Source organism: Telluria mixta, from assembly GCF_029223865.1.
GTDB lineage: Bacteria > Pseudomonadota > Gammaproteobacteria > Burkholderiales > Burkholderiaceae_D > Telluria > Telluria mixta.
This window is the reverse complement of record NZ_CP119520.1, coordinates 3,025,886-3,082,822: the sequence shown is the minus strand read 5'-3', so window position 1 is coordinate 3,082,822 and position 56,937 is coordinate 3,025,886. Positions and strand designations below refer to the sequence as shown.

Here is a 56,937-nt window from a genome sequence, read left to right as displayed (position 1 = left end):
CTGGAACTCGACAACTACCTGAAGGACGGCGGCCGCTATCGCCGGCGCCGGCATTCCTGCTTCATCGACAGCGGCGACCACCTGACGCAAAGCCCGCACCGCGCGCACTGGCAGCCGGTCGAGTACAACGCCCTGCACGGCGGCATGCACCGCCTGTTCGTACCCGTCGAGCCGTCCACCGTCGAGCAGCCGGCCTGGCCCAAGCTGCTGCGCGCATTGGGCGCCGTGTGCTCGCAAGTCAAAGGCCGGCAAACGTGGTACGTCGAGGCGCATCAGTTCCGCATCGACACCGCCGACGGCATCGGCCGTCCCACGCCGGAAGGCGCGCACCGCGACGGCGTCGATTTCGTCGCCGTCATCCTGATCGGGCGCGAGAACATCAAGGGTGGCGAGACGCGCGTGTTCGAAGCGAACGGCCCGAAAGGCCAGCGCTTCACGATGACGGAACCGTGGACCCTGCTGCTGCTGGACGACGCGGCCGTGATCCACGAATCGACCCCGATCCAGCCCATCGGCCTTGGTGGCAATCGCGGCCACCGCGACACGCTCGTGCTGACCTGGCGCGCCGGCGCCTTCCAGGGCGACGACGCCGAGACGACCGGCGCCTGACGCTTCCCTCCGCGCGGCCGTTCGAGCCGCGCTCCCGACCGAACATTGAAAGGCATGCGGACATCGCATGCATCCAAAAATGTTAGCGTCGAACAAGTTCTGATAAAAAAAAGCCCGCAACCTTGCGGTGCGGGCTGAATCCAGGTTTTCGGAGAAAAACTGGAGGAGACAGGTACAACTATAGACCTAATTTTTGTGCACCGCAATACGGTAGAACTACTATATGTAGAGGGCAGCCTCTAGAGTAGAGGTTCAGGCGGCAACGATACGGAATCCAGGACGTTTTTGCGGCATTGCGGGAAAGACCTGTTCCAGACGCTTGTCGCCTAACATTAAATGTTCTTCCGATATTTGCGCTAACACCGAACGAAAGTCGGTCAAGACGGGCAAATCGCGGCCCTCGTTCAGTTTTGCGTCGCCGACGCCTTCCCAGTCGCCGTACACCTTACCGCCGCGCACTTTCCCGCCCATGACCCACATCACATTGCCGTGACCGTGGTCGGTGCCGCCGTTGCCGTTCTCGCGCGCCGTGCGGCCGAATTCCGACATCACGACGACCACCGTGTCGTCGAACAATGGTCCCAACCGGTCGGCCAATATGGCCAGGCCCTGCCCCAGCGGCGCGAGCCGGTTCGCCAGCTGGCCGGTCGCGGCGCCCTGGTTCGCGTGCGTGTCCCACCCGCCCAGCGCGACGAACGCCAGCTGGATCTTCGGATCGTTGCGCATCAGGCCCGCCAGGCGGGCCGCATCGTCGGGAAAGCCGTTCGGCAGCGGCGCGCCGCGGTCGGCCGCCTGCATCTCGCGGCTCATTTGCCCCTCCTCCAAAGCATCCATGACTTCGCGGTGGGCCGCGCGGCCGTCCGCGTACGCGCGCCCGAAGCGGGGGTGATTCGCATACAGTTCGTCGAACGCGGCCTTCACGGCCGGCCGGTCGAGCAGGTCCGCGCGCGCGGCGGCGGCGACGTTCGGCAGGTTCACGGCTGCGGCCTGGCCGGACAGGATGCGCGGCAGCACGGGGCCGATGCCCAGCAGCCGGCTGGGCGAACGCGGACCGGGCAGCGCGGCCACGAGGCGGTTCATCCAGCCGTCCGGCGTGTTCTTGCGGCCCGGCGTTGCGGATTCCATGTAGTCCTGCGCGTCGAAGTGGGAACGCGTCGCGTCCGGCGAACCGCTGGCATGCACGAACGCGAGCTTGCGCGCGGCCCACAGCGGCTGCAGGCTGGCCAGCGCGGGATGCAGGCCGAAATAGCCGTCCAGGTCCAGCGCCCCGCCCTCCATGCCGGGCGCCGCGAGGCCGATCGTGGGACGCAGGCGCAGGTAGTTCTCGTCGCCGACGGGCGCGACGACGTTCAGGCCGTCGACGGCGCCGCGCAGCATCACTACGATGAGTTTTTTGTTCGCCGGACCGGCGGCCGGCGCGCTCACGGCCCAGGCGCCGCGCCCGACGGGCAGCAGGAGGCCGGCGCCCACCGCGTTGAGGAAGTGCCTGCGTCGCATGGGTCCTCCGATGAAATCAGCGCTGCATGAAATCGGGACTGCCGAGCAGCATGGCGGCCCGCAGGTTGTCCGGATTGCGCTGGACGATGCCCAGCGTGCGCGGTGAGATCGATCCGGCCAGCGTTGCCTGCAGCTGGGCCGGATCGAGGGGCGCCGCCAGCGCCGCGGCGAAGGCGATGCGCCGGGTCAGCGCGTCCGGGTTCAGCCACGCGTCCTGCGTGTTCTTGTACCCGTCCGGCGTCTGGCAGCCGTACAGCGGCATGCCCAACTGACTCATCGTATTCACCAACGGCCCGACATTCGCCACCGGCACGCCGCTCGCCCGCACCGCCGAGACCACGTACTGATAAGGCGTCTTGAACTTCGTCCCGGCGGCAGCAGGCGCCAGGAATTCGCGGCTCGCGAACAGCGTCGCCAGCACGGCGCGGATGTCGCCCTGCGACGCCAGCCACGTGGCCGCCATGCGGTCGACGAGGGCCTGCGGCGGCTCGTCGCTGACGAAGTACTGCGCCAGCTCGCGGCTCACGTGGCGGGCCGTGGCCGGATGCATGGCCAGCACGTCCAGCGCATATTCCCCTTCCTGCTGGCCGGCCGGCGCGATCTCGCGGCCCAGCCACGTCTTGGTGCCGGCATCGTGCCGGCCCGCGTCGAAGCGGAACGTCTCGCCCGTGCGCGCGAGGCGCTTCTGGTCGAACGTCCACCCCGTCAGCATCCGCGCCAGTTCCGTCACGTCGCGCTGCGTGTAGCCGCCGTCCGCGCCGAGCGTGTGCAGCTCCATCAGCTCGCGCGCATAGTTCTCGTTCAGGCCGCGCGCCTTCCCTTTCGCATCCGGGCGCGGCGCCGACGACACGACGTTATCGAGGTAGAACAGCATCGCCGGATGCTTCGCCGTCGCGCCCAGCAGCGCGCGGAAGGAACCCAGCGCGTGCGGGCGGATCGCGTCGCGTTCGTAGCTCGTCACCAGCGCGCGGGCTATGCCCTTGCCTGCAAAAACGTTGAAATGGTTGTACCAGAAGTCGACCATGACTTCTTCCAGCTGGCGCGGGCTCTCCACGGCGCGCAGCAGCCGGGCTTCCGCGGCCTGGCGGCTGGCACGCATCTCCGCCTCGCGCCTGCGTTGTTTCGCACCCTCGTCATCCATCCGCACGTCGCGCCGCAGTTCCAGGAACTCGGCCAGCGACTCGCCCGCGCTGCGATTCACGGTGTCCAGTGCGGCCAGGCGTGCGTTCAGGTCGGACGGCAATGAGATCGTCTCCGGGTGCAACTGCTGGTCGATCCAGCGCTGCACGCCCATGCCCGCCACGCGCTCGACGTCGCCGGGACGCGGGCCATATGCAAGGCGATTCAGCACGTGCAGGGCCCGCGCGTCGGAATCGGCCGCCGACGCGGCACCCGTCGCCATCAGGACGGCGGCCAGCAGGGCAAGTGATGCACGGTGGATGAGGTTGAGCGCCATGTTGGCAGTCATTTAACCGCGAATGGATGAGCGGGAATATCGACGCGACGTTTCAGTGGTAAGGATTTGTAACGGAACATGACGGCCGGGACCATACGGAACAGGCGTCCTCGAGTGTGCTTTGTTACACTGTCGGAGTTTGACTTCTGGTTCCGCCATGTCCTGGATCGTCTTGAAATACCTGATCACCGCCGCCGTCGTCGTCCTGGTGTCGGAAGCTGCCGCGCGCTCCGACCGCCTCGGCGGCCTGATCGCGTCCCTGCCGCTCGTGACCGTGCTGACCCTGATCTGGCTGCACGTCGAGCGCCAGCCCCAGGAAAAGATCGCCAATCACGCCTGGTACACGCTGTGGTACGTGATCCCGACGCTCCCCATGTTCGCCGCCTTCCCCTGGCTGCTGGCCCGCTTCGGCTTCTGGCCGGCGCTGGCCGCGGGGGTCGCGATCACGGTGTCCTGCCTGCTCCTGTTCGCCCTTCTGCTGAAACGCTTCGGCATCCATCTACTTTGAACGCCATGACTCCCGCCCAACTCCGCCGTATGTCCCGGCCCGCCCTCGCCGTGTCCATCGCTGCCATCCTGGCCAGCACCGTGGGCGTCCTCGTCTCCAGCAATGCCGCCGACGACAAGAAGGCGGCGGCCCCGCGTCCCGCGCTGACCGTCACGACGGCAAAGCCGGACCAGGCGCGCATGCCGCTCAGCCTCGCCGCCAACGGCAACGTCGCCGCGTGGCAGGAAGCCGTGATCGGCAGCGAGTCGAACGGTCTTCGTTTGCAGGAGGTGAGGGTCAACGTGGGCGACGTCGTCAAGAAGGGCGAGGTGCTCGCCGTGTTCGATTCGGCGCCGGTCGAAGCGGATGTCGCGCAGGCGAAAGCCGCCGTCCAGGAAGCGGAAGCGAATGCGGCCGCCGCCCGCGCCGATGCGAAGCGGGCGCGCGCCCTGCAAAGCTCGGGCGCGATCAGCGAACAGCAGATCACGCAATACATCACGGCCGAGCGCACGGCCGCCGCGCGCGTGGCCTCCGCCAAGGCGACCCTGGCCCAGCAGCAGCTGCGCCTGAAGTACACGAAGATCGTGGCGCCGGACGCCGGCCTGATTTCCGCGCGCAATGCCACCGTGGGCGCCGTCGCCGGCGTCGGCACGGAGATGTTCCGCATGATCCGCCAGGGCCGCCTGGAATGGCGCGCCGAGGTGACGGCCGCCGAGCTGGCGCGCATCAAGCCGGGCCAGAAGGCCGTCGTGCAGACGGCGGGCGGCAAGGACGTGCAGGGCCGCGTGCGTACGGTCGCGCCGACCGTCGATGCGCAGAGCCGCGTCGCCCTCGTCTACGTCGACCTGCCGCCGGCGCTGTCGGCCAATGCGCCGCTGAAGGCCGGCATGTTCGCCAGCGGCCAGTTCGCGCTGGGCGAGTCGGCCGCGCTGACGGTGCCGCAGCAGGCCGTCGCCGTGCGCGACGGCTTCGCGTACGTCTTCCGCCTGAATACCGACGGCCGCGTGAGCCAGTTGAAAGTCACGACGGGGCGCCGCCTCGGCGACCGCGTCGAGGTGACGGGCGGCCTGCCCGTGGACGCGCTGGTCGTCACGAGCGGCGCCGGCTTCCTCAACGATGGGGATTTGGTACGCAACGTCCAAGGGGGACCACAACCCGCGCCGCTGGCCGCGCGCTGAAGGAAGCACGATGAATTTTTCCGCGCTCTCGATCCGCAACCCGATCCCGGCGATCATGCTGTTCGCCCTGCTCACGTTCGCCGGCGTGCTGGCGTTCAAGGCGAACAAGGTGCAGGACTTCCCGGACATCGAACTGCCCATCGTCACCGTCGTCGCGACGCTCGACGGCGCCGCCCCGGCCCAGCTGGAGACGGAAGTCGCGCGCAAGATCGAGGACTCGGTCGCAACCCTGCAGGGCGTCAAGAACATCTATGCGCGCGTGCTGGACGGCGTGGCCACGATCACCGTCGAGTTCATCCTCGAAAAAGATTTGTCGGACGCCGTCAACGACGTGCGCGACGCCGTCTCGCGCGTGCGCGCGGACCTGCCCGCGGAGATGCGCGACCCGAGCGTGACGAAGACGACGACCGCGGGCCGCGTCGTCCTCACGTTCACGGCGCAGGCGGCCGATGCGCACGGCAAGCCGGCGCTCGACGCGCCCGACCTGAGCTGGTTCGTCGACAACACGGTGTCCAAGCGCCTGCTCAGCGTGCCGGGCGTGGGCGCGGTCAAGCGTGTCGGCGGCGTCTACCGCGAAGTGCGCGTGGAACTCGACGACCAGAAAATGGCCGCGCTGCGCGTGTCGGCACTGGACGTGTCGCGCCTGCTGCGCAACGTGCAGCGCGAGGAACCGGGCGGCCGCGGGGACGTCAGCGGCGCCGAGCAGTCCGTGCGCACCCTGGCGACCGTGCAGACGGCGCAGGAACTGGCGCGCATGGAGATCCCGCTGCCGGACAGCCGCCACGTGCGCCTGAACGAGATCGCGACGGTGTCCGATACGGTCGCGGAGCCGCGCGCCATCGCGGAGCAGGACGGCAAGCCGGTCGTTGCCTTCGAAATCTTCCGCACGCGCGGCGCCGGCGAGATGGACGTCGCGCAAGGCGTCCGCAAGGCCGTCGCCGAGCTGCAGCAAAAGCACGGCAACGTCGTGCTGCGCGAAACGATCGACAACGCGGCGCCCGTCGAGGACAACTTCGACGCGTCGATGGAAATGCTGTACGAAGGCGCCGTGCTGGCGGTGCTCGTCGTGTGGTGGTTCCTGCGCGACTGGCGCGCGACCCTCGTCGCGGCGGCCGCGCTGCCGCTGTCCGTGATCCCCGCCTTCCTCGGCCAGTATTTGTTCGGCTACACGCTGAACATGGTCACCTTGCTGTCGCTGGCGCTCGTCGTCGGCGTGCTCGTGGACGATGCGATCGTCGAGATCGAGAACATCTCGCGCCACCTGCGCATGGGGAAAACGCCGATGCAGGCCGCGCTGGAGGCGGCCGACGAAATCGGCATGGCCGTGATCGCGACGACGTTCTCGCTCGTCGCGGTGTTCCTGCCGACCGCGTTCATGAGCGGCATCCCCGGCAAATTCTTCAAGCAGTTCGGCTGGACGGCCGTGCTGGCGATCCTCGCGTCGCTGCTCGTCGCGCGCCTGCTGACGCCGATGATGGCCGCCTACCTGCTGAAACCGCTGCCGCACGGGGAAGAGCGCGACGGCCCGATCATGCGCCGCTACATGCGCACGATGCAGTGGTGCCTGCGCCACCGCGGCCTGACGATGATCGCGGCCGCGCTGTTCTTCGTCGGCTCGATCTCGCTCGTGCCGCTGCTGCCGACGGGCTTCGTGCCGCCCGCCGACCGCTCGCAGACCCAGATCAACGTCGAGCTGCCGCCCGGCTCCACCTTGGCGGAGACGCGCGCCGTCGCGGAGCGCGTGCGCCAGGTGGCGATGGGCACGCCAAACGTCAAGGGCGTGTTCAGCTCCATCGGCGGCGGTTCCAGCGGCGACGCGTTCGCGCCGGGTGCGGCGGCCGAGGCGCGGCGTGCCGTGCTGACCGTGACGACCGTCGCGCGCACGGACCGCAAGGAAAAGCTCTCGGCCGTCGAAACGGCGCTGCGTGCGCGCCTGGCCGACGTCCCCGGCGCCCGTTTTACCGTCGGCCCGCCCGACACGGGCGTCAAGATGCAGCTCGTGCTGCGCAGCGAAGACCCGGTCGCACTGACAACCGCCGCCCGCCGCGCCGAGCGCGAACTGCGCACCCTGCACGGCGTCGGCAACGTCAGTTCCAGCGCGTCGCTCGTGCGGCCGGAAATCATCGTGCGCCCCGATTTTGCACGCGCGGCGGACCTGGGCGTGACGGCAGCCAGCATCGGCGAGACCGTGCGCGTGGCGACGAGCGGCGACTACGACCAGGTGCTGTCGAAGATGAACGTGTCGGAGCGCCAGGTGCCCATCCGCGTGAAACTGCCGGACACCGTGCGCGCGGACCTGGACGCCATCGGCCGCCTGACGGTGCCCGGCAAGAACGGCCCGGTGCTGCTGGCGAACGTGGCGACCGTCACGATGGAAAGCGGCCCGGCGCAGATCGACCGCCTGAACCGCAGCCGCAACGTGACCCTGGAAGTGGAGCTGAACGGCCGCTCGCTGGGCGAGGTGAACGCGGAAGCACGCGCCCTGCCCGCGCTGAAGGAGCTGCCGCCGAACGTGTCGATCGCGGAACTGGGCGACGCGCAGGAGATGCAGAACCTGTTCGCCAGCTTCGGCCTCGCCATGCTGATCGGCGTGCTGTGCATCTACGGCGTGCTGGTGCTGCTGTTCACGGACTTCCTGCAGCCGGTGACGATCCTCGCGGCGCTGCCGCTGTCGATCGGCGGCGCGTTCGTCGCGCTGCTGCTCACGCATAACGCGTTGTCGATGCCGACGATGATCGGCCTGATCATGCTGATGGGGATCGTGACGAAGAACTCGATCCTGCTCGTCGACTACGCGATCCTCGCACGCAAGGCCGGCATGAACCGCTTCGACGCGCTCGTCGACGCCTGCCACAAGCGTTCGCGCCCCATCGTCATGACGACGATCGCGATGGGCGCCGGCATGCTGCCGCTGGCGCTGGGCCTGTCGGGCGACCCGAGCTTCCGCTCGCCGATGGCGGTCGCCGTGATCGGCGGCCTGATCACGTCCACCTTGCTGAGCCTGCTGGTGGTGCCGGCCGTGTTCACGTACGTCGACGACATCGAGCACTGGTTCGGACGCCAGGCGCAGCGGCTGCGCCGCCATCCGCATCCTCCCGTGCCGAGCCGGGAAACCGTCGTGAAATGAATGCAGGCAAGGTGGCGCCGCGGGCGGCCCCATCGGTCTAGGCTTGCACGATGAAAATCCCAACCCTGCTGGGCGGTGCCATGCTGCTGTGCACCGCCGCCCACGCCGCACCGTCGGCGTGGGACTTCGAATACCGCGGCTTCTACGACTATCACAATCCCGGCGTGCTGCGCACCGACGTGGCCGTCACGGGCAGGATCGTCGGCGAGGACACCGACGCGGACGGCGTCATCCATGAATCCGAGCTGGATTCGCTGTGGATGAACATGCGGCTGTGGTCAGGCGACTTCGCCGGATGCGGCGGCGGGACCGTCGACCATGATTGCCAGCTCGACGTATTTTCTTTCCGCCCCGGCAGCGACGCCCTCGACATCACCGCGAGCTGGCGCGACAACGACGCGACGCAGCTGGCATATCACACGGAAGAGTTCGTGAGCGGCGACCGTTACGTGGCCAGGTCGAGTTACGGGCACGATTATCCGGTGGACGACTATTACTTTTTCGGCGCGGGGACGGCGTTGACCATTACGCCGGTGTCGCCCGTGCCGGAGCCGGGGGCGTGGATGATGCTGGGGGGCGGGCTGGTTGCGCTTGCGGCCCTGAGAAAAGGAAAAGCCGGCGCGTAGCCGGCTTTTGTGTGGACGCGGTCGGCGATCAGTAATCGCGGCTGCGGCCACCCAGCAGCTTGGCCAACACGAAGCCGGCGGCGGCGGCGATAGCGATGGCCGTGCCCGGTTTCTGGCGCACGTACTCGAAGCTGGCTTCCTTCCACTGGCCGTAGGCGTCGGTCAGCTGTTGCTGGCGCTGGCCCAGGTTCAGGGAGGCACCGCTCAGCACGCCCTGCAGCTTGTCCACGCCGGCGTGGGCGCTGGATGCCAGGCGGTCGACGACCGGCTGCACGCTGTTGACGGCTTTGTCGACCAGCGGCTTGGCGGCGTCGGCGGCCTTGTCGATCGACTGGTGCAGCCCCTCGGCGCGGGCATTCACCTGCGCGCCCAGGTCCTTCGAATCGCCGCCCACGCCCGAGCCGGTGGCGGCGCTGGCGCTCTGGCTGTTCTGGCTGCCGCTGCCGCTCGAACCCAGCGAGCTGCCGCTGATGCTCGAGTTGGTGCCGCTGGCGCTGGAGCCCGAGGCGCTCATCGAGCCCATCGAACCCGGACCGGACGACGATGCGCTGCCGGCATTGCTGGTGCCGCCCACGGCGCCGGTGCTGGACGCGGTGGCGCCGCCGGTGCTGCTGCCGGTTGTCGAGCTCTGCTGGTCCTTGCCCTGGTTCTGCTGGCTGCTCTTGTTCAGGCTGCCCGAACCGGTCGTGCTGCCCAGGTTGCCGGAGCCGCCGGCGTTCGGCAGGTTGCTGTCCTTGCCCTGGTTACCGGAACTCGAATCCTTGCCCAGGTTGCCCGAGCCCAGGTTGCTGCCTTTTGCTTCGCTCGACTTCTGATTATCCATGATGAATTCCTCTTGTAAGATTTTGACCAACGCGGGTAGACCGATCTTCTTGACCGTGCATCCGTTCAAAAGTTCGACCGATGTCGGAGCGACACCGGCGCAATGCGGTGTCTCAATAAAAAAAATATAACTTTTAGTCGATCCGGACTGTGCGCTGCATAACAAAGACGCGGGACGGACGAGGAGACAGGACCGGCGCGACGGCCGGTCCAGGGGATCAGGGTGCGGAAGCGCGGGCGTTCGCGACCAGGTCGCGCGCACCGGCAAAGACTTGCGGATAGTCACCGGCGCATTGCGCGCGCTCGGCGGCGATGCGCTGGCGGTTGGCGGCCAGCGTGTCGGCGCCGAGGCGGAAGCCGAACGCCGTTTCGCCGCCGAGAATGCGTTGCAGGATGCGCTCGCCCAAGGTCGACTTGAAGTGGCCGGCTTCCCAGTACCAGCGCGTCGCGGTGCGCGTGTCGCCGGGACCCGGGATGCGTTCGCAGCGCATGCCGGCATAGCCGCTGAAGTCCCACACGTTGACGCGGGCATTCGGATAGCGGGCGCGCACGGCGTCCGCCTCGCGCACGAGCATCTGGCGCCAGTCGTCCAGCGTGGATTGCAGGCCGGCTTCCTCGAACATGGCCATCAGCTGCGCGTGGTACGGGTAGATCACGAGATGCACCTCGGTGCGGTCGCGCGCCATCGTGTCCAGCAGCGTGCGCAGGCGGTCGATACTCTCCGAACGGTTGGTGCCGGCCACGAACAGGTTGTGCGGCTTGCGCATGAGGGTCTTCGCGTTGTCCCCGGCCTTTTGCTGGAAGATCGCGTAGTAACCCTCCTGGCGCGCGAACTGGTTGTAGTTGCGCAGCGGGGTCTGGCCGCGCCCCGTCATGGTCTCCGGATCGGCCGCCTTCTGCAGGCGCACGGTGCGCAGCGCATCGGTCAGCGACTTGATCGAGAACAGCGTGTCGAACCGCCACTGCCACGGCAACGGTCCGCTTGCCGCGGGTGCCGCCGGGGCTTCGTCCGGCTTGACGAGGAAGTCCAGGAACTCGACGCCGATCACGGCCATTGCGGCCGGCGCGGCGCTCTCGCGCAGCTGCACGTACATGCGCTCGGAGGTGGTCAGGCTCGTGCCCGACAGTCCCATGTTGTACGCCGTGCGGCCATGCGCGCTCACCTGCGGGCTGTCCGGATCGAGGCCGACCTCGACGCGCGAATTTCCCAGCAGGATCAGGTCGGGCCGCACGGCCGTGGCCTGCGCCAGCTTGATCTGTTCGCGGTACTGTTCCGGCAGCGGCTTCACGTGGTTCAGTGCCGGGCTGTCGACGAACCCGTACAGGTGGTAGGGGTCGATGACGGCCACGAAGCCCGTCACCAGCAGCACGCCGGCACCGACGACCGTCGCGCACCATGCGGTGAAGCGTTTGTAGGACACCGGGGCTTGCGCCGCGGCGCTTGCCGGCGCCCCCACCAGGACCGGGGCTTCGTCGTCGTAGCGTTGGATCTGTTCCATTGGGCTCCCCCGGACTTAGAACTGGAAATACAGGAATTCGGCGGGACGGCTGAGCGACAGCAGGCTGCCGAGCAGGATCGCCCCGATATAAAGGCTCCAGCGCCGCGACGGCTGCCAGAGCTGCCAGCGGGCGGCCAGGCGCGGCCCGGCCATCGTGCCCAGCGCCGCTTCGTAGCGGCCCATGATCTGCTGGGTATTGGGCAGGCAGAACGCGATGAAGCCGCCGATGACCACCCATTGCCACGTCTCGAGGAAGCGCGAGCCGCCGCCCAGGTAGAACGTCACGCCCCATTGCTCGAGCAGCGTCTTCAGCGGTCCGAGCTGCAGGCCGATCGACGCCGGCAGGCCGACGCCGTCCAGGCCGGCCATGCCGTGCAGGATCGTCATCGCCTTGTCGAAGCTGGTGGCGCGGAAGAATACCCAGGCCACGCACACGGCCGCGAACGTCAGCGCCCAGCTGAAGACGGCCCAGGTGCGGCCGCGCGGCAGGCGCAGCCTGTCCGCCATCGCGTTCCAGCCGTGGTTAATGACGAGGTAGAGGCCATGCAGCGCGCCCCAGATGACGAAATTCATGCCGGCGCCATGCCACAGTCCGCCCAGCAGCATCGTCGTCATCAGGTTGACGTAGCGGCGCACGGGGCCCTTGCGGTTGCCGCCCAGCGGCACGTACAGGTAGTCGCGCAGGAAGCGCGACAGGGTCATGTGCCAGCGGCGCCAGAAATCGATGATGTTGGCGGCCTTGTACGGCGAATCGAAATTCAGCGGCAGGCGGATGCCGAACATCAGCGAGATGCCGATCGCCATGTCGGAATAGCCGGAAAAGTCGAAGTACAGTTGGAACGCGTAGGCCAGCACCCCGCCCCACGCGTTCGCGAGCGAGAAGATGTCCGCCTTGTCGAACAGGAAGTTGGCATGCGGCGCCAGGTTATCCGCGATCAGGACTTTCTTGGCCAGGCCGATCGCGAAGATGCTGAGGCCGACCGCGAAGTTCTGGAACGAAAAGCGGTAGCTGGCCGGCTTGTCGAACTGCGGCATCATTTCCGCGTGGTGCAGCACGGGTCCCGCGATCAGGTGCGGGAAATAGGTAATGAACAGCACGTAGTGCAGGAAGCGCGCTTCCTTGACCTTGCCCTGGTAGGTGTCGACGAGATAGGCGATCTGCGTGAACGTGAAGAAGGAAATACCGATCGGCAGCACGACGTGCAGCAGCGGGATGTCCGCATGGGCCAGCCAGTTCGCGCCCGAGATGAAGAAGTCGGCGTACTTGTAATAGGCGAGCAGGCCCAGGTCGGTGACCAGGGCCGCCGTCAGCCATCGCTTGCGCGCCGGGCCGGCCGCCTGGCCGATGCGTTGCCCCATCCAGTAGTTGAAGACGATGGAGCCCAGCAGCAGCGGAATATAGTAATAGCTCCACCAGCCATAGAACGTCAGCGACGCGAGGGCCAGCCAGCCGGCGGCCTGGACGTGACTCCTGCGCGCCAGCAGGAAGTAACCGATTGCCGTGATGGGCAGGAACAGGAACAGGAAGGTGAAGGAGTTGAAGAGCATGGCGACCGGTCGGGTAAGAAAAACGGCTGGGGCGGCGTCAGGCCGGACGGTCTCATCCTTGGCCATCCCGGCAATATAGCACCGTTTCCTTGTCATAAATACAGGATGAGGCAGGCTGACAACACGGGACGACATCGATAAAAACAGGGCGGAAAGCAAAAAGGGCCTCCCGCTTGGGAGGCCCTTCTCACTGTGTTGGTGCCGCTGACCGGAATCGAACTGGTGACCTTCGCATTACGAATGCGCTGCTCTACCGACTGAGCTACAGCGGCTAAACCGGAACAACCGTTTAACCTGTGTCCGCTTACCTGCCATCAGACTGCTGGCGACCCGAGGTCTCGCGTGCTTCGCTCATCAGGATGAGCTGCAGCGCGAAGGAGCCCGCATTCTAACAACAACTTCCCAAACTTGCTAGTCCGACTCGGCAATTTTATGCGGACACGCTGAAAATTATTCCTGGTGGTAAGCCGTCACGCATTCTACCTCGCTCTTCGAGCCCAGGAACACGGGCACGCGCTGGTGCAGTTTCTGCGGCGCGATGTCGAGGATGCGCTGTTTGCCGTCCGTCGCGGCGCCGCCCGCCTGCTCGACGATGAAGGCCATCGGGTTCGCTTCGTACATCAGGCGCAGCTTGCCCGGCTGCGACGGGTCGCGCTGGTCGGCCGGGTACATGAAGATGCCGCCGCGGTTCAGGATGCGGTGCACGTCGGCCACCATCGAGGCGATCCAGCGCATATTGAAATCCTTGCCGCGAGGACCGGTTTTGCCGGCCAGCATTTCATCGACATAGCGCGTGACCGGCGGGTACCAGTGGCGCTGGTTCGACATGTTGATGGCGAATTCCTTCGTCTCCTCGGGGATCTGCATGTCCTTCTGCGTGAGGACCCAGGAACCCATCTCGCGGTCCAGGGTGAAGCAGTTGACGCCCGCGCCCGTGGTCAGCACCAGCATCGTCTGCGGGCCGTACACGGCATAGCCGGCCGCGACCTGCTTGCTGCCGGCCTGCATGAAGTCGGCTTCGGTCGGGGCCGTCATGCCCTCCGGCGCCTTCAGCACGGAGAAGATGGTGCCGATGGAGACGTTGACGTCGATGTTCGACGAACCGTCCAGCGGATCGAACAGCAGCATGTATTCGCCCATCGGGTAGCGGTTCGGGATCGGGTGGATCGATTCCATTTCTTCCGATGCCATCGCCGCCAGGTGGCCGCCCCATTCATTGGCTTCGAGCAGGATCTCGTTGGAGATCACGTCGAGCTTCTTCTGCACCTCGCCCTGGATGTTCTCCGTGTTCGCGCTGCCGAGGATGTCGCCGAGCGCGCCCTTGCCGACCGAGTGGGAGATGGTCTTGCAGGCGCGGGCCACGACCTCGATCAGGAGGCGCAGCGACGCCGGGATATTGTTGTGGAGACGCTGTTCCTCGACGAGGTATTGCGTCAGGCTGACACGTTTCATGGACTTCCTTCGGTTTGTGAAAATAAATTCTTTTAATTAGCGAGCGCCTTGCCGACCACTTCGCGCACGTCGTTCGACAGCTTCGCCTGCCCCGCCACCTGCTGCAGCGCCCGCTTCATGTGGGCCTGCAGATCCGGCGTATAGCGGCGCCAGCGGTCCATCGCGCGGGCCAGGCGGCTGGCGACCTGCGGGTTCAGCGCGTCCAGCGCGATCACCTGCTCGGCCCAGAAGCCGTAGCCGCTGCCGTCCGGCGCGTGGAAGCCCACCGCATTGCCGGCACAGAAGGTAGACACCAGGCTGCGCGCACGGTTCGGGTTACGCAGCGTAAAGGCCTTGTGCGTCATCAGTTCGCGTACGCTGTTGACGTCCGTCGTCGGGGCCGCGGCCTGCATCGCGAACCATTTATCGACGACCAGCGCCTCGCCCTGGAATTCGTCGTAGAAGCGCTGCAGCGCGTCAGCGGCCGCGGGCGCGCGCGCATGCACGAGGGCCGACAGGGCCGCCACGCGGTCCGTCATGTTCGTGGCGCCGTCGAACTGCTGCTGCGCGAGGGCCAGGCTCGCGTCGTCCGGCGCGGCATTCAGATAGGCCAGCGCCAGGTTCTTCAGCGCGCGCTTGCCGATCGATTCCGCGTCCGGGCTGTATTCGCCCGGCGTCTGGTTGGCGTCGTACTGGGCCAGCAGCTCGGTGCGCAGGCGCGCGCCGATGTCGGCGCGGACGAACTGGCGCGCCAGGTGGATGGCGAGCGGGTCGACGACGTCCAGCTGGTCGGCGATCATCGATTCCGTCGGCAGCAGCAGCGCCTGCTCGCGGAAGGACGGATCGAGCGTGTCGTCCACGAGGATCTTGCGCATCGCGTCGATGAACGTGTCGTCCAGGTCGAGCCGGTCGACGACGTTGCCGGCGCTGGCCACCTGGCCCGTCAGCTTCAGCAGGCGGCTCATCGCGAGGCGCTGGCCCGCTTCCCAGCGGTTGACGGGATCGCTGTCGTGGCTGAACAGGTGCACCAGCTCGGCGTCGCTGTAGCCGTGTTTCAGGATCACGGGCGCGGAAAAGTCGCGCAGGATCGATGGCGTCGGCTGTTCCGTCACGCCCGTGAAGACGAAGGTCTGGTCGCTTTCCGTCAGCTCCAGCACGGCCGTCGTCCCATGGTCCTTGCCGTCCACCGTCAGCGGCAGGTCGCGGCCGTCCTGGCCCAGCAGGCCGACGGCGATCGGAATGTGGAACGGCAGCTTCTCGGCCTGGCCCGGCGTCGGCGGACACGACTGGATCAGGCGCAAGGTGTACGTCTGCGCCTGCTCGTCCCAGCGCGTTTCGGCCTGAACGACCGGCGTGCCGGCCTGGCTGTACCAGCGCTCGAACTGCGTCAGGTCGCGACCGTTGGCGTCGGCCATCGCCAGACGGAAATCGTCGCAGGTAACGGCCTGCTCGTCGTGGCGCTGGAAGTACAGGTCCATGCCCTTGCGGAAGCCGTCGCGGCCCAGCAGGGTCTGGTACATGCGCACGACTTCGGCGCCCTTTTCGTAGACGGTGACGGTATAAAAATTATTGATCTCGACGAAAGAGTCGGGACGGACCGGGTGGGCCATCGGGCCAGCGTCTTCCGGGAACTGGGCCTGGCGCAGCGTGCGCACCTGGTCGATGCGGGTGACGGCGCGGCCCGTGTTCGTGCCGATCATGTCGGCCGAGAATTCCTGGTCGCGGAACACGGTCAGGCCTTCCTTCAGCGACAGCTGGAACCAGTCGCGGCAGGTGACCCGGTTGCCCGTCCAGTTGTGGAAGTATTCGTGGCCGACGACGGCCTCGATGCCCTGGAAATCGACGTCCGTCGCGACGCGCGGATTGGCCAGCACGAACTTCGTGTTGAAGATGTTCAGGCCCTTGTTTTCCATCGCGCCCATGTTGAAGTCACCCACGGCGACGATCATGAAGCGGTCCAGGTCGAGTTCCAGGTTCCAGCGCTCCTCGTCCCAGCGGATGCTGTGCTTCAGCGACTGCATCGCGTAGTCCGTCTTGTCGAGGTTGCCCTCTTCCACCCAGACCTGCAGCAGCGCCGTGCGGCCGTCGGCCAGTTCGAAATTCTCTTCCTGGCACACGAGGCGCGCGGCGACGAGGGCGAACAGGTACGACGGTTTCTTGAACGGGTCTTCCCACAGCGCGTAATGGCGGCCGCCATCGAGGTCGCCTTCTTCGATCAGGTTACCGTTCGACAGCAGGACCGGATACTTGTCCTTGTCGGCGCGCAGCATGACGGTGAAGCGGGCCATGACGTCCGGGCGGTCTGGAAAATAGGTGATCCGGCGAAAACCTTCGGCTTCGCACTGCGTATAGAAGCTGCCATTGGACGTGTACAGGCCGCTGAGGGTAGTATTGCTTTCCGGAACGCAAATGGTCTCGATTTCCAGCGTCGCCTCTTCCGGGGCGTTGGGGATGCGCAGCAGGTTGCCTTCGACGACGTAGTCGCCCTCGCCCAGCGTGCGGCCGTTCAGGCGCAGGGCCACCAGCTCGATGTCTTCGCCGTACAGCTCGATTTCGCGCTGCGCGCTGGCGGGATTGCGGCGCACCGTCATCCGGTTGGCGACGACGGTACGGGCGGGATCGAGGTCGAAGCCGAGTTCAACGGTATCGACCAGGTAGCTGGGGGCAGTGTAATCCTTCCGGTAGATAGTCTGGGGCGTATCGGTGCGCATGGTCAGGAGTCCGCAAAGCCGTTGGTGGGATGCTTATTTTACCAACAGCTTTACACCACGATCCGTACCTTTCGAATGTATCGCCATGTACAGGTAGTAACTACGCGTAAATGTATCGACGAACATCACGCATCAGGAATAATATGATCTCCTGAACAAGACCGATTGCAGGAATTGAAACCCGACACACGGGGAATACGAATAGATGGAGCGCATCATGAAACGTACCATGATCACGGCGGTCGCATCGCTGAGCCTGTTGCTGGGCGGCTGCGCGACGACGATCCGCAGTGACGTCACCACCTTCAACCAGTGGCCCGCCCAGCTACCCGACAAGAGCTATGCGTTCGAGACGCCGCCGCCGCAGGACAACACGCTCGAGCTGCAGAGCTACGAAAACCTCGTGCGTGCCCAGCTCGCCCGCCTCGGTTTCCACGAGGCGCAGGGGGCGCCCGCGCTGAAGGTGTCGATGCGCTTCTCGACCATCGACGTGCCCACGCAGGTCATCTATCCGACCTTCGCGCCGACGTACGCGTACTCGCCCCGCTTCGCCTACATGGGCTGGCGCCGGCGCTACTGGGGCGGCTGGTACAGCCCGTTCTACGACCCGTTCTGGGGTCCGATGCCGGCCTATGACGTGCAGGAAGAACACCGCTACCACCGCCAGCTGCAGCTGTCGATCGCGTCGGCTGCGGACGGCAAGCGCCTGTTCGACGTCACGGTGCGCAACGTGAGCCGGCAGATGTCGACGCCGGCCGTGATGCCGGCCCTCGTGCAGAGTGCGTTCGAAGGGTTCCCAGGGCCGAATGGCGGGTCGCGCGTCATCGAGTTGAAGCAGGAGCCGCGGCAGAACGGTTGACCGACCGTCGTCCCCGCGAAAGCGGGGACCCATACTGAGGCTCAGGAATCGCGAATTTGGCGATGTCGCGGTGTTTCGAATGACTCGCCTTCGGATGGTCAGCATGGATTCCCGCTTCCGCGGGAACGACGTTCAAGGGCCGCGGGCCCTAGCCCAAATACGCTTCCGACAGGAACGTAATCCCGATAATCAAGAGCACCGCCAGCATCAGCACCACGAGCAAGCGCCCGAAGTGCGGTTCCGCCGCCGGTTGCGGATCGATCGGCCCTTCATTGTCGTCGCTGAATTCTCTCATGGCAGCAAAATCGTCTTGCCCGTCGTGCGGCGTCCTTCGAGGGCGATGTGGGCCTGGGCCGCGTCGGCGAGGGGGAAACGCTGGTGGATGTCGATGCTCACTTTACCGCTCGCCACGACGTCGAACAGGTCGGCCGCCATCGCCTCCCGCTGCGCGCGCGTGGCCGCATACGCCTGCAGGGTCGGCCGTGTGATGTAGAGCGAGCCGCGCGCCGACAGTTCGTTCAGCGAGAACGGCGGCACCGGCCCCGACGAATTACCGAAGCTGACCATCAGCCCGCGCGGCCGCAGGCAGTCCAGCGAGCGCGTGAACATGTCCTTGCCGACCGAATCGTAGACGACCGGCACCTTTTCTCCATTCGTGATCTCAAGTACGCGCTGCACGACATCCTCGTCCCGGTAATTGATGACGTGGGCGGCGCCACGCTGCTTCGCCAGCGCCGCTTTCTCGTTTGACCCCACCGTGCCGATGAGGTTCACGCCCAGCGCACGCGCCCATTGACACGCGATAAGGCCAACGCCGCCGGCCGCCGCGTGGAACAGGATCGTCTCGCCCGGCTGCACGGCATACGTCTGCTTGAGGAGGTATTGCACGGTCAGGCCCTGCAGTATCATCGCGGCGCCCGTCTCGAAGGAGATGGCGTCCGGCAGGTGCACGAGGATGTCGGCGGGCATCACCCGCAGCTGGCTGTAGGCGCCGTTCGGGCGCGCCGCATAGGCCACGCGGTCGCCCGGCCTGACGTGCGTGACGCCCTCGCCCACCGCCTCGACGACGCCCGCCGCTTCCTGGCCGAGGCCGTTCGGCAGGTCGAGCGGGTACAGTCCGGAGCGGAAATACGTGTCGATGAAGTTCACGCCGATCGCGTGGTTGCGCACGCGCGCCTCGCCGGGGCCGGGATCGCCGACCTCGACGTCGACGTATTCCAGCACCTCGGGCCCGCCGGTGCGCGCGAAGCGGATCGCCTTTGCCGTCGTCATGACCGCTCCTCCTGGAATCAGTCGGCCTTCGACTGCAATTGCGACAGCACGAGGTGGGCGCTCGCCACGTTCGTCGCGCACGGGATGTTGTGCACGTCGCAGGCGCGGACCAGCGCGTTGATGTCCGGTTCGTGCGGCTGCGGGGTCATCGGGTCGCGCAGGAAGATCACGCAGTCGATCTCGCCCTCGACCAGCTGGGCGCCGATCTGCAGGTCGCCGCCGACGGGACCGGAATGCATGCGCGTCACCTCCAGGCCCAGCTCGTTGATCAGGCGTCCGCCGGTGGTGCCGGTGGCCGACAGCGTGCAGCCGCGCAGGAAATCCACGTATTCGGCGGCGAGCGCGATCATGTCGTCTTTTTTCTTGTCGTGGGCGATCAGGGCGATGCGAGGTTTCATGTTCCGTTCCGTTTCGGTTTGTCAGGTGTTTTTTTCTTCGACAGCATCCAGATCCCGCCCAGCACCAGGCCCGTTCCGGCCAGTTGCACGGTCGTGATCGGCTCTCCCAGCAGCGCCCAGCCCAGGAACAACGTCGACACCGGACCGATCATGCCGGCCTGGGATGCCGTCGTCGCACCGATGCGCTGGACCGCCGCCATCGTCATGAAGACGGGGAAGATGGTACAGAATATCCCATTCACGAGCGAGAGCCCGTAAACCGGCAGCGGCTGCACCAGCATGCTTGCGGGCCGCAGGATGAAGAACTGCGCGATGCACGCGGCGCTCGACACGCACATCGCGTACGCGACGAGGCGCAGCGAACCGATGCGGCGCACCATCTCGCCCGTCCCCAGCAGGTAGGCCGCGTAGCACGCCGCCGAACCAAGCACGAGCAGTGAGCCCGTGACGGTGCTCCCTCCGCCACCCTTCAGGTCGTGCGCGAACACGAGCACGATGCCGCAGTACGACAGCACGAGCGCCATCCACTCCGCGCGGCCGATGCGGCGCTTGAAGATGAGTGCCGTGATCAACAGGACGAATGTCGGCGTGAGGAACAGGATCAGGCGCTCCAGGCCCACCGAGATGTATTGCAGACCGAGAAAATCGAGATAGCTCGACAGGTAGTAGCCGATCAGGCCCAGTCCGGCGAGACGCCAGCGGTCGCGCACGGCGAGCGGCGGCTCGGTTCGCATCTTCCACACCGCCACGGCAGCAAACACCGGAAGCGAGAACAGCATCCTGAACGCGATCAAGGTGACGGCGTCGATGTGGTAGCGGTACAGCAGTTTGGCGACAATCGCCTTCGTGGAAAACAGAACGGCACCGCCGATGGCGATTGCCAGGCCGCCCAACACGGCAGGGCGTGCGGTCGGTACAACAGATATGTCGGCTACGGTTTTACTCATCCGACGATTGTACGAGGAATCCGCATAGCCGGCTGAGGACGCCCCCCGAACGCGGCCGGCCGGTTGCGGTCCAATTGCCGTCACCGCTCAACCTTTCAGGAGATGTCCATGACACACCGCGCAACCGCGCACCCGGCCGGAGCGTGCACGCGATGAGCCGCGCCAGCGGCGTCGGCCGCCCCGGTGTCGACCGCACCGTCGTCCTGACCCTGCTCGTGCTGCTCGCGGCGCTGTGCTGGGCCTGCCTGCTGTTCCTGCTGTTTCGTGCCGGCCGCATGTCGCCGCTGGTGGCGGGCGCGGGGAGCCATGTCCGGGTCGGGCCGTACCACGCGGACGAGCTCGCGCGCCTGCTGGCACTGTGGACCGTCGTCATCGCCGCGATGATGCTGCCTGCGGCCGCGCCGTCCGTCCTGCTGTACGCGCGCGTAAAACGGCTCGTGCGCGAGCGCTGGGTCTATCCCTCCACGTTCCTGTTCATGCTGGGTTACCTGTTCGTCTGGGCCTGCTGCGCCCTCGCCGCCACACTGGCCGACTGGCAGCTGCACGACGCGGGCGGGCTCGACGAGACGATGGCCATCGCGCACCCGACGGTCGGCGCCCTCGCCCTCGTCGCGGCCGGGGTCTACCAGTGGACGCCCGCCAAGCACGTCTGCCTGGACAACTGCCGCGCGCCGCTGGCGTTCGTCCTCACGCACTGGCGCCGGGGGATGTGGGGCGCGTTCCGCATGGGCGTCGCGGATGCGAGATATTGCACGGGCTGCTGCTGGCTGCTGCTCGCGCTCGTGCTGCCGGCCGGCGTATTGAACCTGCCCGTCATCGCCGGCCTCATCGCGCTGATCCTGGCCGAAAAACTGCTGCCCGGCGGGCACGTGGTGGCGTGCGCGACGGGGCTCGGCCTGGTCGGGCTGGGCACCGCGTTGTTGTTTCCCTGACAGTTTTTAGACGGGGGCCCTATGCTAAAATGTCGAGGATTATCAATACCCGGGACCTCGAAGATCGCAGTTTGCCGAGGTTCCCTGTCTAAGGAAGACTCGACATGGCTGGACACAGCAAATGGGCCAACATCAAGCACAAGAAAGCCGCGACTGATGCCAAGCGCGGCAAGATCTGGACCCGACTGATCAAGGAAATCACCGTGGCCGCCCGCATGGGCGGCGGCGACGCCAACACCAATCCGCGCCTGCGCCTCGCCATCGAGAAGGCGGCGGATGCCAATATGCCGAAGGATAACGTCAACCGCGCCGTGCAGCGCGGTTCGGGCGGCCTGGAAGGCGTCAACTACGAAGAAATCCGCTACGAAGGTTACGGCATCGGCGGCGCGGCGATCATCGTCGACTGCATGACCGACAACCGCGTGCGCACCGTGGCCGAAGTCCGCCACGCGTTCAGCAAGTTCGGCGGCAACATGGGCACCGAAGGCTCCGTCTCGTTCATGTTCAAGCACGTGGGCCAGTTCCTGTTCGCACCGGGCGTCGAAGAAGACAAGCTGATGGAAGCGGCGCTGGAAGCCGGCGCCGACGACGTGATCACGGACGACGAAGGCGGCTTCGAAGTGCTGTGCGACCCGAACGCCTTCGCCGGCGTCAAGGAAGCGCTCGAAAAGGCCGGCTTCAAGGCCGATTCCGCCGAAGTCATCATGAAGCCGGACACCGAGACGGTATTCACCGGCGAAGACGCGCTCAAGATGCAGAAGCTGCTCGACGCCCTGGAAAACCTGGACGACGTGCAGGAAGTCTATACGAACGCAGTCATTGAAGAGTAATCGAACATCCATGAAAATCCTGGTAGTCGGCTCTGGCGGCCGTGAACATGCCCTGGCCTGGAAACTGGCCCAATCCGATCGCATCCAGATGGTCTACGTCGCACCGGGCAATGGCGGCACCGCGCGCGATGATCGCCTGGTCAACATCGACATCACCGACCCGGCCGCGCTGGCCGACTTCGTCGTCGCGGAAAACATCAGCCTGACGCTGGTCGGGCCGGAACAGCCGCTGGCGGCCGGTATCGTCAACCTGTTCCGTGCGCGCGGCCTGAAGGTCTTCGGCCCGACGAAGGAAGCGGCCCAGCTGGAAAGCTCGAAGGACTTCGCCAAGGCCTTCATGCACCGCCACGGCATCCCGACCGCGCAGTACCAGACGTTCACGGACGTCGCCCAGGCCCATGCCTATATCGACGCACAGGGCGCACCGATCGTCATCAAGGCCGACGGCCTCGCCGCCGGCAAGGGTGTCGTCGTCGCGATGACCCTGGAAGAAGCGCACCAGGCGGCCGACGACATGTTGTCGGGCAACCGCTTCGGCGACGCGGGCGCACGCATCGTCATCGAAGAATTCCTGGCCGGCGAAGAAGCCAGCTTCATCGTCATGTGCGACGGCAAGAACGTCGTCGCCCTGGCCACGTCGCAGGACCACAAGCGCCTGAAGGACCACGACCAGGGCCCGAACACGGGCGGCATGGGCGCGTATTCGCCGGCACCGGTCGTCACGCCGTCGATCCACGCGCGCGTGATGCGCGAGATCATCAACCCGACCATCCAGGGCATGGCCAAGGACGGCATCCCGTACAGCGGTTTCCTGTACGCGGGCCTGATGATCGACGCGGCCGGCGTGCCGAAGGTCATCGAATTCAACTGCCGCATGGGCGACCCGGAAACGCAGCCGATCATGACGCGCCTGAAGAGCGACTTCGTGACAGTGCTGGAACACGCCTGCAACGGCACCCTGGACAAGGTCGAACTGGAATGGGACCGCCGCACCGCGGTGGGCGTCGTGATGGCGGCGGCCGGTTATCCGGACGCGCCGGCCAAGGGCGACATCATCGACGGCATCCCGGCCGAAACGCCGGAATGCGTCACCTTCCATGCCGGCACCCAGATCGTGGGCGGCACCTTGCAGACGTCGGGCGGCCGCGTGCTGTGCGTCGTCGGCCTGGGCGACAGCGTCAAGATGGCGCAGAAGCAGGCGTACGAAACGGTCGAGAAGATCCACTTCAATGGTGCGCAGTATCGGCGCGATATTGGGTGGCGCGGGATCAAGCAGGCGTGATGGCGTAGCGCTTCGCCACAACCAAAACGGAGGCACGCAGCCTCCGTTTTTTTCACCCTACCCGCTAACCCACAATATCAGCATAAAGGTCACGCCACCGAGGGTTCGCCTTCTGAATCAGCTCGACCTTCCAAGATCTATCCCACTTCTTGATCTGCTTTTCACGCCGGATGGCTTCGACGATATCCGTGTGAACCTCGTACCAGACCAGCATCTTGATGCCATATCGCTTCGTGAAACCATCAGCCAGGCCTTCGCGATGTTGCCAGACACGCTTGACGAGGTCGCTCGTCACGCCAACGTAGAGTGTTCCGTTCAAGCCGCTCGCCAGGATATAGACGTAGCTTGATTTATCCATGGTTGAGTCCTCGATGCCTAAACCGGCATGGTCGGCCGAGAACCCCGATGTCCTGCTGAGATACCGCAAATGTAAAAAACGTCATTCCCGCGAAGGCGGGAATCCATTCTGAACTTCCGAAGCCGGTCGCCTGTACACACTGTAGTGCGTCAACAATACGGACTCTGTGGCTCAGCATGGATTCCCGCTTGCGCGGGAATGACGGGCTAGTCGCGACGGCGACGCGCCAGGCCCCCTGCCGCCAGACCACCCACCATCAGCGCCAGCGTCCCCGGCAGCGGCACGGCACCGCTCGGCGCAGCCGCTTCCACGTTGACGTTGTCGATCTGGTTGAACGCGCCCGAACCGATCCGCAGTTCGGTGATGCCGGTCAGGACCGTGCTCCACGTACCGATATCCTGGATCGAGCCGACCGACACGCCATCGGCCGACACGTCGCTCCAGTCCATGACATAGTCGAAGCTCTTCAGGTCGAACTTGCCGCCGCCCACGCGGGTCAGCGTCACGTACGTGTCCCAGCCGTTTTCCATGCCGTCGTGCCAGTTATAAGTCGACGATTCATACGTGCCGTCGCCGATGTGGGCCGCGCCCGCGTCCGCGCCCGGCGCGTTTAGCGTGACCTGGAAGCCCGATTCCACATACGTCAGGTTCAGGCCGTTGTAGGTCATGCTGCCGGCCAGCGGGAAGCCGTCGCCGTACATCATCTCGGTCAGGCCATCGAAGTTCAGGACGGTGGCGCCGGCGCTGCCTGCCGCCATCAAGGCGACGGCGGCGAGAATGGATTTGAATTTCATGAAAGTCTCCGAAAATTATCGATACTGCCGGCGCCAACGCGGGCGCCGGCATGGGCATCATCAGTAGCTGAACACGACGCCGCGGCCCGCGCCGGCGGCATACACGCGTCCAGGCACGGTCTGGTCGGCCGCCAGGTTGCTGATGCCGGCGTACTGGTGCTTGTCGTCGTTGATCCGGCGCCAGGTCCTGGCACCGTCGTCCGAGCGGTACACGCCCCACACGTTATTGATGATGCCGACGATGTAGATCGAGGACGAGTACGTCGCACCGGCCGGCGCCTTGCCCAGCGCGATCGAGGTCGCGCCGTACACCTGCGGGTAGCTCCACGTCTCGTTGGTGCCCCAGTCCGGTGCCGTCACGTCCAGTTTGGTCCAGGTCGCGCCCGAGTCGGTGGAGTGCAGGATGCTGAAACCGTCCACCACCCAGACGTCGCCTTCGGCATTCGGATTGACCGCGATCGACGACTGATAGAACGCTGCCACTCGCGCGCCCGCGCCCACGAACGTCGCGCTCTCGGTGAAGGTGTGGCCGCCGTCGTTCGAGTACCAGAAGTGGGACGTGTCCGACCACTGGTTCCACCACGCGCCGCCCGAGTTGAAGGCATAGACCTTGTTCGGGTTCTTGCGGTCGGCGACGACGCGGTAGCCGCGGCCGATGCCCACGGCAGACAGGGCCGGCAGGTTCGTGTACGTCCAGGTCGCGCCGTTGTCGGTCGTGTAGGCCGGACGCGCACCGGACGGTGCCCAGACGGCCTTGCCCGGCGCCGTCACGGCGATGGTTTCCTCGCCGCCCTGGTTGGTCAGCGCGTCCGGGTGCTTGCTGGCGAATGCCGTCCAGGTCACGCCGGAGTCGGTCGAGTAGGCGCCGCGGGGGTTGTTCTGGACCCAGCCGCCCGTACCGACCGCTGCGATGTAGGCCGGATTCGACCAGGCCGTGTCGGCGGCATTACCGTTGCTGAACCAGCCGATCGGGCCGCGCGTCGGCTTCTTCAGCAGCTCGGTCTGCACGTGCATGCCGATGTCGCCCGAGCTGCGCAGCAGCGCGTAGCTGGCGCCCTTGGGCGGGGTCGCCAGGCTGATCGTCGCGGTTTCCTCGAGGTTGGTCACGTCCAGGTTCCAGCTCGGCGTGGCCGCCGACGCCGTCTTCGTTTCCCAGATGCCGCCGCCGAACACGTGCAGGATGTGGTCGGGGTTGTTCGGGTCGATCTCGACGTCGTCCACCCAGCCGGAGAAGTCCACGTCGGACGGGGTGTGCGGGGTCATCGACGCGATCTCGCGCCAGGTCAGGCCGGCGTCGTCCGACACCTGCACGACCGGCTGGCCCTGCCAGTTACCCCACGAGTTCGACACGCCCAGCGCGATACGGGTGGTCGGACCGGAGCCGGAGACCGACAGGCCGCCCATGCCGAAGTTCACCCATTGCTGCGTATCGTAGCTCTTCAGCAGCGTCCAGTTCGTGCCGTCGAACTTGTACAGGCGGGCCGGACCGCCGGCACCCGGGCCCATGTCCTTCGTGAACGCTACGTAGATGATGCCGTCCTTGGCGCGGACCATGTGCGGGATGTAGTAGCCGGTCACGGGGGTCGTCACGCCGGTCCAGGTCGCACCGCCGTCGGTCGACTTGTACAGGTTGGCATTCAGGCCGGCCGCAGCGGCGTAGTCCGGGGCCACGGCCGTGTAGATGGTCTGCGTGGCCGTGCCCGTGCCCGTCGTCGACGTGTCGAACAGCACGCTCTCGATGCCGCCCGAGGTGCGGCCCGGCAGGGAGCCGATCTGGTCGCCCGGGTATTGGAACGTGGTCAGCGACGTTACCTGGTTCCAGGTCTGGCCGTAGTCCGTGCTCTTCCACAGGCCCGACGTGCGCGAACCGTAGTACAAGGTCGACGGCTTGTTCGGATCGACCATCAGGCGTTCGCCGATGGCGCGGCCCGGATCGTTGGAACCGGCGCGGAACGGCAGGTCGACGTGCGTCCAGCTGTCGCCGCGGTCGGTGGAAATGTACAGGCGGGCATTTTGTCCCGACCAGTCATACATGCCCGTGACCAGATACACGCGCTTGTCGTCGGTCGGATCCAGGGCCACGCTTTCGGCCCCGTTATAGAATTCTTCGCGGACGCCGAAGCCGTCCGTGATCGGGGTCCAGCCCGACGTCGCCGTATCGCGGCGGTAGACCCCGCCCATGTCCGTGCGCGCGTACAGCACGTTCGGGCTGGTCGGGTGGAAGATCAGGCCGGTCACGTAGCCGCTGCCCCCGTACTTGACGCTCTGCCAGCGGGTACCCGCCGTCGCGACGTCGGCGCCGCCGCCGGACGCGCTGCCGACCATGGCGGCAAAGGAAGGCGATTGCGAGGATGGGCTGTCGCCGCCGCAGGCTGCCACCAAGCCGGCCACGGCGCAGGCCAGTGCAAGAGTTTGCTTCTTCATGCTTGAACTCCAAGAAAGTGTTGGACCGTGGTTACCGGTCGCTTGCTGCAATGCACCATCCCCATCGGCACGGCCGCGGACGGGTCGTTACGATGAAGACAATGGATGGGGAGGACTGGCGGGCGCGTTAAGGTCGCGGCCGAGGGGGGATCGTGTGTTCCATGAATGTCTCCGTCGTTATCGTTTTAACTCGTTTCGACACCGGCCTATGCGGCTGGCGTGAAATCGGTTTCTTTCGACCTAGACTATTAGTAATAGGAACGTGTTTCTTGCATTCGTAACTACGAAAGCTAGAAAAGTGCAGAAAATTGAAGAGATTTGCGCAGGATTTTTATCGGCGCCGGAGGGGTGTTGGAAACGGTGTTGGCGGTTGCCTGTCGCGATCCAGTTCATCAGTGTACAATCCCCGTTCGCTTTTTTTCTCTCACATTTCCACATGGCTACAATTAATCCGGCCGCCGTCAAGGCCTGGCTGCTCGACCTGCAGGCGCGCATCGTGCAAGCGCTGGAAGATGTCGACGGCAAGTCCTTTTTGCGCGACACGTGGGAACGGCCTGAAGGTGGTGGCGGGATATCGCGCCTCATCGAAGGCGGAAATGTGATCGAGCGCGGCGGCGTGAATTTTTCGCATGTGCGCGGCGCCAGCCTGCCGGCGTCGGCGATGGCCGCGCGGCCGGAACTGGCGGGCCGCGCGTGGGAAGCGATGGGCGTGTCGCTCGTTCTGCACCCGCACAATCCGTACGCACCCACCGTGCATATGAACGTGCGCTTTTTCGAAGCGACGGCCGAGGGCAAGGAGCCCGTCTGGTGGTTCGGCGGCGGCATGGACCTGACGCCCTACTACGGCAATGAAGACGACGCACGCCACTTCCACCAGGTCTGCCGCGATGCGCTGGCGCCGTTCGGGGACGACCTGCATCCGCGCTTCAAGCGCTGGTGCGACGACTATTTCTATATAAAACACCGCAAGGAAGCGCGCGGCGTCGGCGGCATCTTCTTCGACGACTTCAACGAACTCGGGTTCGAGCAGTCGTATGCCATGGTGCAGAGCGTCGGCAACGGCTTCCTCGATGCCTACCTGCCGATCCTGCAGCGCCGCAAGGACCAGCCGTACGGCGAACGCGAACGCGATTTCCAGGCGTACCGGCGCGGGCGCTACGTCGAGTTCAACCTCGTGTGGGACCGCGGCACGCTGTTCGGCCTGCAGTCGGGCGGCCGGACGGAGGCGATCCTGATGTCGATGCCGCCGATCGTCAAATGGCGCTACGACTGGCATCCGGAGCCGGGCAGCCCGGAAGAGAAGCTCTATACCGACTTCCTGCCGCACCGGGATTGGCTCGCCCCGTGACGCGCTGCGTTGCTCTGCTGGGCGGCAGTTTCGACCCGGTGCACCACGGCCACGTCGCGCTGGCCGAGCTGTTCGCGCGCCAGCTCCATCCGGACGAATTGCGCGTGCTGCCCGCCGGCCAGCCGTGGCAAAAGAAGAACGGCCTGGAAGCGGGCGATGCCGACCGCGTGGCCATGCTGAAGCTGGCATTTGCAGGCAGCAGCGCGCCCGTGACGATCGATACCCGCGAGATCGACCGCCACGGCGCTACGTACACGGTCGAAACCCTGCGCGACCTGCGCGCCGAGCTCGGTCCGGATACGTCCATCGTGTTCGTAATGGGCGCGGACCAGTTGCAGAAGCTGGACACCTGGCGCGACTGGCACGACCTGTTCGCGCTGGCCAATTTCGGCGTCGCCGCCCGCCCCGGCTATCGGCTCGACGATGCCGCGCTGCCGCCCGCCGTGGCAGCGGAGCTGGCGCAGCGGCGCGCGTCGTTCGACGACGTGCGCGCCAGCCCGGCAGGCAAGGTCTGCCTGGCGCACACGCTGGCCGTCGACATTTCGGCCACGCAGGTGCGCGCTGCCCTGCATGCCGAACCCCGTACTGACATAAGCGCGCTCGTTGCGCCGCAAGTGCTAGACTATATTCAACAACATAACTTGTACAAAAACTAATGGATATCAAGAAACTGCAAACGCTCGTCGTCGACGCCCTCGAAGACGTCAAGGGCCAGGACATCGTTCTGTTCGACACGACGCACCTGACCAGCCTGTTCGACCGCATCGCGGTCGTGTCGGGCACGTCGAATCGCCAGACCAAGGCGCTGGCCGCCTCGGTCCGCGACAAGGTCAAGGAAGCAGGCGGCGACGTGGTCGGGCTGGAAGGCGAAGACACGGGCGAATGGGTCCTTGTCGACCTGGGCGACATGATCGTGCACATCATGCAGCCGGCCATCCGCCAGTACTACCGCCTGGAAGAAATCTGGGGCGACAAGCCCGTGAAACTGGGCGCCGCCAAGCGCAAGTCGACGGCCGAAGGCCTGGACGCGGCCGCGCCGAAGACGAAGTCGAAGCACCTCGCCGCGAACCAGGAACAGGAAGAAGCGAAACCGGTGCGCGAGCGCAAGCCGGCGGCCAAGAAGTCGGCCGACGCCAAGCCGGCCGCCAGGAAACCTGCCGCCAAGAAGATCCCGACGGGCGCCACCGTGAAGGTTGCCGTGTCCAAGACCGCTGCCGCGGACGCGAAGGCCGCCAAGGCTGCGAAAGCCGCCGCTGCGCCGAAACGTGCAACCAAGGCCGCAGCCGCCGAGGGCGACGCACCGGCCAAGAAAGTCATCCGCCGCATCAAGAAAACCGAAGAATAAACCGCGATGCAGTTGTTCATCGTCGCGGTCGGCCACAAGATGCCGGCCTGGATCGAGACCGGCTTCGCGGAATACGCGAAGCGGATGCCGCCGGAGCTGCGCATCGTGCTGAAGGAAGTCAAGCCGGTCGAACGGTCGGGCAGCAAGACGGCGGCCACCGCGATGGCGCTCGAACGCGAGCGCATCGAGGCGGTGCTGCCGAAAGGCGTACGTATCGTCGCCCTCGACGAGCGCGGCAAGGATCTCACCAGCGTGGGCCTGTCGCAAGCGTTGGAGGCCTGGCAGCAGGACGGGCGCGATGTCGCCTTCCTGATCGGCGGGGCCGACGGCCTCGATCCGGAACTCAAGGCGCGCGCGGACGGTCTGATCCGCATCTCCAGCATGACGCTGCCGCACGGTATCGTGCGCGTGATGCTGGCAGAACAGTTATATCGTGCGTGGTCCATCACCCAGAACCACCCTTACCATCGGGTATGAGCCGATGAAACAGCTCGACAAGAAAATCTACCTCGCCTCCAAGAGCCCGCGCCGCCGCGAACTGCTGCGCCAGGTCGGCATCGAGTTCGACATCCTCAGCCTCCGCTCCGATCCGGCGCGCGGCATCGACGTCAGCGAAGACACGTTCGCGGACGAACCCGCGCAGGACTACGTGGCCCGCGTGGCGCGCGAAAAAGGCGCATTCGCGTGGAACGTGCTGCACATGCGGCGCATGCCGCTGCGTCCCGTGCTGTCGGCCGACACGACCGTCACCATCGACGGCGAGATCCTCGGCAAGCCGGGCGATCCGAAGGAAGCGGTCGCCATGCTGGAACGCCTGTCGGGCCGCACGCACCAGGTGCTGACGTCGGTCGCCCTGCATTACACGGACGTGTTCGAGCAGGTGACGCAGGTGTCGAACGTGCGCTTCGCGCAGCTCACGCCGGAAGCGATCCGGGCGTATTGTGCGACGCCGGAACCCTACGACAAGGCCGGCGCGTATGGCATCCAGGGCCTCGCCGCCCTGTTCATCGAGCATATCGAAGGCAGCCATTCCGGCATCATGGGCTTGCCCGTCTTCGAGACGGCGCAGTTACTGCAGAAAGCGGGCGTCAGCGCTTTGTAAGGTAGTCACACCGTGTATGATGTGACTCTGAACAACATTCGCGGCCCGGCCTCATGACTGAAGACATCCTGATCAATATCAACCCGCAAGAAACACGGGTCGCGCTGGTGGTACAGGGTGCCGTTCAGGAGCTGCACATCGAGCGTACGCTCACCCGCGGCCTCGCGGGCAACGTCTATCTGGGCAAGGTCGTGCGGGTACTCCCAGGCATGCAGTCGGCCTTCATCGACATCGGCCTCGAACGCGCCGCGTTCCTGCACGTGGCCGACATCTGGGAAGCTAGGCCGCACGACGGCGCCAACGGCAGCAGCAATAATAGCAACAACGCACCGACGCCCATCGAAAAAATCCTGTTCGACGGCCAGGTACTGACCGTCCAGGTGATCAAGGATCCGATCGGCACCAAGGGTGCGCGCCTGTCCACGCAGATCTCGATCGCGGGCCGCATGCTCGTCTACCTGCCGCAGGATAAACACATCGGCATCTCGCAAAAGATCGAGAAGGAATCCGAGCGCGAAGCCCTGCGCGCGCGCCTCGGGGGCTTGCTGCCGCCGGACGAAAAAGGCGGCTACATCGTGCGCACGCAGGCCGAGGACGCGTCCGACGCCGACCTCGCCGCCGACGTTGACTACCTGCGCAAGACGTGGGGCGCCATCATGACGGGTGCACGCACGCGTCCCGCGACGAGCCTGCTGTACCAGGACCTGAGCCTGGCCCAGCGCGTGCTGCGCGACTTCGTGCACGACGAGACAGCCGCGATCCTCGTCGACTCGCGCGAGAATTACCTGAAACTCGTGGAATTCGCCCAGGTGTACACGCCCAGCGTGCTGTCGCGCCTGCAGCACTACACGGGCGAGCGCCCGCTGTTCGACCTGTACGGCGTCGAGGAAGAGATCCTGCGCGCGCTGGGCCGGCGCGTGGACCTCAAGTCCGGCGGCTACCTGATCGTCGACCAGACCGAAGCGATGACGACCATCGACGTCAACACGGGCGGCTTCGTCGGCGGGCGCAACTTCGCCGACACCATCTTCAAGACGAACCTGGAAGCGGCGCACGCCATCGCGCGCCAGCTGCGGCTGCGCAACCTGGGCGGCATCATCATCCTCGACTTCATCGACATGGAGAACAACGAGCACCGCAACGCCGTGCTCGCGGAGCTCAAGAAGACGCTGTCGCGCGACCGCACGAAGGTGTCCGTGAGCGGGTTCTCGGCGCTGGGCCTCGTCGAAATGACGCGGAAGCGCACGCGCGAATCGCTGGCCCACATCCTGTGCGAGCCCTGCCCCGCTTGCGGCGGCAAGGGACAGGTCAAGACCAGCCGGACGATCTGCTACGAGATCCTGCGCGAACTGCTGCGCGAGGCCAAGCAATTCAACCCGCGCGAATTCCGCATCGTCGCGTCGCAGGAAGTGGTCGACCTGTTCCTCGAGGAAGAGTCGCAGCATCTCGCCATGCTCGGCGACTTCATCGGCAAGAAGATTTCGCTGCAGGTGGAGCGCGGGTATCACCAGGAACAGTACGACGTGATCCTGATGTGACCGATGTTAATTTAATACGCCAGTTTCGCCGTCTCCAAGACAAGGATTTGTCATCCTGTTCAGTTCATGTTGCTCGCACAGGACAATGCGTCTAAAAATATGGCCAGGGGCAACGCAATGTCGCGGATTGGACTACAATTCGAGACAATTTGTTGAAGATTTCTAGAGTTGGCGGTAGTGTGCATCCCCACCACGCAGATGCGCAGCCAGCCGACCGGTTAGCGCTGCTGATTCGCAGACCCTGATACACCGCTGGCGGCGTCGGACAACAACTGGCAGGCGACCCGTAAGAGACAATGAACGTACCTCTCATTCCTTCCGATCTGCTGAAGAAATCGGACAAGATCCTGTTCATCGCCCACCTGGCGTTGGGCGACTATACCTATTTGCAGAACTGCTTCCAGGCGTTCGCGCGCGCCTACCCGCACCTGAAACTGCACCTGTGGGTGGATGAAGTGCGCCGCACGAGCGACGCGTCGCAGTGGCCGCACCTGAAAAAGAACGTCCTGTACGACTGGCTCGACGCCTGCGACTTCATCGAGAAGGTCTACAAGCAGAACTATTCGCCGGAACTGTTCCAGGCCTCCATCCAGGAAGCGCAACGGGAACACTATCCGATCGTCGTCTCGCTGGGCACCCTGCGTCCCCACTTCTACGCCGACCTCGCGCGCGAGATCAGCCCGGACGGCTTCGTGTTAGGCCTGAAAAAGCCGCACGGCCTGCAGGGCCTGATTCACTGGTTCAGCTACCGCAAGCTGGACGCCAGCCTCGACCCGGACGTGGCCGACCGCGCAAGCGCGCCGCACATCAGCGACATGCATGCGGAATGGTTCCGCCAGCTGGCCGGCGTGGACATTCCCCCGGCCGGGCGCATCCCGTTCGTGCACATCCCGAGCAGTTCGTCGAGGGCGCGAAAGCGCGCCTGCATGAATGGGGTTTCGACGGCCGCCGCGGCAAGCTCGTGTTCATCAACCCGTTCGCCAAGACGCGCAAGCGCTGCTGGCCCGTCGAGCGCGTGGCGGAACTGATCACGACGATGCGCGCGCAGCCGGAATGGCGCGACGCCTGCTTCATCGTCAACGCGGTGCCGCAGGAAGTGGACAACGTGAAGGCCATGCTGGCACGCCGCCAGCTCGACCGCACGGAACTGTTCAGCGCCAACGAGAATTTCTTCCAGTTGCCCGCGATGCTGGCGCAGTGCGACCTGATCGTGTCGGTGGAAACGGCCGTGATGCACCTGGCGAACGCCGTCGGCGTGCCGGTCGTCGCGCTGATGCGCCAGAAGACGCCGGAATGGGCGCCCGTGGACAAGGCCAACTCCACCGTCATCACGGCGGATCAGAGACGGGACTGGGTGAAGGCGATTCCGGTCGACGCGGTGATGCACGCGTTGGCGTGAATCGGTATTCGTAGGTGACAAAGGCCGCTTCGTGCGGCCTTCTATTTTTCAGGCCGGCACTGACCATGAAACCCATATCCGTTGCGCTCCTGATATCTGCAGTCCTGGCGTTCTCGCAGTCGAGCGCGGCGGGTCCGCATGACGGCCAACACGATTTCGACTGGGAGTGCGACTCTGGTCGAACTAGACGTGATTGAACGTGTCCAATCGTGATCATGGAAAAGACGATAGGCGCAGGCGAGGCCGCCAGACTGCTGGGAATCACCGTCAAGACGCTTCACCAGTGGGAGCGCGAGTGCCGGCTAGTACCAGTCGCCCGCACCGCCAGCAACCGGCGCCGCCAGCTACGCGCGGCCCTGGAGAGTGACCATGCTGCTGGCGCACCGGATCAGGATTGACGCGACAGCGGCCCAGCGCGACTATTTCGCGCGCGCGGCCGGCACTGCCCGCCGGGTCTGGAACTGGGCACTCGCCGAGTGGAACCGCCAGACAGCCGTCGGCCTGCGGCCAAACGCGATGGCGCTCAAGAAGGCGTTCAACCGCATCAAGTATTCCGACCCCGAATGGCTCGACGCCGACGGCAAGCCGTGGCTGCGCGCCATCCACCGCGACGCGCACGCCCAGCCGTTCGCTAACCTCGCGAAGGCCTGGAGGCGTTACTTCGAGCAGCGCCGCGCCGGCCAGCTGGCGCACGTACCGCGGTTCAAGAAAAAGGGCCGCTCGGCCGAGAGTTTTTACCTCGCGAACGACAAATTCCGGCTCGAGGGACGCAGCGCCGTGCTGCCGAAGGTGGGTCGCGTCGCGCTGCGCGAAACGCTGCGCTGGAGCGGCAAGATCATGGGCGCGAGTGTCTCGCGCGAAGCCAGTCACTGGTACCTGGTGGTTCAGGTCGACGTGCCGGACCACCTGGCCCGGCGGCCTCGCACGGGTGACGCCGTTACCGGCGTCGACTTGGGCGTGACCAGCGCAGCCACGCTGTCCAGCGGCGAGAAGATCGCGGCGCCACGGCCGTTGAAGGCGGCGCTGCGGCGCCTGCGCGTCCGCTCGCGCCGGCAGTCGCGCAAGCTCGAGGCGGCCAAGGCCGCGGCCGGGATCGTCGGCCACATAGTCAAGGGCACGCGCCTGCCGGCATCGAAGAACCGGACCAAGGGCGCACTGGCGCTGGCGCGGCTGCAGGCGCGCATCGCGCGCGTGCGCCGGGATTTCACCCATAAGCTCACGACCCGGCTGTGCCGCGAGAATCAGGCGCTGGCGATCGAAGACCTGAATGTGCGCGGGATGCTGGCCAACGCGCGCTTGGCGCGCGCGATCGCCGATGTCGGCTTTTACGAATTCCGGCGCCAGCTGACGTACGAGTCTGAGCGCTACGGTACGCAAATCGTGCTTGCCGACCGCTGGTACCCGTCCAGCAAACTGTGTTCGGGCTGCGGTACCCGCAACGCAGAGCTGGCGTTGGGCGACCGGGCGTGGACCTGCGCCGCTTGCGGTGCGCAGCATGACCGCGACGTGAACGCGGCCATCAACCTGCAACGGCTCGCCACCGGCGCCTTCGCGGCGCGCACGGCGCTACCCGAGGCGAGCCAGGCGGTAACGCGTGGCACTGCCGCCGGCCTGATGCCGGCGGGAGGCGGGGAAGTGACGCCTGTCAGGCACGAGCACGGTCAGCAGGACGGCTTGGGGCAGGAAGAGAACGCTGTGCACATTTGCACACGTAATCGATAGCAGATCGGCTCCTGGGATACGCAACTGAAACGCTTGCGCGAGCCGCTCAGCGGCAAGACCGACTGGGTCGAGTACACGGGCACGTCGGTCGTCAAGGCCGTGATGGGCGGGCAGGCCAACCTCGTCGAACTGGGTGTGCGCGGCAGCAGCGGCCGGATCGCGGGCGTGTCGCTGCGCCTGTACCAGCCTGCGACCGGTCAATGGACCCTGCATTTCGCAAACCTGGCCAATGGGTTGATGACCGACCCGATGCAGGGTTCCTTCAAGAATGGCCAGGGCAGCTTTTACGGCAAGGACACCGTGGACGGGCGCGCGGTGCTGGTGCGGTTCCTGATCTCGTGCCGATGGGCGCCGGCCAGTGGCGCTTCGAGCAGGCTTATTCGGCGGATGGCGGGCGGCGTTGGGAGACCAACTGGATCGCCATCGATACCCGCCGCAAGGCATAGCGTTATTTCGCGGACGGGAAGAACAACTGCTCGCCGGCCGGCTTGAACGACGCAATCTTCGCCTGCCCCTCCGCCGACGTGATCCAGTCGATCAGCGCCTTCGCGCCCTTGTAGTTGATCCCCTTGTGCTTCTCCGGGTTCACCGCGATGATTCCGTACGGATTGAACATCCGCTTGTCGCCTTCGACGAGAATGGCCAGCCCCGTCCTGGCTTTATAAGCGCCATACGTCGCGCGGTCCGTCAGCGTGTACGCGCCCATCTCGGCCGCCATGTTCAGCACCTCGCCCATGCCCAGGCCGGCGTTGACGTAGTTGCTGCCGGCCGGCTTCGTACCTGCCTGCTGCCAGTAGCCCTTCTCCATCACGTCCGTGCCGGAATTGTCGCCGCGCGAGATGAACTTCACGTTGGCCGCCGCGATCTTCCTGAAGGCCGCGATGACGTCGCGGCTGCCCTTTACGCCCGCCGGGTCGGCGGTCGGTCCCGCGACAATAAAATCGTTGTACATGACGTCGTGGCGGTCGATGCCCCAGCCCTCGGCCACGAATTTTTCTTCGAGCGCGCGCGCGTGGACGAGCGTCACGTCTACGTCGCCGTTCTTGCCCAGCTCCAGCGCCTTGCCGGTGCCGACGGAGATCACGTTGACCTTGATGCCCGTCTTCGCCTCGAAGGCCGGCAGCAGGTAGCCCAGCAGGCCCGAGTTCTCGGTGCTGGTCGTCGTGGACAGGCGCAGCACTTTATCGGACTGCGCATGCGCGAACGGCGTGGCGACGGCGAGGCAGGCGATGAAGCCGAGGATGGAACGGCGTTGCATGATGTCTCCTTGTGGTATCAGCGGTATTCCAGATGCCCGTCGCGCAGCTTCAGCCGCTGCACGCCCGGCAGGTTGATCAGGTCGCGGTCGTGGCAGGCGATGATGACGCTGCTGCCCGCCTCGATCATGGTCGGGATCAGGGCGATCACCTGTTCGCGCGCGGCGCCGTCCAGGTTGGCCGTCGGCTCGTCCAGCAGCAGCAGGCGCGGCTCCAGCACTTTTGCACGCGCGAGCGCCACGCGCTGCTTTTCGCCGCCCGACAGCCGGGTCGGGTCCGTGTCGCGCAGGTGCGCCACGCCGGCCCAGGCCATCGCCTCTTCCACGACGGGCCGCACGGCCCCGGGCGCTTCCCCACGGACGACGAGGCCGTAGCCGATGTTGTCGGCGACGCTCGTCGAAAACAGGATCGGATGCTGGTGCACGTAGACGATGGCCCGGCGCAGCGCGCGCGGGTACGGGTGCACGCGCAGGATGTCCTCGCCGGCGAAGCGCAGGCTGTCGATCTCGGCCCGCTCCAGGCCGCCCAGCACGCGCAGCAGGGTGCTCTTGCCGGCGCCGTTCATCCCGGTCAGCACGTAGGCGCTGTGCGTGGCGATCTCGAGCCGGTCGATGTCGAACAGCAGCCGGTCGCCATGGCGCTTGCGCAGGCCGCGCACGCCCAGCAGGGCCTTGCGGCGCTCGTCGCGCAGCTTCACGTTCTCGTTCTCGTACACGGCCGCCGAGATCTGCGAGTGGATGCTGATGCTCATGCGCGCTCCCGGATCGTGTGGGCGTCGCCCTGCAGCAGCATCAGCGCGCCGTTCATCAGCAACGCGATCGACACGAGCACGATACCAAGCGCGATGCCCTGGGCGAACTCGCCCTTGCTCGTCTCCAGCGCGATCGCGGTCGTGATCGTGCGCGTCTCGCCTTCGATGTTCCCGCCCACCATCAGCGCGCAGCCAACCTCGGAGATCACGCGGCCGAAGCCGGACAGGACGGCCGCCATCACGCCGAAGCGCGCCTCGTACAGCACGCGCACCATCACCTGCATGGGCGATGCGCCCAGTGCGATCGCGGTCTCGGCATAGCGCGGATCGAGCCCCTGCACGGCCGCCAGCGTGAAGGCGAGCAGCACGGGCAGCGCGACGACGCACTGGCCGAACACGATGCCGGGCTGCGAGAACAGCCATTGCAGGCCGCCCAAGGGCCCGTGGCGCGACAGCAGCAGGTACAGCAGGAGGCCGATCAGGACGGTCGGCAGCGACAGCGCCGCCTGCGCCAGCCAGATCACGATGCGCCGCCCACGGAACTTCCGCATGGCGACGACGTAGCCGATCAGGATCGCGGGCGGCGTGGCCAGCAGCAGGCCCACGATGCTCGTCTTGAGCGACACCCAGACGATGCGCCACAGGTCCGGATCCCCCGTGAACAGCAGCGCGAAGGCGCGCGCGACGGCGTCCGCAATATCATTCATGCCGTTCGCAACGTGCGCGCCGTCTCCAGCGCGGCGAGCCACTCCGGCTCGAACACGAGGCGCTCCGCGCCGGACAGCAGCAGGAAATGGTGGCCGCTGCAGCGCGCCAGCAGCGACATGCCGACCTGCTCGGCCACCGCGTGGCCCATCTGCGTCGTACCGGAGCGCGACAGCAGGAACGGGATGCCCATCTGCGCGCCCTTGATGACCATTTCGGACGTCAGCCGGCCCGTCGTGTAGAACACCTTGTCCCCGCCTTCGATCCCCTCCAGCCACATCAGGCCCGCGATGGCGTCGACGGCGTTGTGGCGCCCGACGTCCTCGATGAACCACAGCAGTTCGCCCTCGCTCGTGAACAGCGCGCAACCGTGCACGGAGCCTGCCTGCTTGTACACGGATTGCTGGGTGCGTACGGTCTCGACGATGCGGTGCACGACGGACTGGCGCAGGCGGGCATCGGGCGGCAGCACGATGCGGTCGACCTCGTCCATCAGGCCGCCGAACACGGAACCCTGCCCGCAGCCCGTCGTGACGACTTTCTTCGCCGTGCGCGCCTCGACGTCCTGGATGCCGCCGCGCGTGACGACGGCCACGGCATCCACGGACCAGTCGACCTGTACGGACACGATGTCTTCCAGCGAACGCACGAGGCGCTGGTTGCGCAGGTAACCCAAGGTGAGCGCTTCCGGCGCCGCGCCCAGCGTCATCAGGGTGACGAGCTCGCGCTTGTCCACATAGACCGTCAGCGGGCGCTCGGCCGGGATATGGAGCGTCTCGCGGCGCCCGCGCTCGTCGATGGCCGTCACGGGGTGCGTGAGGCCGGCGCTGGCCTGGGACAGTTCGGGACGATAAGATGATGTCATGCTTGCAATTCTGCCACGTCCCCCAGAATCTGGCCGCCACCGTAGGAACCCTGGTGTGCGACCTCGCCGCCCAGCCGCACGCGCACGGCGCAGTACTTGAATTCCGGGATCTTGCCATACGGGTCCAGCGCCGCATTCGTCAGCCGGTTGATGGCCGCTTCGTAATAACAGAACGGGACGAACACGGCGCCGCGCGGCGTGCCGTCGTCGGCCCGGGCATACAGCGCCACCTCGCCGCGGCGCGACGCGATCGTGATCACGTCGCCCGGCCGCCCTTTGATCGCTTCCAGGTCGAGCGGATGCACGAGTGCGACCGGGTCCGGCTCCAGCGCGTCCAGCACGCCCGCGCGGCGCGTCATGCTGCCCGTGTGCCAGTGCTCGAGCTGGCGGCCCGTGATCAGCACGACGGGGTACTCGGTGTCGGGACGCTCGTCGGCCGGGATGATGTCGGCGGGGACGAAGCGCGCGCGGCCGCCCTCGCGCGGAAACGCCCGCGTGAAGACGACGGGTTCGCCCGGATCGCCCGGCGCGCGGCACGGGTACGTGACGGCACCGGCGCGCGCCAGCCGCTCCCACGTGATGCCGGCGATGCTGGGCATGAGGTGCCGCATCTCGTCGAACACGGCGGCCGGCCCAGTGTAATCCCAGTCCAGGCCGAGGCGGCGCGCCATCTGCTGGATGATCCACAGGTCCTGGCGCGCATCGCCCGGCGGGTCCAGCGCCTGGCGGCCCAGCTGCACGACGCGGTCCGTGTTCGTGAAGCTGCCCGTCTTTTCCGCGAACGCGGACGCGGGCAGGATCACGTCGGCCAGGTACGCCGTCTCCGTCAGGAAGATGTCTTGCACGACGAGGTGTTCCAGCGCGGCCAGCGCTTCCCGCGCATGGTTCGCATCGGGGTCGGACATGGCCGGGTTCTCGCCCATGATGTACATGCCCTTGATCCCTCCCGCGAGGATGTCGTCCATGATCTCGACGACCGTCAAACCTGGCTTGCCGTCGAGTGACCGCCCCCACGCCGCCTCGAATGTCGCCTGCGCCGCTGCGTCGTCCACACGCCGGTAATCCGGATACATCATCGGAATGAGGCCCGCGTCCGACGCACCCTGCACGTTGTTCTGGCCGCGCAGCGGATGCAGGCCCGTGCCGGGACGGCCGATCTGGCCCGTCATCAGCGCGAGCGCGATCAGGCAGCGCGCATTGTCCGTGCCGTGCACGTGCTGCGACACGCCCATGCCCCACAGGATCATCGATCCCTTCGACGTCGCATACAGCCGCGCGACGTAGCGGATCGTCTCCGCGTCGATGCCGCAGATGGGCGCCATCGCTTCCGGGCTGTAGTGGGCCACGTTCGCGGCCAGCGCGTCGTAGCCGCTCGTGCGGTCGGCGATGAACACCGGATCGACGAGGCCCTCTTCCACGATCGTGTGCATCATCGCGTTGAGCAGCGCCACGTCCGTGTCCGGCTTGAACTGCAGGAAGCGGTGCGCGTGGCGCGCGAGGTCGGAGCGGCGCGGGTCCGCGACGATGAGTTTCACGCCCGTGCGCGCGGCGTTCTTCATCCACGTGGCCGCGACCGGGTGGTTGACGGTCGGGTTGGCGCCGATGACGATCACGACCTCGGCCCGCGTCACGTCCATCACGGGATTCGACACGGCCCCCGAGCCGATCCCTTCCAGCAGCGCGGCGACGGACGACGCGTGGCACAGCCTCGTGCAATGGTCGACGTTGTTGCTGCCGAAGCCCGTGCGCACGAGCTTCTGGAACAGGTACGCCTCCTCGTTGCTGCCCTTGGCCGAGCCGAAGCCGGCCAGCGCCCGCCCGCCGTGCGCGTCGCGGATGCGCGCGAGGCCGCCGCCGGCCGCCTCCAGTGCTTCTTCCCACGTCGCCTCGCGGAACACGTCCAGCACGCGTGCCGGGTCCATCGTGAATTCGCCGTTCTTCGGGATGCCTGCGCGGCGGATCAGCGGTGTCGTCAGGCGCTGCGGATGGTGCGCATAGTCGTAGCCGTAGCGGCCCTTCACGCACAGGCGGCCGTGGTTGGCGGGACCGTCGCGGCCTTCCACGCGCACGATGCGGTTGTCCTTCACGTGGTACGTCAGCTGGCAGCCCACGCCGCAATACGGGCACACGGAATCGACCTGCTTGTCCGGCACGGCCAGCGCGGCACCGCGCGCCGGCGCCAGCGCCCCGGTCGGACAGGCCTGCACGCATTCGCCGCAGGCCACGCACGTGGAGGCGCCCATCGCATCGCCCTGGTCGAACACAATGCGCGCATCCTGCCCGCGGCCCGCGAGACCGATCACGTCGTTGACCTGCTCGTCGCGGCAGGCGCGCACGCAGCGCGTGCACTGGATGCAGGCGTCGAGGTTCACCTCGATCGCGGCATGGCTGGCGTCGGCCGGCGGCACCGCGCGCGTGGCGGGAAAGCGCGGCGTGCCGACACCGAGTTTATCGGCCCACTGCGCGACCTCGTCCTCGCGCGTGCGGGCCGTGTCCGGCAAATCGGACAGCAGCAGTTCCAGCACCATCCTGCGGGCGGCGACGGCGCGGCCGCTGTCCGTGCGCACCTTCATGCCGGGCGCCGGATAACGGCAGCACGACGGCGCGAGCGTGCGCTCGCCGTCGACTTCGACGACGCATGCGCGGCAGTTACCGGCCGGCTCCAGCCCATCCTTGTGGCACAGGTGCGGCAAGTCGATGCCGGCGCGCGCAGCCGCATCGAACAGGGTTTCGAACGGTTGCGCCTCGACGGTACGCCCGTCGATCTCGAACGTCACGCTCATGAACCCTCCAGCTCGTGCGGAAAGTATTTGACGACGCAGTCGAACGGATTCGGCGCCGCCTGGCCCAGGCCGCAGATGGACGCGTCGCGCATCACCTGCGACAGCTCGGCCAGCAGGGCCGCGTCCCACGTCGCCCGCTCCATCAGCGCGACGGCCTTCGCGGTGCCGGCGCGGCACGGCGTGCACTGGCCGCACGACTCGTCGCGGAAGAAGCGCAAGGTATTCAGCGCGGCGGCGCGGGCGGTGTCCCGGTCGGACAGCACGACGACGGCGGCCGAGCCGATGAAGCAGCCGTGGCGCTGCAGGGTGTCGAAGTCGAGCGGGACGTCGGCCATGGAAGCCGGCAGGATGCCGCCCGACGCGCCGCCCGGCAGATAGGCATAGAACGTGTGCCCGTCCTGCATGCCGCCGCAGTATTCGTTCAACAGTTCCTGCATCGTGATGCCGGCCGGCGCCAGCTTTAAGCCCGGCTCGCGCACGCGGCCCGACACGGAAAACGAGCGCAGCCCCTTCCGCCCGTGGCGGCCCCGGTTCGTGAACCATTCCGCGCCGCGCTCGACGATGTCACGCACCCAGTGCAGCGTTTCCATGTTGTGTTCCAGCGTGGGCCGCCCGAACAGGCCGACCTGCGCAAGATAGGGCGGGCGCAGGCGCGGCATGCCCCGCTTGCCCTCGATCGATTCGATCATCGCGGATTCCTCGCCGCAGATGTACGCGCCGGCGCCGCGGCGCAGGACGATCTCCGGCATGTCGGGCACGGGCGGATCGGCGCGCAGCCGATCGAGTTCCGTCTCCAGCATGGCGCGCAGGCCGTGGTATTCGTCGCGCAGGTACAGGTAGATCGTCTCGATGCCGACGGCCCACGCGGCGACGAGCGCGCCTTCGAGAAAGCGGTGCGGGTCGCGCTCGAGGTAATGCCGGTCCTTGAACGTGCCCGGTTCGCCTTCGTCGATGTTGACGGCCATGAGGCGCGGTCCCGGCTCGTTCCTGACGATGCGCCACTTGCGCCCGACCGGGAAGCCGGCGCCGCCCAGGCCGCGCAGGCCGGACGCCATCAGGGTCACGATCACGCTTTCGGGGTCGAAGCGCCATTCCGTGCAGGCGCGCAGCAGCTGGTAGCCGCCGGCCTCGCGGTAGGCGTCGTAGTCGAGGTGGCCCGTGTGCACGTCGGTGATGGCCCGCGCGCTGACGGCGGCCAGCACCGACTCGGCACTCGCGTGCGCGACGGGCCGCTGGCCGACGAGGGCCGCCGGCGCCTTGTCGCAGCGGCCGATGCACGGCGCGGCCAGCACGCGCACGCCGGTGCCGAGGATCGCGGGCAAACGGTCCAGCAGGTCGCGCGCGCCGGCCAGCTCGCACGACAGGCCCGCGCACACGCGCACGGTGAGTGCCGGCGGCGCAGCCTCGCCGTCGCGCAGCACGTCGAAGTGGTGATAGAAGGTCGCCACCTCGTAGACCTCGGACTGCGCCAGCTTCAGCTCCTGCGCCAGCGCGGCCAGGTGCGCGGCGGAGAGCGCGCCCCAGCGGTCCTGGATCTTGTGCAGGTGCTCGATCAGCAGGTCGCGCCTGCGCGGCGCTTCACCCAGCGCCGCCTGCACGTCGGCGAGCGCCTGCGGATCGACGCGGCGGCCCTTCGGCGCCTCGCGCTTGCGCTGGCGGCTCGGGCCCTGGGCGGCAATCGGGATCACCGTCTTGCCGGCCGCGGGTGCCATGGGTTCTGCCATGTCTCCTCCTGTGCGGATGAATTTCTGGAATAATATACTGTTGGAAACTCAAGGGCGTCCATGATTGACACTCACTCCCTGCTGGCCTCGCTTCCCGCCCGTATCGACGCCCGCATCGACTCCATCCTGCGCAACGCGGCGGCGCGCACACCCGACGCACCCGCCCTCGTCGACGCCGGCCGTACGCTAACGTACCGCGATTTGGCAAACCTCGTCGACCGCCGCGCCGACCAATTGCGCGCGCGAGGCGTGCGTCCCGGCGACCGCGTACTGCTGGCCAGCGAAAACTGCGCGGACCAGATCGCGCTCATCTTCGCCGCGGCGGGCCTCAAAGCGTGGATCGTCAACGTCAACCCGCGCCTGACCGCGCCCGAGCTGGACGCGATCCGGGACCACGCCAGCGCGCGCCTCGCGGTGTACACGGCGGCCGTGTCGCCGGAAGCGGAGGCGCACGCGGCACGTGCGGGCGCCACGTTCGACGACGGCCTGATGGTGGGTCCGCTGAACGACGACTGCACACCCGAACAGGATACGGACGTCGCCGCCCTGCTCTACACGACGGGCACCACGGGCAAGCCGAAAGGCGTGATGCTGAGCCACCGCAGCCTGCTGTTCGTGGCCGCCGTGTCCAGCGGGCTGCGCGGTCTCACGCCGGCCGACAATGCCTGGGGCGTGCTGCCCATCTCGCACGTGTACGGCCTGACGTCGGTGATGCTGGGCACGCTCAGCGCCGGCGCCTGCCTGCACCTGACGCCCCGCTTCACGCCCGAAGGGATGCTCGCGGCCATCCGCGACGACGGCCTGTCGATCGTGCAGGGCGTGCCCGCGATGTATGCGCGGCTGCTGGAGCATGTCGGCGACAGTGGACCGTTGCCCACGCGCCTGCGCTTCGCCTACGCCGGCGGTTCGCCCCTCGATCCGGCGTTGAAGGCGTCCGTCGAGCGCCTGCTGGGCGTGCCGCTGCACAACGGCTACGGCTTGTCGGAAGCCGCGCCCACGGTCAGCCAGACCCGCCTGGACGCGCCGCGGTCCGACACGTCCGTCGGCCTGCCGATTCCCGGCGTCGAGGTGCGCGTCGTCGACAAGGACGGGCGGGACGTCGCCGGCGGCGCGGCGGGAGAATTGTGGGTGCGCGGGCCGAACCTGATGCGCGGCTATTACCGCAATCCGGAAGCGACCGCCGCGGGGCTGCGTCCCGGCGGCTGGCTGAACACGGGCGACATGGCGCGCCAGGACCCGGACGGCGCGCTGTTCATCGTCGGACGCACGAAGGAATTGATCATCCGGTCCGGCTTCAACGTCTATCCGCTGGAAGTGGAGACCGTGCTGAACGCGCACCCTGGTGTGACGCAGTCGGCCGTCGTGGGCCGCCTGGTCGCCGACGGCAACGAGGAAGTCGTCGCCTTCGTGCAGCCGGATCCGCGCCGCACGCCGTCGGAAGCCGAGCTGCGCGCGTGGGCCGCCGAGCGGCTCGCGCCCTATAAACGGCCGGCGCGCATCGTCATGATGGATGCCCTGCCGGCGGCGGCGAACGGCAAGGTGCTCAAGCACGTCCTCAAAGGGATGGCTTGAATCAGGGCACGGCCGGCGCCTCCGCATCCAGCGCCTGGGCGATGCCGTTGACGAGCGTGCGCAGGCGCCCCACCGTGCCGGCATCGATTTCGTTCGACAACACAACGATGGCCATGCCGTTGTCCGGGTAGAGGACGAGCATGCTGGCGTAACCGGGCAGCGTGCCGTCCTGGAACAGCACGCGGCGCCCGCCCGGCCGCTGGATCTGCCAGTTCAGGCCGGCCGTGTAGCGGTCGGCGCGGTCTGTCGGCTGGTGGGCGAGCCGCGCGGCCGGATCCTGTTCCGCCAGGTGCCAGCGGGCATAGGCGAGCATGTCCGCCAGGGTCGACTTGAGCGCGCCGGCGGCCTGCATCTGGTTCGGAAAATCCGGTTGCGGCACGCCCCCTTCGTAGCCGGTGGCCAGCCGCGCCCGCTGCCCGGCCGTCAACGTGATGCAGGTATCAGGCATGCCCAGCGGCGCGGCGATACGCGTGCGTACCAGCGTCTCGAACGGCGCCCCGTAGATCCGCTCCAGGATGTCGCCGGCCAGTTGCGCCGCCGCGTTCGAATAGCTGAAGCGCGTCCCCGGCGGCGCGGTCAACTCGACACGGTGCAGCGCCGCGTAAAAACCGGCGCGGGTCGATCCGGCGACAAAGGCGCGCAGGCGCTGGGGATAAGGGATATCGCCGGGGCCGTCCGGCATGTCCGGCAACAGGCGCGGCAGGCCGGACACGTGGTTGACCAGGTGATGGATGCGGATCGGCTGGCCTTCGAACGCCAGGTTCGGATAGTCGCCGTCGAGGTGGCGGCGGATGTCGTCGTCCAGCGCCAGCCTGCCGTCGAGTTGCGCCTGCGCGAGCAGCGTGCCCGTGAAGGTCTTGGTCAGCGAGGCAATCGGATACAGCGTGCGGTCGTCGGGAAGCGGGCGCCCGTAGTGGTGGGTGGATGCCGTCCCGGCCCGGATCACGCCGACCGACAGGCCGGCGGCGCGCGGGTCGGCCATGAAGCCCGCGGCCGCATCGGCAATGGCATCGGCCGCCTGCGCGCCCCTGAACACGCCCAGCAGCGGCAGCGCCAGCAACAGGGCCGTGGCGCGTCGTCGTTGTGCGCTCTGCATCGTGCCGTCCTTTCGTCATGTCCTCGATAGCGGGACTGTAGCGAAAGGGGATGCCCGGCTCGACGGCATTGCGACGGAACGCCCGATTCGTACGCCAGGCCGTCGAAATCAGCGTCTTCTCTTCTTCCAGTTGTACGCCGGCCCCGTCACGTCCACCCCGGGATGCCCGACCACGTCCGGGTGCTCGGAGCACATCGTCACGAAGCGCACGCCCTCGCCTTCGCGCTGGCGCCGCCGCAGGTCTTCCATGAAGCGCATTGCCTCGACCATCGCGGTCGTGTCGAACGGCTGCGCGTGCGGGGCCTGGCGCCCATCTTCTTCGATCGTCCAGTAGACCATATACATCGTGCGTCCTCCTGCCTGCATCGTGTGGGCGCCCGCATGGTCTGTCAAGACGTACACGTCCAGGCGTTATAGCAAAGACCGATAGTACGTAGGACTTGTCCTAAATCGAGCCTATATGTTCGCCATCCCACACAAGAAGCCGGCATCGGCGTCTAGGCTTACACCTTGGATCAACAGCAGGACATGCACATGAATCTCAACAACCATATCCAGCCAGCAAGCTCGCCACTCCAGCTCTGGGGCGGCCTCGAATGCACCGTCAACCGCGTACGCGATCAGTACTTCTCCCAAATGGAACGCAACGGACATGCCGAACGGCTTCAGGACCTGGAGCGGTTCGCTTCGCTCGGCATCCGCGCCATCCGCTACCCCGTGCTGTGGGAGCGCACCGCTCCCGACGGCATCGACTCGGCCGACTGGTCGTGGTCCGACGAACGCCTGCCCGTGCTGCAGCAACTGGGCGTGACGCCCATCGTCGGCCTCGTCCACCACGGCAGCGGCCCGCGCCACACGAGCCTCGTGTCCCCCGACTTCGCCGAGAAACTGGCGGAATACGCCGGCGCCGTCGCGCGCCGCTATCCCTGGGTCGAGTACTGGACGCCCGTCAACGAACCGTGCACGACCGCGCGCTTCTCCGGCCTCAACGGGGTCTGGTATCCGCACGACACGAGCGAACAAGGTTTCATCCGCGCCCTCATCAACCAGTGCCGCGCCGTCGTGCTGTCGATGCGCGCGATCCGCGAAGTCAACCCGAACGCGAAGCTCGTCCAGACCGACGACCTGTCGCGCACTTACGGCACGCCGGAGATGGCGGAGATCGCGAATTTCTTCAACGAACGCCGCTGGCTGGCGTGGGACATGTTGTGCGGGAAAATCGACCCCGGCCACGCGCTGTGGGACTATCTGCTCGAGAACGGCGCCGGCGCCGACGAGCTCCTGTGGTTCAAGGACAATACCTGCCCGCCGGACATCATCGGCGTCAACTACTACATCACGAGCGAGCGCTGGCTCGACCACCGCGTCGAACGCTATCCGGAAAGCCACCGCACCAATTACCGCGGCGTCCCGCACGCCGACATCGAATGCCCGCGCGTGCTGGCCACGCCGACGCCCGGCATCGGCCCGCTGCTGCAGGAAACGTGGGACCGCTACGGCCTGCCGGTCGCCGTCACCGAGGCGCACATCGACGCCAACCGCGAAGATCAATTGCGCTGGCTCGTGGAGATCTGGAACGCCGCAAAGAAGGTCCAGCAGGGCGGCGCCGACATCCGCGCCGTCACCGTGTGGGCGCTGCTCGGCTCGTTCGACTGGAACTGCCTCGTCACCGAATGCCGCGGCTATTACGAGCCGGGCCCGTTCGACGTGCGCGGCCCGCAGCCGCGTCCGACCGCGGTTGCGAACCTGATGCGCGAACTGGCCAGCGGCCGGCCGCTTTCGCACCCCGTGCTGCAGGGCCAGGGCTGGTGGCGCCGTCCGGGCCGCTTCCTCGCGAAGCCTGTCGCCACCCGCACCGCTGTCGCCGACATCGCCGAGCGCGGCGCGTTCCGCTCGACCTTCCCGCAGCCGATCCTGATCACGGGCGCGACGGGCACCCTGGGCCGCGCCTTCGCCCGCATCTGCGAGCGGCGCAACCTCGCGTACCACGTGCTCACGCGCCAGGAGATGGACATCGCCGATCCGGCCTCCGTCGAGGCGGCGATCGTGCGCTTCAAGCCGTGGGCCATCATCAACGCGGGCGGCTACGTGCGCGTGGACGATGCCGAGGGCGACATCGACCGCTGCATGCGCGAGAACGCGCACGGCCCGACCGTGCTGGCGCTGGCCGCCATCCGCCACGCGCTGCGTTTCATGACCTTCTCCAGCGACCTCGTGTTCGACGGTACCCTCGACCGCCCGTACGTGGAATCCGACAAGGCCTCGCCGCTGGGCGTGTACGGCCGCAGCAAGGCGGACGCGGAACGGCGCGTGCTCGATTCCGACCCGCAGGCCCTCGTCATCCGCACGAGCGCCTTCTTCGGTCCGTGGGACGAGCACAATTTCGTCACGCAAGCCCTCGACGCGCTCGACGCGGGCCGGCCGTTCGCCGCGGCGGCCGACCAGGTCGTGTCGCCGACGTACGTGCCGGACCTGGTGAATACCTGCCTCGACCTGCTGATCGACCGCGAATGCGGCCTCTGGCACCTGACCAATGGCGCCGCGATGAGCTGGGCCGACCTGGCGCGCCAGGCGTGCGCGGCGGCCGGCGTGGACGCCAGCCGGCTGGAAGAGCGCACCACCGTCGAACTCGGCCTGCGCGCCGCCCGTCCCCGCAACAGCGCGATGAGCAGCGAACGCGGCCTGCTGCTGCCGTCGTTCGACGATGCGCTGGCCCGCTACCTGCGCGACCGCGAACTGGTCGCGCAACGGGCGAACGACGCGCATTACGCCAGCTGATCCACGCTGGATGACACACAGCCGCGCGCCTCCGCGTGCGGCTGTGTTACCGCTACATTAATCTTATCAAGGTGTATTTACCGGCGGAATTTCTTTAGTTACACTACGTTACTTAGCGTTACTTTACGCAACCAAGGTGTGACTACATGTCCGACTTCCTTCGCCAGCCGCTACCCGCGGTGACCGGTATGTACGCAGGCTACCGCCCGCTTTCCCTCCACGCCGCCGCCGGACGGCCGGCATGAAACTCTATCGCGAAGAACAGGGCTGGGCCGAGCGGCTGATCGCCTCCGCCATCCCTTCCGTCACGCTGCGCTCGGCCGTGCCGCCGCACCTGGCGGGTTTCAAGTCCACCCGCGAATACGCCAAGATCTGCATGCGTGCCGCGCTGCACCCGCGCCAGACGCCGCAGTGGCTGCACCTGCTCAACTCGCATCCGGCGTTCTCGGAATACGTGCGCAACTGCCCGCGCTTCCTGTACAAGATCTACCGCCCGTACATCAGCCATGCGCTGGATGCCGGCGCGCGGCTGGACGCGATCCGCGCGCACTACGATGTCATGTTCCGTCACGGGCTGGGCCAGGTGCTGGCGCGCGCCAGCCTGGGTCCCGTCGTGCTGGCCGAAGCGGAAGGTAAAAGCGGCCTGCCCTACCAGATCCAGCTGCGCACCGTGAACATGTTCGACCGCGAGGGCGAACTGGTGCTGCAACTGACCCAGGACGACAAAGCGTTGTATACGGTGGCGTTCACGGTGGCGCCGCGCGATGGCCGCCCGGCCGTCAACATCGGCTGCATCCAGGGCGGCAAGACGAGCGATGCGCGCGAGGCGATCCGCACGGCCACGCGCGACCTGCACGGCATCCGCCCGAAACAGCTGATGGCGACGCTCGTGCGCCAGCTGGGCCACGAGTACGGCTGCGAACGGATGGTGATGGTGTCGAACCGCAACCGCGTGATCTACAAGGCGATCCGCAACGGCCGCGTGCTGGCCGACTACGACCAGCTGTGGGAAGAACTGGGCGCCCGCAGGCGAGCGGACGGCGACTGGGAACTCGACTGCGCGCCGGTGGCGGCGCCGGACCTGGACAGCATCCCGTCGAAGAAGCGGTCGGAGGCGCGCAAGCGGCATGAAGTCGTGAGCAAGCTCGCCGACGCTGTATGTGAAGGCTTGAGAGCCCGGTAGGTTACGCGCGAACGGCGCTGGCCGGCACCAGGATCGGCACCAGCTCGCTCCACACCCTCTCCACACTCATCTTGTTCATGCAGTCGTGATGCCCGAGCGGGCACTCGCGCTTGCGGCACGGCGAGCATTCCAGGCGCAGCGACACCGTCCGCGCCACTTCCGACAGCGGCGGCGCGTAATCCGGATCCGTCGAGCCGTACAGGGCCACCACCGGCCGGTTCAGCGCCGACGCGATGTGCAGCAGGCCGGAGTCGTTGGAGACGACGGCGCTCGCCCGCGCCAGCAGCGCGATGGCGTCGTCGAGCGACGTCAGGCCGGCCAGGCTGCGCACCGCCCCGCCGGCCACGCCCACATGCCGCAGGACCTGGTCGCACGTCTCGCGATCGTTCGGGGAACCGAGCAGCACCACCTGTACGCCCGGCACGGCGTCGACGACCTTCGCGGCAAGCTGTCCGTAGTACGCGGGCGGCCAGCGCTTGGCGATGCCGAATTCGGCACCGGGTGCGAACGCGACGAGGGGGCGGGACAAGTCCACGCCGAGACGCTTGCCGACCTGTTCCGTTTCTTCTCCGCCGACGACGAGGTAGGGACGCACCAGCTTGCCCGGCAGCGGCACCTCGGGCTCGCGCGCGAGGGCCGCGTAGAACGGCACCATCGAGCGGCGCGGCTTCTCGTCATGGTGCATGACGTTGACCATCCCGTAGCGCATTTCTCCCTTGTAGCCGATGCGGCGCGGGATGCGCGCGAGCCACGGGATCAGCGCGTATTTCAGGGTATTGGGCAGCACGTAGGCGTCGCTGTAGCCGCGCTCCTTCAGGATCCGCGCATAACGCCAGCGTTCGCCCAGCTGCAGCGCGCGGTGGCGGAACGGCGTCACGAGGATGTCGTCCGCCTCCTGGATGCGGCGCCACACGGGCACCACCTGCGGCGGCGCCAGCACGTCGATGGCGCGTTCCGGATGGGCCTGCTTGAGCAGGCGCAGCAGGGGCTGGGCCATCACGGCGTCGCCGATCCAGTTCGGCGAGATGACCAGTGTGCGGTCGCGCTCGTCTCGTTCCGTGGTCATGTCTCTTCCACCAGAGCGGTGAACTGCAGGCGGTACAGGTTGGCGTACATGCCGCCCTGGGCCAGCAGTTCGTCGTGCGTGCCCTGCTCGACGATGCGGCCATGTTCCATCACGACGATCAGGTCGGCGCCTTCGATGGTCGACAGGCGGTGCGCGATCACGAACGTGGTGCGGCCGGCCATCAGCGTGTCGAGGGCGGCCTGCACGGCGCGTTCCGATTCATTGTCCAGCGCCGACGTGGCCTCGTCCAGGATCAGGATCGGCGCATCCTTGTAGATGGCGCGCGCGATGGCCACGCGCTGGCGCTGGCCGCCCGAGAGGCGCATGCCGTTCTCGCCGATCATCGTGTCGACGCCTTCCGGCAGCCGCGCCACGACGTCGTCGAGATGCGCGGCGTGAATGGCCGCCGCGAGGCGCGCCTCGTCGACGTGCTCGACGCCGTAGGCGATGTTGGCGCGCAGCGTGTCGTCGAACAGCACGACGTTCTGGCTTACGAGGGCCAGTTGGGCGCGCAGCGACGGCAGCTGGATGTCCTGGTACGGAATGCCGTCCAGCAGGATGCGGCCGGCTTCCGGTTCGTAGAAACGCGTAACGAGGTTCACGAACGTCGACTTGCCGCCGCCCGACATGCCGACCAGCGCGACGGTCTGGCCCGGCTTCACTTCCAGCGACACGTCGTCCAGCGCGGGCGACTGCGCGTTCGGGTAGCGGAACCTCACGTGCTCGAAGCGCACGTGGCCCTGCGCACGCGCGATGGTACGGGTGCCCGGGTCGTGCTCGACGGGCGCATCGATCAGGTCGAACACGGTCTCCGCCGCGGCGATCCCGCGCTGCATCGGGCCGTTCACTTCGGCCAGCGCCTTCAGCGGCGTGAGCAGCATCAGCATCAGGGTGACGAATTTGGTGAACTCGCCCACCGTCATGTCGGCGCGCAGCGCCAGCACGACGACGAGCGACAGCGCGAGCGACGTGGCGATCTGGGTCACGGGCGTCGTGGCCGCGAAGGCCACCGTCATGCGCTGCGAAAAGCCGCGCAGGGCTTCGCTGCGCAGGTAGAAGCGGCGGTTTTCGTAGCGCTCGCCGGAGAACACGCGGATCACCTGGTGGCCGCGCGCCGCTTCCTCGACGACCTGCGTCATCTCGGCCGTCACGCGCTGGTTCTCGCGGTTCAGGTGGCGCAGGCGGCGGCTGGTGGTACGCACGATCACGGCGGTCAGCGGCACGACGACGATGGCGACGAGGGTCAGCTTCCAGTTCAGCCACAGCAGTGAGCCGAGCAGGCCGATCACGACGAGGACGTCGCGCACGAACGAGATGAACACGGAGTTGATCATGTCCACGACCTGGCGCACGTCGCCGACGACGGTGTTGATCACCTTGCCCGTCGACTCTTCGTGGAAGCGCGCGACCGGCAGGCGCAGCAGCCGCGCGAAGGCCTGCGCGCGCAAGTCGTTCAGCACGCGCGAGAGCACCCAGTTGTTGTAGTAGGCGGTGGCGAACGTGCCGATGCCGCGCAGGACGAAGATCGACACCAGCACGCCCGGGATCCACCACAGGCTGAATTGCACGTTTTTATTGAAGCCCTTGTCCATCAACAGCCGCAGGGCTTCGCCCAGGAGCGGCTGGGTGGCGGCCGTCAACGCCATCGCGAGCAGCGACAGGAAGGCGCGCCCGCGATAGGGTTTCAGGATCGCCCACAGGCGCTTGATGATGACACTGTTATCCAATTTTTTCTTTCGCATTCAGGCAGAAGCCCATGAGCAAAAACACCATGAGCGCATAGAACAGACTGCCCTTCATAGACCAGAAAATCACTTCCGTCAGCCCGAAGCCGACATAGCCGAGCACCACGAACACCCCGCCGAGCGCGACCGCGAACTGCGGTCCGCGCTGTTCCGTATCCTGTGCCAGCCGGCGCAGGAAGAAGCGCAGGGGCGCGTACAGCGTGGCGGCCCAGATCACGAAGCCGATGACGCCGCCGGTCGCGAGCGCCTGCAACCCGTCATTATGCAGGTGCGGGAGCTCGAGCACCATCGGATCGAGCCGGCCGGCCTGCGCATACTCGGCCAGGCGCAGGCGGCAGGCGTCGAAACTCATGCCCAGCACCGGGTGTTCGCGGATCAGCATCGCGGCGCCTTTCCACAATTCCAGCCGGGTGCCGACGTTGGTCCACACGGTGCCGCCCTCGTACCAGGCGCGCGCTTCGTGCACGCCTTCGGCGAAGCGCTCCTGCACGCCCAGCGCCGGCGTGAACCAGGCCGCGGCCAGCACGGCCACGCCGGCGGCCAGCAGTGCACGCGCCCGGCGGCCGTCGATCCGGCCCGCGTGGCGCCCCAGCACCAGCGCCGCCAGGACGAGCGACGCCCAGCCGCCGCGGGTGCCGGTCAGCACGGACGCGGCGAGTCCCGCCAGCGCGCCGGCGCCGGCCAGCAGCACGTCGCGCCGGCGGTCGCGCATGTCGATCGCGCCGGCCAATGACAGCAGCCCCAGCAGCATCGCCAGGTCGCCGAACGTGATCGAATTGATGAATCCGCCCGGCCGCTCGATGTGCAGCACGAGGCGCTGCCAGGCGATGAACGGCAGCGCCGCCACCGCACCCGCGCTCGCACCCCACCACAGCGCCCGGCGCGGTGCGCGCACGGCCACGACGAGGACCAGCGCGCTGACGGACAGGAGCATGCGCAACGGCTTTTCCTGCACGCTCAGCCGCTCGCCGCGCAACAGCGCGCAGGCAAGCACGAACAGGAAGTGCAGCAGAAAGGCTAACACGACCCAGCGCACCTGCGGCCAGTGGCGCACGAGCGCATCACGGCTCGGTTTGAAGAAAATCAAAGCGCTGGCCAGGAAAAGGAAACTCGCAAGATTCACGCCGAACGAGGTGACGAGGCTCAAAAAGGGTAACAGGAAGGCCAGGGCGCCGATCCAGACCCGCATCGGCTCCCTCGTGTTCGTCGGATTGCTGTTCATCGATGTTCTTGTGGGATACTCTTGCCCCTGAATACGGCAGTGTACACTGGACCTTATGCTTCACGCACAGACAATCTCGGTCGTGATCACCACCTATAACCGGCCAGACGCGCTGGAGGCGGTGGTGCGGGCATGTTTTATGCAGAACGACAAGAATTTCGAAATCATTATCGCTGATGATGGCTCGACTGCCAACACGCGTGCCTGCGTGGAGCGGCTCGCCGTGGCGTCACCGGTGCTTCTGCGCCACGTCTGGCAACCCGACCTGGGTTTTCGCGCCGCGATGGCGCGCAACCGCGGCACCCTGGCCGCCACGGGCGACTACATCATCTTCCTGGACGGCGACTGTATTCCCCAACGCGATTTCATCGCGCGCCATCGAAAGCTTTCCGAACCCGGCTGCCTCGTGTCGGGCAGCCGCATCCTGATGTCGGAGACGCTGACGCGCCGGGTGCTGGAAGACGGGATCGACGTGACCGCCACGTCGGCGCTGAGGCGCCTGCAATGGCGGCTGCGGGGCGATCTGAACAAGACTTTACAGCCGCTGGGGCTGCGCTGGCCCGACCTGGGCCGCACGTCGCGCAAGTTCACCTGGCGGCGCATCAAGAGCTGCAACCTGGGCGTCTGGCGCAGCGACCTGGAAAAGGTGAACGGGTTCGACGAGAGCTTCACGGGCTGGGGCCATGAAGATTCCGACCTCGTCGTGCGGCTGTTCCACGCCGGCGTGCGGCGCAAGGACGGCGCCTTCGCCACCGAGGTATTCCACCTGTGGCACCGCGAGGCGCAGCGCGATCAGGAGACCAGCAACCGCAAGGTCGTCCTCGAACGCGCCGCTAACAAGGTTACGCAGGCAACGATCGGGTTGCGCGAACACGCGCAGCCGGCGCAATAGCGGACCGGCGGGTATCGGCCGGCGCCGCGGCCTCGACGCGGAACACGCTGACCACCTGCGCCAGCTTCGCGGCCTGCTCCTGCATCGCTTCCGACGCCGCCGCCGCTTCCTCGACGAGCGACGCGTTCTGCTGGGTCACCTGGTCCATCTGGGCGATGGCCTGGTTGATGTGCTCGATGCCCTCGCCCTGCTCCTGCGTGGCGTTGCTGATGGCGCCGATCATCGTGCTGACCTTGTTCACGCTGGCGACGATCTCCTGCATCGTCGCGCCCGCTTCCTCCACCAGCTTGGCGCCATCGTCCACGCGCGCCACGGAATCGCCGATCAGGGCCTTGATTTCCCTGGCGGCCGTGGCGGAACGCTGAGCGAGGTTGCGTACTTCGCTCGCCACCACGGCAAAGCCCCGGCCCTGCTCGCCCGCGCGGGCAGCTTCCACCGCGGCATTCAGCGCGAGGATATTCGTCTGAAACGCGATGCCGTCGATGACACCGATGATGTCGACGATCTTGCTCGACGAGTCGTTGATCGACGCCATCGTATCGACCACGCGCGCGACGACTTCGCCGCCGCGGCCCGCCACCTCGGCGGCGGAATCGGCGAGACGGCTCGCTTCACGTGCGTTCTCGGCGCTGTTCTTCACGGTCGACGTCAATTCTTCCATCGACGCGGCCGTCTCTTCGAGCGAGCTGGCCTGTTCTTCCGTGCGGCTCGACAGGTCCAGGTTGCCGCTGGCGATCTCGCGCGATGCCGTGGCGATCAGGTCCGTGCCCGTGCGCACGTCGGCGACGATGCCGGCCAGCGCGTCGCGCATGCGTTTCATCGCGGCCATCAGGCTCGCATCAAGACCGGCGCGCACGGGCACGTCCATGCCGAGATCGCCGGCCGCGATGCGCTGAGCAACCGCGACGGCATCTTCCGGATCGCCGCCGATCGAGCGCTCGACGCTGCGCACCACCGCCCAGACCAGCGCCGTGAGCAGCGCGCCGATCACGACCAGCCAACCGGCCGCGCCGGCCAGCTGGGCGTGGAAGGCGTGATCGAGGTCGTCGATGTACAGGCCGGTCATGACGTACCAGCCCCACGGTTGATACGCCTGGATGTACGTGAGCTTGGGCTCGGGCTGTTGCGAACCCGGCTTGGCCCACAGGTATTCGATGAAGCCGGCACCGTTCGCGCGGGTGGAGGCGATGCCGTCCACGTAGGGTTTATGGCCTTCCGGATCGACGGTCTGGTCGATCGCGGTGCCGACCAGTTCCTGCTTGATCGGATGCATCAGCACGGCCTTGTCGTCGTAGATGACGAGGTAGCCGCTGGTACCGAAGCGCAGCGCCCGGGTGCGCGCCAGCGCCTGCTTTTTCGCCTCGTCGAGCGGCAAGGTGCCGGCGGCGGCGAGGGCCGCGTATTCCTTGGCGATGGACGCGGCCATCTCGCCGGCATTGGACAACTGGGTCTTGCGTTCCTCGAGACGCAGCGCGCGGCTTTGCAGGGCGTGCACGCTGAACACGGCCAGCAGGCAGATCCAGCTCAGGAACAAGGGAAGGAAGAGTTTTTGGCGAAATGTAATTTTCATATTGGTCAGCCTGGGATTTCCGTAGACCAATATTTACCGTCGGGAGCGGATCAAACTCAATGGTAAAAGTGCAATTACACCTAAATAACCATATTTCGACCACCAATACGCGGCGGCGCTACAACGCAGTTGGCAAAGTGTCTTGCCTTGTGCGTATTGTTGCGCCGCCCGATGGCGTTCAGTACTCG

Annotated in this window: 49 protein-coding genes, 1 tRNA gene and 1 pseudogene (2 of these 51 only partly in view); 23 read left to right on the top strand and 28 right to left on the bottom strand. The window is 66.7% G+C overall.

The features are described from left to right. On the top strand, nt 1-609 hold the 3' portion of the coding sequence (locus P0M04_RS13800; RefSeq protein ID WP_259449828.1) for a 2OG-Fe dioxygenase family protein. It extends 153 nt beyond the left edge of the window; 609 of the gene's 762 nt are visible here — the last part of the coding sequence; its start codon lies off the left edge, out of view; the stop codon is at nt 607-609. A 252-nt stretch (nt 610-861) separates the two neighbouring features. Here P0M04_RS13800 and P0M04_RS13795 read toward each other — a convergent pair whose 3' ends face one another. Beyond that, nucleotides 862-2,106, bottom strand: coding sequence for a DUF1501 domain-containing protein (locus P0M04_RS13795; RefSeq protein WP_259449827.1), 1,245 nt, complete (start codon nt 2,104-2,106; stop codon nt 862-864). A gap of 16 nt (nt 2,107-2,122) precedes the next feature. Then, the gene (locus P0M04_RS13790; protein WP_281042414.1) at nt 2,123-3,562 is read right to left on the bottom strand and encodes a DUF1800 domain-containing protein; all 1,440 of its coding nucleotides are present in this window, start codon (nt 3,560-3,562) and stop codon (nt 2,123-2,125) included. Nucleotides 3,563-3,719: 157 nt separating this feature from the next. Here P0M04_RS13790 and P0M04_RS13785 point away from each other — a divergent pair, with 157 nt between their 5' ends. The 4 genes from P0M04_RS13785 to P0M04_RS13770 are packed head-to-tail and all read left to right on the top strand — an operon-like array spanning nt 3,720 to nt 8,980. Further along, a complete protein-coding gene (locus P0M04_RS13785; RefSeq protein WP_259449825.1) occupies nt 3,720-4,070 on the top strand; it encodes a DUF3147 family protein in 351 nt (116 codons plus the stop codon). Between the two features lie 29 nt (nt 4,071-4,099). Continuing rightward, nucleotides 4,100-5,227, top strand: a complete 1,128-nt coding sequence (locus P0M04_RS13780) for an efflux RND transporter periplasmic adaptor subunit (RefSeq protein ID WP_259449824.1) — start codon at nt 4,100-4,102, stop codon at nt 5,225-5,227. 10 nt (nt 5,228-5,237) lie between these two features. Beyond that, a complete protein-coding gene (locus P0M04_RS13775) occupies nt 5,238-8,354 on the top strand; it encodes an efflux RND transporter permease subunit (RefSeq protein WP_259449823.1) in 3,117 nt (1,038 codons plus the stop codon). Between the two features lie 50 nt (nt 8,355-8,404). Further along, nucleotides 8,405-8,980 carry a PEP-CTERM sorting domain-containing protein gene (locus P0M04_RS13770; RefSeq protein ID WP_259449822.1) on the top strand — a complete coding sequence of 192 codons (576 nt, stop codon included), beginning with the start codon at nt 8,405-8,407 and terminating at the stop codon, nt 8,978-8,980. A gap of 28 nt (nt 8,981-9,008) precedes the next feature. Here the strand turns inward: P0M04_RS13770 and P0M04_RS13765 are convergent, their stop codons facing one another. The 6 genes from P0M04_RS13765 to pepN all read right to left on the bottom strand — a co-directional run bounded on the left by P0M04_RS13765 (nt 9,009) and on the right by pepN (nt 16,991). Continuing rightward, a complete protein-coding gene (locus tag P0M04_RS13765) occupies nt 9,009-9,803 on the bottom strand; it encodes a hypothetical protein (protein ID WP_259449821.1) in 795 nt (264 codons plus the stop codon). A 217-nt stretch (nt 9,804-10,020) separates the two neighbouring features. Next, on the bottom strand, nt 10,021-11,301 hold the full coding sequence (locus P0M04_RS13760; protein ID WP_259449820.1) for a hypothetical protein: 1,281 nt from the start codon (nt 11,299-11,301) through the stop codon (nt 10,021-10,023). A gap of 15 nt (nt 11,302-11,316) precedes the next feature. Then, nucleotides 11,317-12,849, bottom strand: coding sequence for an MBOAT family O-acyltransferase (locus P0M04_RS13755; protein ID WP_259449819.1), 1,533 nt, complete (start codon nt 12,847-12,849; stop codon nt 11,317-11,319). Nucleotides 12,850-13,045: 196 nt separating this feature from the next. After that, a tRNA-Thr gene (locus P0M04_RS13750) sits at nt 13,046-13,121 on the bottom strand. A 178-nt stretch (nt 13,122-13,299) separates the two neighbouring features. Further along, nucleotides 13,300-14,301 carry a class 1 fructose-bisphosphatase gene (locus tag P0M04_RS13745; protein ID WP_259449818.1) on the bottom strand — a complete coding sequence of 334 codons (1,002 nt, stop codon included), beginning with the start codon at nt 14,299-14,301 and terminating at the stop codon, nt 13,300-13,302. A gap of 32 nt (nt 14,302-14,333) precedes the next feature. Next, on the bottom strand, nt 14,334-16,991 hold the full coding sequence (gene pepN / locus P0M04_RS13740) for an aminopeptidase N (RefSeq protein WP_259449817.1): 2,658 nt from the start codon (nt 16,989-16,991) through the stop codon (nt 14,334-14,336). A 217-nt stretch (nt 16,992-17,208) separates the two neighbouring features. Between pepN and P0M04_RS13735 the strand changes: the two genes are divergently transcribed. Further along, nucleotides 17,209-17,850 carry a DUF4136 domain-containing protein gene (locus P0M04_RS13735; protein ID WP_259449816.1) on the top strand — a complete coding sequence of 214 codons (642 nt, stop codon included), beginning with the start codon at nt 17,209-17,211 and terminating at the stop codon, nt 17,848-17,850. A gap of 148 nt (nt 17,851-17,998) precedes the next feature. Here the strand turns inward: P0M04_RS13735 and P0M04_RS13730 are convergent, their stop codons facing one another. The 4 genes from P0M04_RS13730 to P0M04_RS13715 are packed head-to-tail and all read right to left on the bottom strand — an operon-like array spanning nt 17,999 to nt 20,467. After that, entirely contained in the window at nt 17,999-18,145 is a 147-nt protein-coding gene (locus P0M04_RS13730) for a hypothetical protein (RefSeq protein WP_259449815.1), read from the bottom strand. Then, a complete protein-coding gene (locus P0M04_RS13725; RefSeq protein ID WP_259449814.1) occupies nt 18,142-19,122 on the bottom strand; it encodes a quinone oxidoreductase family protein in 981 nt (326 codons plus the stop codon). The genes P0M04_RS13730 and P0M04_RS13725 overlap by 4 nt, the downstream gene beginning before the upstream one ends. A gap of 17 nt (nt 19,123-19,139) precedes the next feature. Further along, complete coding sequence (locus P0M04_RS13720) at nt 19,140-19,520, bottom strand: methylglyoxal synthase (protein ID WP_056130395.1); 381 nt, start codon at nt 19,518-19,520, stop codon at nt 19,140-19,142. After that, complete coding sequence (locus tag P0M04_RS13715; protein WP_259449813.1) at nt 19,517-20,467, bottom strand: DMT family transporter; 951 nt, start codon at nt 20,465-20,467, stop codon at nt 19,517-19,519. Before P0M04_RS13715 ends, P0M04_RS13720 begins: the two co-directional genes overlap by 4 nt. A 152-nt stretch (nt 20,468-20,619) precedes the next feature. Between P0M04_RS13715 and P0M04_RS13710 the strand changes: the two genes are divergently transcribed. The 3 genes from P0M04_RS13710 to purD all read left to right on the top strand — a co-directional run bounded on the left by P0M04_RS13710 (nt 20,620) and on the right by purD (nt 23,511). After that, nucleotides 20,620-21,399 (top strand): DUF2182 domain-containing protein, encoded by a 780-nt coding sequence (locus P0M04_RS13710; protein ID WP_259449812.1) that lies wholly within the window; start codon nt 20,620-20,622, stop codon nt 21,397-21,399. Nucleotides 21,400-21,503: 104 nt separating this feature from the next. Continuing rightward, the gene (locus tag P0M04_RS13705) at nt 21,504-22,229 is read left to right on the top strand and encodes a YebC/PmpR family DNA-binding transcriptional regulator (protein WP_259449811.1); all 726 of its coding nucleotides are present in this window, start codon (nt 21,504-21,506) and stop codon (nt 22,227-22,229) included. Nucleotides 22,230-22,239: 10 nt separating this feature from the next. Then, nucleotides 22,240-23,511 (top strand): phosphoribosylamine--glycine ligase, encoded by a 1,272-nt coding sequence (gene purD / locus P0M04_RS13700; RefSeq protein WP_259449810.1) that lies wholly within the window; start codon nt 22,240-22,242, stop codon nt 23,509-23,511. A 64-nt stretch (nt 23,512-23,575) separates the two neighbouring features. Here purD and P0M04_RS13695 read toward each other — a convergent pair whose 3' ends face one another. The 3 genes from P0M04_RS13695 to P0M04_RS13685 all read right to left on the bottom strand — a co-directional run bounded on the left by P0M04_RS13695 (nt 23,576) and on the right by P0M04_RS13685 (nt 27,087). Further along, nucleotides 23,576-23,869, bottom strand: a complete 294-nt coding sequence (locus tag P0M04_RS13695; protein WP_259449809.1) for a GIY-YIG nuclease family protein — start codon at nt 23,867-23,869, stop codon at nt 23,576-23,578. Nucleotides 23,870-24,075: 206 nt separating this feature from the next. Next, the gene (locus P0M04_RS13690) at nt 24,076-24,663 is read right to left on the bottom strand and encodes a PEP-CTERM sorting domain-containing protein (RefSeq protein WP_259449808.1); all 588 of its coding nucleotides are present in this window, start codon (nt 24,661-24,663) and stop codon (nt 24,076-24,078) included. Between the two features lie 60 nt (nt 24,664-24,723). Further along, entirely contained in the window at nt 24,724-27,087 is a 2,364-nt protein-coding gene (locus P0M04_RS13685; RefSeq protein ID WP_259449807.1) for a sialidase family protein, read from the bottom strand. Between the two features lie 436 nt (nt 27,088-27,523). On the opposite strand from P0M04_RS13685, the gene hemF reads away from it, so the two are divergent. The 10 genes and pseudogenes from hemF (at nt 27,524) to P0M04_RS13640 (ending at nt 36,033) form a co-directional block, all read left to right on the top strand. After that, nucleotides 27,524-28,435 carry an oxygen-dependent coproporphyrinogen oxidase gene (gene hemF, locus P0M04_RS13680; RefSeq protein ID WP_259449806.1) on the top strand — a complete coding sequence of 304 codons (912 nt, stop codon included), beginning with the start codon at nt 27,524-27,526 and terminating at the stop codon, nt 28,433-28,435. After that, nucleotides 28,432-29,091, top strand: coding sequence for a nicotinate-nucleotide adenylyltransferase (locus P0M04_RS13675; RefSeq protein WP_259449805.1), 660 nt, complete (start codon nt 28,432-28,434; stop codon nt 29,089-29,091). Before hemF ends, P0M04_RS13675 begins: the two co-directional genes overlap by 4 nt. Continuing rightward, a complete protein-coding gene (gene rsfS, locus P0M04_RS13670) occupies nt 29,091-29,780 on the top strand; it encodes a ribosome silencing factor (protein ID WP_259449804.1) in 690 nt (229 codons plus the stop codon). Before P0M04_RS13675 ends, rsfS begins: the two co-directional genes overlap by 1 nt. 6 nt (nt 29,781-29,786) lie before the next feature. Continuing rightward, complete coding sequence (gene rlmH / locus P0M04_RS13665) at nt 29,787-30,257, top strand: 23S rRNA (pseudouridine(1915)-N(3))-methyltransferase RlmH (protein ID WP_259449803.1); 471 nt, start codon at nt 29,787-29,789, stop codon at nt 30,255-30,257. 4 nt (nt 30,258-30,261) lie between these two features. Then, the gene (locus P0M04_RS13660; RefSeq protein WP_259449802.1) at nt 30,262-30,882 is read left to right on the top strand and encodes a Maf family protein; all 621 of its coding nucleotides are present in this window, start codon (nt 30,262-30,264) and stop codon (nt 30,880-30,882) included. Nucleotides 30,883-30,935: 53 nt separating this feature from the next. Continuing rightward, on the top strand, nt 30,936-32,420 hold the full coding sequence (rng, locus tag P0M04_RS13655; protein ID WP_259449801.1) for a ribonuclease G: 1,485 nt from the start codon (nt 30,936-30,938) through the stop codon (nt 32,418-32,420). 296 nt (nt 32,421-32,716) lie between these two features. Further along, nucleotides 32,717-33,819: pseudogene (locus tag P0M04_RS13650) on the top strand (glycosyltransferase family 9 protein). Nucleotides 33,820-34,034: 215 nt separating this feature from the next. Next, the gene (locus P0M04_RS32870; RefSeq protein WP_371877332.1) at nt 34,035-34,217 is read left to right on the top strand and encodes a MerR family transcriptional regulator; all 183 of its coding nucleotides are present in this window, start codon (nt 34,035-34,037) and stop codon (nt 34,215-34,217) included. After that, entirely contained in the window at nt 34,189-35,541 is a 1,353-nt protein-coding gene (locus P0M04_RS13645; protein ID WP_259449799.1) for an RNA-guided endonuclease InsQ/TnpB family protein, read from the top strand. The genes P0M04_RS32870 and P0M04_RS13645 overlap by 29 nt, the downstream gene beginning before the upstream one ends. A 33-nt stretch (nt 35,542-35,574) precedes the next feature. After that, nucleotides 35,575-36,033, top strand: a complete 459-nt coding sequence (locus P0M04_RS13640) for a hypothetical protein (protein ID WP_259449798.1) — start codon at nt 35,575-35,577, stop codon at nt 36,031-36,033. Here the strand turns inward: P0M04_RS13640 and P0M04_RS13635 are convergent. Genes P0M04_RS13635 through P0M04_RS13610 form a run of 6 tightly spaced genes read right to left on the bottom strand, consistent with a single transcriptional unit; the run spans nt 35,990 to nt 43,625 of the window. Next, nucleotides 35,990-36,799, bottom strand: coding sequence for an ABC transporter substrate-binding protein (locus P0M04_RS13635; protein WP_259449797.1), 810 nt, complete (start codon nt 36,797-36,799; stop codon nt 35,990-35,992). The two genes, P0M04_RS13640 and P0M04_RS13635, sit on opposite strands and share 44 nt — an antisense overlap. A gap of 17 nt (nt 36,800-36,816) precedes the next feature. Continuing rightward, nucleotides 36,817-37,548 carry an energy-coupling factor ABC transporter ATP-binding protein gene (locus P0M04_RS13630; RefSeq protein ID WP_259449796.1) on the bottom strand — a complete coding sequence of 244 codons (732 nt, stop codon included), beginning with the start codon at nt 37,546-37,548 and terminating at the stop codon, nt 36,817-36,819. Then, nucleotides 37,545-38,255, bottom strand: coding sequence for an ABC transporter permease (locus tag P0M04_RS13625; RefSeq protein ID WP_091657677.1), 711 nt, complete (start codon nt 38,253-38,255; stop codon nt 37,545-37,547). Before P0M04_RS13625 ends, P0M04_RS13630 begins: the two co-directional genes overlap by 4 nt. Next, nucleotides 38,252-39,118: a formate dehydrogenase accessory sulfurtransferase FdhD gene (locus tag P0M04_RS13620; protein ID WP_259449795.1), complete on the bottom strand. Its 867-nt coding sequence runs from the start codon at nt 39,116-39,118 to the stop codon at nt 38,252-38,254. The genes P0M04_RS13625 and P0M04_RS13620 overlap by 4 nt, the downstream gene beginning before the upstream one ends. After that, on the bottom strand, nt 39,115-41,901 hold the full coding sequence (gene fdhF / locus P0M04_RS13615; RefSeq protein WP_259449794.1) for a formate dehydrogenase subunit alpha: 2,787 nt from the start codon (nt 41,899-41,901) through the stop codon (nt 39,115-39,117). Before fdhF ends, P0M04_RS13620 begins: the two co-directional genes overlap by 4 nt. After that, entirely contained in the window at nt 41,898-43,625 is a 1,728-nt protein-coding gene (locus tag P0M04_RS13610) for an NAD(P)H-dependent oxidoreductase subunit E (RefSeq protein WP_259449793.1), read from the bottom strand. Before P0M04_RS13610 ends, fdhF begins: the two co-directional genes overlap by 4 nt. A gap of 60 nt (nt 43,626-43,685) precedes the next feature. On the opposite strand from P0M04_RS13610, the gene P0M04_RS13605 reads away from it, so the two are divergent. After that, nucleotides 43,686-45,197: a class I adenylate-forming enzyme family protein gene (locus P0M04_RS13605; protein WP_259449792.1), complete on the top strand. Its 1,512-nt coding sequence runs from the start codon at nt 43,686-43,688 to the stop codon at nt 45,195-45,197. A gap of 1 nt (nt 45,198) precedes the next feature. Here the strand turns inward: P0M04_RS13605 and P0M04_RS13600 are convergent, their stop codons facing one another. Both P0M04_RS13600 and P0M04_RS13595 read right to left on the bottom strand, forming a co-directional pair. Beyond that, nucleotides 45,199-46,293, bottom strand: a complete 1,095-nt coding sequence (locus P0M04_RS13600; RefSeq protein ID WP_259449791.1) for a serine hydrolase domain-containing protein — start codon at nt 46,291-46,293, stop codon at nt 45,199-45,201. 108 nt (nt 46,294-46,401) lie between these two features. Then, a complete protein-coding gene (locus P0M04_RS13595) occupies nt 46,402-46,686 on the bottom strand; it encodes a hypothetical protein (RefSeq protein ID WP_371877322.1) in 285 nt (94 codons plus the stop codon). A gap of 141 nt (nt 46,687-46,827) precedes the next feature. On the opposite strand from P0M04_RS13595, the gene P0M04_RS13590 reads away from it, so the two are divergent. Together P0M04_RS13590 and P0M04_RS13585 are read left to right on the top strand one after the other, a co-directional pair. Beyond that, nucleotides 46,828-49,071 (top strand): family 1 glycosylhydrolase, encoded by a 2,244-nt coding sequence (locus tag P0M04_RS13590; RefSeq protein ID WP_259449790.1) that lies wholly within the window; start codon nt 46,828-46,830, stop codon nt 49,069-49,071. Between the two features lie 241 nt (nt 49,072-49,312). Then, entirely contained in the window at nt 49,313-50,254 is a 942-nt protein-coding gene (locus P0M04_RS13585; protein WP_259449789.1) for a VirK/YbjX family protein, read from the top strand. A 1-nt stretch (nt 50,255) separates the two neighbouring features. Here the strand turns inward: P0M04_RS13585 and waaF are convergent, their stop codons facing one another. Genes waaF through P0M04_RS13570 form a run of 3 tightly spaced genes read right to left on the bottom strand, consistent with a single transcriptional unit; the run spans nt 50,256 to nt 54,287 of the window. Continuing rightward, nucleotides 50,256-51,320, bottom strand: a complete 1,065-nt coding sequence (gene waaF, locus P0M04_RS13580; protein ID WP_259449788.1) for a lipopolysaccharide heptosyltransferase II — start codon at nt 51,318-51,320, stop codon at nt 50,256-50,258. Continuing rightward, nucleotides 51,317-53,047 carry a lipid A export permease/ATP-binding protein MsbA gene (msbA, locus tag P0M04_RS13575; RefSeq protein ID WP_259449787.1) on the bottom strand — a complete coding sequence of 577 codons (1,731 nt, stop codon included), beginning with the start codon at nt 53,045-53,047 and terminating at the stop codon, nt 51,317-51,319. The genes waaF and msbA overlap by 4 nt, the downstream gene beginning before the upstream one ends. Beyond that, complete coding sequence (locus tag P0M04_RS13570; protein ID WP_259449786.1) at nt 53,040-54,287, bottom strand: O-antigen ligase family protein; 1,248 nt, start codon at nt 54,285-54,287, stop codon at nt 53,040-53,042. The genes msbA and P0M04_RS13570 overlap by 8 nt, the downstream gene beginning before the upstream one ends. Before the next feature lie 82 nt (nt 54,288-54,369). Between P0M04_RS13570 and P0M04_RS13565 the strand changes: the two genes are divergently transcribed. Continuing rightward, nucleotides 54,370-55,179, top strand: coding sequence for a glycosyltransferase family 2 protein (locus P0M04_RS13565; RefSeq protein ID WP_307734406.1), 810 nt, complete (start codon nt 54,370-54,372; stop codon nt 55,177-55,179). On the opposite strand, the gene P0M04_RS13560 is transcribed toward P0M04_RS13565, so the two are convergent. Together P0M04_RS13560 and dnaE are read right to left on the bottom strand one after the other, a co-directional pair. Further along, a complete protein-coding gene (locus P0M04_RS13560; RefSeq protein ID WP_259449784.1) occupies nt 55,130-56,749 on the bottom strand; it encodes a methyl-accepting chemotaxis protein in 1,620 nt (539 codons plus the stop codon). The genes P0M04_RS13565 and P0M04_RS13560 overlap by 50 nt on opposite strands. 178 nt (nt 56,750-56,927) lie before the next feature. Next, nucleotides 56,928-56,937: the 3' end of a DNA polymerase III subunit alpha gene (gene dnaE / locus P0M04_RS13555; protein ID WP_259449783.1), read on the bottom strand. The gene runs 3,485 nt beyond the window's last position; the window shows 10 of its 3,495 coding nt (coding positions 3,486-3,495); the start codon falls outside the window, past its right edge; it ends in the stop codon at nt 56,928-56,930.

Bases quoted from the DNA above. Each gene is read 5' to 3' on its own strand.
- P0M04_RS13795 (WP_259449827.1), bottom strand. From the start codon at position 2,106: ATGCGACGCAGGCACTTCCTCAACGCGGTGGGCGCCGGCCTCCTGCTG.
- P0M04_RS13790 (WP_281042414.1), bottom strand. From the start codon at position 3,562: ATGGCGCTCAACCTCATCCACCGTGCATCACTTGCCCTGCTGGCCGCC.
- P0M04_RS13785 (WP_259449825.1), top strand. From the start codon at position 3,720: ATGTCCTGGATCGTCTTGAAATACCTGATCACCGCCGCCGTCGTCGTC.
- P0M04_RS13780 (WP_259449824.1), top strand. From the start codon at position 4,100: ATGTCCCGGCCCGCCCTCGCCGTGTCCATCGCTGCCATCCTGGCCAGC.
- P0M04_RS13775 (WP_259449823.1), top strand. From the start codon at position 5,238: ATGAATTTTTCCGCGCTCTCGATCCGCAACCCGATCCCGGCGATCATG.
- P0M04_RS13770 (WP_259449822.1), top strand. From the start codon at position 8,405: ATGAAAATCCCAACCCTGCTGGGCGGTGCCATGCTGCTGTGCACCGCC.
- P0M04_RS13765 (WP_259449821.1), bottom strand. From the start codon at position 9,803: ATGGATAATCAGAAGTCGAGCGAAGCAAAAGGCAGCAACCTGGGCTCG.
- P0M04_RS13760 (WP_259449820.1), bottom strand. From the start codon at position 11,301: ATGGAACAGATCCAACGCTACGACGACGAAGCCCCGGTCCTGGTGGGG.
- P0M04_RS13755 (WP_259449819.1), bottom strand. From the start codon at position 12,849: ATGCTCTTCAACTCCTTCACCTTCCTGTTCCTGTTCCTGCCCATCACG.
- P0M04_RS13745 (WP_259449818.1), bottom strand. From the start codon at position 14,301: ATGAAACGTGTCAGCCTGACGCAATACCTCGTCGAGGAACAGCGTCTC.
- pepN (WP_259449817.1), bottom strand. From the start codon at position 16,991: ATGCGCACCGATACGCCCCAGACTATCTACCGGAAGGATTACACTGCC.
- P0M04_RS13735 (WP_259449816.1), top strand. From the start codon at position 17,209: ATGAAACGTACCATGATCACGGCGGTCGCATCGCTGAGCCTGTTGCTG.
- P0M04_RS13730 (WP_259449815.1), bottom strand. From the start codon at position 18,145: ATGAGAGAATTCAGCGACGACAATGAAGGGCCGATCGATCCGCAACCG.
- P0M04_RS13725 (WP_259449814.1), bottom strand. From the start codon at position 19,122: ATGACGACGGCAAAGGCGATCCGCTTCGCGCGCACCGGCGGGCCCGAG.
- P0M04_RS13720 (WP_056130395.1), bottom strand. From the start codon at position 19,520: ATGAAACCTCGCATCGCCCTGATCGCCCACGACAAGAAAAAAGACGAC.
- P0M04_RS13715 (WP_259449813.1), bottom strand. From the start codon at position 20,467: ATGAGTAAAACCGTAGCCGACATATCTGTTGTACCGACCGCACGCCCT.
- P0M04_RS13710 (WP_259449812.1), top strand. From the start codon at position 20,620: ATGAGCCGCGCCAGCGGCGTCGGCCGCCCCGGTGTCGACCGCACCGTC.
- P0M04_RS13705 (WP_259449811.1), top strand. From the start codon at position 21,504: ATGGCTGGACACAGCAAATGGGCCAACATCAAGCACAAGAAAGCCGCG.
- purD (WP_259449810.1), top strand. From the start codon at position 22,240: ATGAAAATCCTGGTAGTCGGCTCTGGCGGCCGTGAACATGCCCTGGCC.
- P0M04_RS13695 (WP_259449809.1), bottom strand. From the start codon at position 23,869: ATGGATAAATCAAGCTACGTCTATATCCTGGCGAGCGGCTTGAACGGA.
- P0M04_RS13690 (WP_259449808.1), bottom strand. From the start codon at position 24,663: ATGAAATTCAAATCCATTCTCGCCGCCGTCGCCTTGATGGCGGCAGGC.
- P0M04_RS13685 (WP_259449807.1), bottom strand. From the start codon at position 27,087: ATGAAGAAGCAAACTCTTGCACTGGCCTGCGCCGTGGCCGGCTTGGTG.
- hemF (WP_259449806.1), top strand. From the start codon at position 27,524: ATGGCTACAATTAATCCGGCCGCCGTCAAGGCCTGGCTGCTCGACCTG.
- rsfS (WP_259449804.1), top strand. From the start codon at position 29,091: ATGGATATCAAGAAACTGCAAACGCTCGTCGTCGACGCCCTCGAAGAC.
- rlmH (WP_259449803.1), top strand. From the start codon at position 29,787: ATGCAGTTGTTCATCGTCGCGGTCGGCCACAAGATGCCGGCCTGGATC.
- P0M04_RS13660 (WP_259449802.1), top strand. From the start codon at position 30,262: ATGAAACAGCTCGACAAGAAAATCTACCTCGCCTCCAAGAGCCCGCGC.
- rng (WP_259449801.1), top strand. From the start codon at position 30,936: ATGACTGAAGACATCCTGATCAATATCAACCCGCAAGAAACACGGGTC.
- P0M04_RS32870 (WP_371877332.1), top strand. From the start codon at position 34,035: ATGGAAAAGACGATAGGCGCAGGCGAGGCCGCCAGACTGCTGGGAATC.
- P0M04_RS13645 (WP_259449799.1), top strand. From the start codon at position 34,189: ATGCTGCTGGCGCACCGGATCAGGATTGACGCGACAGCGGCCCAGCGC.
- P0M04_RS13635 (WP_259449797.1), bottom strand. From the start codon at position 36,799: ATGCAACGCCGTTCCATCCTCGGCTTCATCGCCTGCCTCGCCGTCGCC.
- P0M04_RS13630 (WP_259449796.1), bottom strand. From the start codon at position 37,548: ATGAGCATCAGCATCCACTCGCAGATCTCGGCGGCCGTGTACGAGAAC.
- P0M04_RS13625 (WP_091657677.1), bottom strand. From the start codon at position 38,255: ATGAATGATATTGCGGACGCCGTCGCGCGCGCCTTCGCGCTGCTGTTC.
- P0M04_RS13620 (WP_259449795.1), bottom strand. From the start codon at position 39,118: ATGACATCATCTTATCGTCCCGAACTGTCCCAGGCCAGCGCCGGCCTC.
- fdhF (WP_259449794.1), bottom strand. From the start codon at position 41,901: ATGAGCGTGACGTTCGAGATCGACGGGCGTACCGTCGAGGCGCAACCG.
- P0M04_RS13610 (WP_259449793.1), bottom strand. From the start codon at position 43,625: ATGGCAGAACCCATGGCACCCGCGGCCGGCAAGACGGTGATCCCGATT.
- P0M04_RS13605 (WP_259449792.1), top strand. From the start codon at position 43,686: ATGATTGACACTCACTCCCTGCTGGCCTCGCTTCCCGCCCGTATCGAC.
- P0M04_RS13600 (WP_259449791.1), bottom strand. From the start codon at position 46,293: ATGCAGAGCGCACAACGACGACGCGCCACGGCCCTGTTGCTGGCGCTG.
- P0M04_RS13590 (WP_259449790.1), top strand. From the start codon at position 46,828: ATGAATCTCAACAACCATATCCAGCCAGCAAGCTCGCCACTCCAGCTC.
- P0M04_RS13585 (WP_259449789.1), top strand. From the start codon at position 49,313: ATGAAACTCTATCGCGAAGAACAGGGCTGGGCCGAGCGGCTGATCGCC.
- waaF (WP_259449788.1), bottom strand. From the start codon at position 51,320: ATGACCACGGAACGAGACGAGCGCGACCGCACACTGGTCATCTCGCCG.
- P0M04_RS13570 (WP_259449786.1), bottom strand. From the start codon at position 54,287: ATGAACAGCAATCCGACGAACACGAGGGAGCCGATGCGGGTCTGGATC.
- P0M04_RS13560 (WP_259449784.1), bottom strand. From the start codon at position 56,749: ATGAAAATTACATTTCGCCAAAAACTCTTCCTTCCCTTGTTCCTGAGC.